The organism is Candidatus Defluviibacterium haderslevense (genome assembly GCA_016712225.1).
Taxonomy (GTDB): Bacteria; Bacteroidota; Bacteroidia; order Chitinophagales; family Saprospiraceae; genus Vicinibacter; species Vicinibacter haderslevensis.
The window spans coordinates 4,837,789-4,895,459 of sequence record JADJRL010000003.1 but is presented as its reverse complement, the minus strand read 5'-3'; the positions used below and the strand labels follow the sequence as shown (position 1 = coordinate 4,895,459).

The following is a 57,671-nucleotide window of genomic DNA, read 5'->3' as shown; positions in this document are numbered from 1 at the left end:
GAAATTACTGTTGTTTAATCTGGTTACCATGTTACCATTTTTCAGATGCCAGCTACCACCCAGATGAACCGGTAAAATGAGATTTAAAGTATCATAACTGACAGTATCACGACATAGAGAAAAATCAGTAAAACATTTATTCAGATTACATTTTGTATCCAATTCATCCAAAAGTGAGTTTAAGAGTATACCAATAAACGGGCCAAAGCGATTGTTGATTAATTTTCCATTTGAATCCAAAGATATAAATGACTGTTGGGTGCTTGTCCACTTGATGAGTGCCGTATCTTTTTTTGAACTCAACTCAGCAATGATGGAGTCTGCTAAACAGCTTGTTGAATCCGCGCCTACGATTCTTTGTTTTGCAGTAAGAACTTCGCAATTACCATTAAGATTTAAGATCCAAGTGGGTGTTGGTGGAAAAATACCAGCCACCGTTCGAATATTACCACAAGAGTCCTCTGGAGTAACATGACAGTTCAGACTTTGATATTTAAGTTCTATTTTAATTTTAGCATCTTCGAGTTTAAATGATCTATTTTCAAATTGTATAACTACGGTGTCTGTTGAAACGCAGGGCAATTCATCTACATGATAAACGAAAGTATAAGCTCCACAATTGCTGACTGTAACTTTTGAGGTGCCGGGAAAAATGGAATCCAAATGAGCGAATTGAATGGGGTTACCGCAAACAACCGTCCATGAACCTCCCGGAGGTGCACCAATGAGGTCATAGGTATATCCACAAACCAATTCGTCACTCCCTGCATTAGCACAAGGCTGGGCATAGGCTGATGATAAGGCGATCATTAAGGCCAGGATAAAGAATGTGGATTTAATTTGTTTCATAAGTCATTTATATTAATATTTTATATAATATATATAATACTGTGCCAATTTTAGTTAATATTGAATTTTGAGATTTAATGATAATTATTTAAAAGGCCTAACGCTTTTTAGTTTTTATATATACCTAATGTCCTCAAAATGGGATGGTTACAGATTTGGTACAAATATATATAAATTATTTTAATTTATTATCAAGCCAAAACTCTTGTTTGGATAAAAATGATTTCTTAATAAGTAAATTCCAAACTGAAATATTTAAATCAAAGGCACTTTAAATAAAATTGTAAAATCACTTCATAAAATAACCTTACAGGAACTTCCATTTAATTAGATTATTGAACATCTACCAGGTATTTATTTTTCTTTCCATTTTCAACCATAATAAATTGATTATGAATTAAATGAGAGGTATTAACTCCAGCTTCAATATCAACTATTTTAACTTTGTTAAGGGTAATTGCATTGGATTGAATGGCGCGCCTAGCTTCACCTTTTGAGCTGAATACTGGACATAATTCTGTCAGCAAATGGATCAGAGAAACAGGCTCGTTGAAATGATTTATGGGAATAGTGAATGAAGGAATTTCGTTTTTGACTTCTAAAAATTCAGGAACTGACAACTGATGCAAGAATTCGCTTGTAGAATCTTTATTGAACAATAATTCAGACACGTTCATAACTCTGGAGACTGCTTCGGCCCCATGTATTCTTTCGGTTATTTCTGTTGCAAGTATTTTTTTCAATGATCGAAGATCTTCATGATATAATTGTTCTAAATCCAACACTTCCTTCTCAGATTTATAACTGAAATAGCGGAATAGTTTAGCAATATCGGCATCATCTGAATTGAGCCAGAATTGGTAAAATTTATATGGGCTGGTAAATTCTGCATCCAGCCAAATATTGCCTTCTTCAGATTTTCCAAATTTTTTACCATCAGATTTTGTTAATAGGGGTGTGGTAACTGCATAAGCTTTAGCTCCCGAAACGACTTTTCCTATGTAGTCAGTTCCGGCTATAATATTACCCCATTGATCTGAACCTCCCATTTGGAGTATACAATTATAATCAGTATACAACCTGTAAAAATCATAAGCCTGTAATAATTGGTAAGTAAATTCTGTATAGGAAATTCCGGTATCCAATCTACGTTTTACAGATTCTTTAGAAAGCATATAATTTACCGTAGCATTTTTACCAACTTTTCTTAAAAAATCAAGTATATTCATGTCCTTATAAAAATCAAAATTATTTACAAGGATAGCAGCATTGGGACCTGTATCAAAATTCAATAATTTGCGTATCGCAATAATTTGACGAGCTATATTAGCATCTAATTCTTCTTCCGTTTTGAGTTCTCGTTCTTTGTCTTTTCCGGATGGGTCGCCTATACGTCCGGTGGCGCCTCCCATAACTACTATGGGTTTGTGACCACACTGCTGAAAAAAATTGAGTAACATAACTTGAACAAAATTACCAATGGTAAGTGCCGGTGCAGTTGGGTCAAAACCTATATAGGCAATAGCCATACCCTGATTTAAGGCTTCTTCGAGACCCGGAGTGCTGTCGTGCAGCATATTTCGCCATCTTAATTCGTCTAAAAAGTTTTTTCGTTGCATACGTAATATTTGCGATATTGTGCCGCGAAGATACAATACATTCTAAATAAAATCTTTGGTGTTGTGGTTTTAATCAATTTGATAAAATAGGCATTTTGTTTTTAAAAAATGTACATTTTCAAAGAATGATTTTTTAATGAAGATTTTATAAATCAATTGGAATGCAATTTGGCTTGATGTAAAATGGATATTAGTAAATATATTGCGCAAAAAACATTTACTGCATTTAATAAATCATTAATCAGAAATATCATCCGTATTTCGATTATTAATATTGCATTAAGTTTAGCTGTTATGATCGTAGCAGCCGCAACTTTTGAAGGATTTCAAAAGCAAATTGCACAAAAAGTTTTTGGATTTTGGGGACACATACACATAACAAATATTCAAGTTAATCGCAGTATAGAACCTATTCCATTGGAATATGCGAGCAAATATCAAAAGATGATTCAGGATGCAGATTTTTCCTCCATTGGCTTAGATAAATCATCGATAAGAGATATTGAGAAGTTTGTGATATTGCCAGGTCTAGTGGACCATAATAATTTATTTCAAGGTATGTTTTTAAAAGGAGTTGATCCTCATTTTGATTGGCAATACATGGAACAATTTATTAAATCCGGAAGCATACCACATTTTGAAGATAGTATGTTTTCAAGATCTATTTTATTGTCAGAACAATCCGCAAAAAAGTTGGATATTACAACAGGCGGATCTTTAATAGCGCATTTTATTATAAATGGAAATCAAATCAAAAGGAAACTTAAGGTATGCGGTATTTATAGAACAGGGTTAGAAGAATATGATCAAAAATTTGCTCTTGTTGATATGCGACTTTTGCAAGGGGTGTTGCAGTGGACACCTGAACAAGTAACTGGATTAGAATTATTTTCTAATCGATTAAGTGATGTCGAAAAAATAAATGAATTTATTTACAATGAAATTTTGCCTACTGAAATTTATTCAGAAACCATTCGCAGTAAATATCCCAATATATTTGAATGGCTTTCATTACAGGATATTAATAAAAGATTTATACTCGGGTTGATTTTATTGGTATGTATTATTAACATGGCAACTACGCTATTGATATTGATTCTGGAACGAACACACATGATTGGCATCCTTTCTACATTAGGCCTTGGCCAATGGAATCAACGAAAAATCTTCATACGATATGGGGTTAAGTTATTGGTAAAGGGAATGCTTTATGGAAACATCATCGGCTTAGGACTTTGTTTTATACAGTGGAAATGGAAGTTCATAAAATTGAGTGAGGCAGATTATTATTTGGATCACGCGCCCATTAGTTTTAATCCAACCCTGCTGATCTTTCTTAATTTAGTTTTTTTTATTACGATCACGATTAGTTTGTTAGTCCCCTCTTATTTTGTTTCAAAAATAAGACCTGTGAATGCTTTGAAATTCAGAGCTTAAGTCTATACGTTTAAGATAATCATTTAATCCCGTTTACCAACTTAAAGTGTCTTCTTGTTTGTTGGTTTGTTCCGAAGATTCATCGGTATCTTTTCTTGAAAAAGTGTTATAATCAAAATCCGGAAGTAAATTATTCTTCACTTCATTAATAGTTTCTTGCAGACATTCAAGAAAACGATTAAAGTCTTCTTTGTAAATAAATAGTTTGTGGCGATCGTAGCCTTCTCCGTCAGAACGCTTGGAACTTTCAGTTATGGATACATAATAATCTTTTCCCTTGGTTTGTCGAACATCAAAAAAATAGGTTCTTCGACTGCCTGCCCGCATCTTATTTGTGTAGATGCTATCTTGATTTTTATCCTTTTCCACGTAATTCAAATTTAGATTAGATAGTAAAAGTAGTCAAAATTTCATTTTCGGGTATATTTTTAGTTGAATTTTCAAGCATGAGTAAATTATAGAAAATACCCTGTTCTCTTATTAGGGCTTCAAAATTACCAATTTCTGCTATTTGACCATCTTTTAAGACGAGAATTCGATCCATGTTTTTGCATTGATTAAGACGATGTGTAATAAGCATGAGGGTCTTGCCTTTGCAGTATAATTCCAGGTTTTTTAGGATTTTTACCTCGGTTTCAGTATCAACGGCCGAAAGGCAATTATCGAGGATTAATATCTTAGCTGATTTAATCAAAGCTCTGGCAATACTGAGCCTTTGTTTTTGACCACCCGATAAACTGACGCCACGCTCACCGATTTGGGTATTGTAGCCATTTGGAAATTTAATAATTTCATCATGGATACATGCCATTTTACAAAAATTTTCAATTTCTGCTAAGGGCAAATCTTTGTTTTTCGCTCCAAGTAAAATATTCTCTAAAATGCTGTCAGAAAACAGAAATACATCTTGTGGAACATAGGCTATACTGTTTCTTAATGCATTGATTTTCAGTTGATCTAACTCGATGTTGCCAATTGATATGGACCCGGATGTTGGATCATACATTCGTAATAATAATTCAGCTATGGTTGATTTTCCGCTACCTGTATGGCCCACAATGGCTACATGTTCACCTTCAGGAATGAACACATTCAAATGGTGTAATGCCTGAACTTGGTTTTCCGGATAAGTAAAATTCAAATCTTTAAATTCAATATCTAATGTAGGATTTAGAGATTGGATTGATTTGGAATCATTGATATCAGGCTGTAATGATAGAAATTCATTAATTCTTTTTTGAGAAGCTTCGGCTTGTTGAATAATTGAAGCACACCATCCAATCGCTGAAACGGGCCAGGTCAACATCGTAATATACATCACAAATTCTGCAATATTGCCAGGAGTGACACTGCCTTCAAATACATTTAAACCTCCAATATAAATCGTGATTAAAGTGCTTAAACCTATTAATAAAAACATGGATGGAAAAAACAGCGCATCTATTTTATTTAGACTTAGCGAATATTCTTTTTGTTTAGAACTTTCGTTTGTAAAATGATGAATCCAATTGTTTTCGCGATTGAATGATTTTATAATTCTAATGCCACTAAATGTTTCCTGGGACAAGGAAGTAAGTCTGGATAATTGTTTTTGAATTTTTTCACTTCGTTTATTAATTGTATTACTGACTTTATATATGATGAAACTCAGAAATGGTAAAGGCAATAAACAATAAACGGATAGCCAAAAATTAACATTGAACATGGTAATAATGACGATGATAAATAGGCTGATTAAATTAATCCCATACAATACCGCAGGTCCAAGATACATTCTTACTTTATTAACATCTTCTGAAATTCTGGACATCAGGTCTCCAATTTTGTTTGATTTATAAAATCGGGTATCTAAGATTAGGTAATGATTAAATAAATCACTGCGAAGATCGTATTCAATTAATCTCGACATTACGATGATGGTCTGACGCATAAAAAACATAAATAAGCCCATTAATAGGGCAAATCCGAGTACCATTAATCCGAATTTCATCAGTGAATAAGACAATAGATGACTGTCTCTCAGCTCTGGATTTTGTTTTATAAAAAGTAATATTTCGTCTAAGGCTTTGCGAATGGCTTGAGGTTGGAGTATACGAAAGATATTGGACAGACTAATGAATAGTATACCCAATATGAGTTTGTTTTTGTATTTAAAAATATACTTATTTAAAGTAAATAAATGCTTCAAAATTATTAGTTATAAGATTGGCAAAGTTAATCACTAGATTTAGAATGGCATCATATTATAAAAACTATATATCTTTAGCCATAAATTTGATTTTATGACGAGAAGAATTACTTTGGATGAATTTATTGTTCAAAGCCAGCATGGATATTCAGATGCTTCGGGTGAATTTTCAGGATTATTGAGACATTTAGGGATTGCAGCGAAAATCGTAAATAGGATCGTCAATAAAATAGGCTTAATGGATATGATGGGTGTAGATGGTCATGTCAATGCCACAGGAGACACAGTCCAGAAGTTGGATATGTATGCTAATGACTTAATGATAGAATATCTTCAAAATTCAGGTATTTGTGCTGGTGTCGCTTCCGAAGAACTGGAAGATTTTGTACCATTTGAAAAGAATTTGTCAGGATCTTCAAATTATATCGTTGTGATAGATCCTTTAGATGGATCTTCAAATATTGATGTCAATATTTCAGTTGGAACAATATTTGGAATTTACAAACGAATAACGGATGAAAATAGTCCATTGACTAAAGAAGATTTTTGTCAAAAGGGAACCGAATTAGTAGCTTCAGGCTATGTATTATATGGCACTTCAACGATGATGGTTTACACATATGGTGATGGGGTTAATGGATTCACGTATGATCGTGGAGTAGGAGAGTTTTGTCTCAGTCATCCTCAAATGAAAATGCCTGAATCAGGAAAGTACTATTCTATCAATCAAGGTTATTATAAGCAGTTTAGTCCAAATATCAGATCATACATTGATTTGTGTTCTGATAAAAATTATATGTTGAGATACATTGGGTCCATGGTTGCCGATGTTCATAGAACGCTTTGTTTAGGTGGTATTTTTCTTTATCCAAAAACAACCAAAAATCCTGAAGGCAAATTGAGATTATTATACGAATGCAACCCATTGAGTCATATTGTTGAACAAGCTGGAGGCATGAGTATTAATGAAAATAAGGAACGCATTTTAGATCTACCGATTACTGAATTGCATCAGCGGTGTTCGATTATCATTGGATCAAAAAAGGCTGTTGAAGAAGTTATGACTTTATTGTAAGGTATTGGTCATTCTTTTGTATAATCCAGATATTTATTTATTTTATCCAGCCATTCATTGGTAAAATAATTTGTGTTTCTGAGATCTTCAATAGAGCTTATGGATTCGTGTTGTAATCGGAAGTTAATGATGAATTGAGCTTGTTTTTTTGTAAAAAAGGGATGTTCAGATAAATCTTCTGATTCAATAACATTTATTTTAATTTTGGCATAAATGCCATCGCAAAATAGATAGGGTGATATTTTTTTGAACGTAGAATCGGGTAATCCATAGACTTCTTTCAATTGGTTGATATCATGGAAGCCACCAATTGAATTTCTATATTTTATAATTCGTTCTGAAAGTTTCAATGCAATGCCGGGAAGTGGTATAAGTTCATCTACAGTTACAGTATTTATGTTCATTTTATCAATGATCGGACGGTTGGTTTCGTATGGTTTTGTATAGCTGATAGTATCTGATGGTTTGCTTTTCTTTGGAAACACCATGTAAGGCGTAAGTGATTCAACGAGTTCATGAGGCATACCAAAAATTTTGTTTAAATCTTTTGCGGATTTTATGGTGCCTCCTTTATTGCGGTATTTTGACAAATTGTTAAAAGCATATTTCGGTATTCCTAATTTTTGGGCATCGGATAATTGAATCGTATTCGGATCAAATTCATAAGGAAGATTGGGTTTAGTTGTTGCATTGACTTTATTTTTTAAAAGTGATTTTAGCGATGGATTTTTGGTTTTAATGTCCTGTTGAGATGATGGAATTAAGGGAGTCGTTACTTGTTCAACTCTTGTTGTTAAACGGGATTTGAAATAAGTATTCCAAAGGTGTGGTATGAATAAGAAGCCAAACAGAATTATGAAAAGCATGATTAATCCAAGCCTTTCTTTTCGATTTAAATAAAGATTTTCCCGATAGGTGTGTCCCATGTGTTTATAGTTTTAGTGTTTGAAAACCAAGGCTTAAATCCAAATACGGTATTTGGTAACATTTCAATTCAGATATCCAAAAGGCTCTTGCTTTCTTTGAAAGATTATAGGATAGAACTACAATATTACAGTCTTGAGCTTGAAGGAAATCTTGAATGTAATGTGCGCCTTTCTTAATATAAATAACTTGAAATGTATGATCTACTTTAGGTTGAAATCGATTAATTAGAATTCGAATAGAGTGGTAAGTTGATATAGTTTGCGGTAGACGAATTTCATGGATCGAATTGGAATCTATAGGGATTTGGATGTATTCATTGACTTGATGATATTGGAGATAGTCATTTAGTTTCTGGACTGTAGAAGTTGGGTTTTCGGTAAATGAATAAATTGTTTGTCCGATTCTAACATCGATCAAGGCATTTGTTTTCTTATGATAGCAAATCAATTCATAGGTATGGCTATTATAAATGACTCGGATCATGTGTCCGACTCCACTTAATAGTATGCAGCATAAAGCTAAATATAAGTATTTGGTTTGATGTAGATGCAGCCACCAATACAATAGAAATAAGGTCAAATAAATGAGCAATAATTGTTCAGGATAAATCACCAATTGATTCAATTGGAAGTATGGAAGTTTTTCTAATACTGAGAATATCCAAAGTCCAAAAGTCAAAAGATAACTCGATATCATACCTAAGCCCACAGAAATGGGAATCCATAGGAAATGGGTTATTAGAATGCCAATTCCTAATACCATCAATAAAAATGAAAGCGGAATCCAAATTAAATTGGAAAACAAAAAATAAATGGGGAAACTATGAAAGTAATATGTGCTGATCGGTGTAATCAGAATTTGAACGGCAAGTGTTACCGTAATAATCTCCAGCATTTTATTTACCCATTTATTGGATGTTATGAATACTCGTTTTATCATATGTTGGAATAGAACTATGCTAAGAACTGCTGCAAAAGACAATTGAAATCCTATGTCATATAGGATGCAAGGATTATAGAACAGCATGAAAAAGGCCGAAGCAAAAAGTATATTAACTGCATTGGATATACGATTGAGTTGTAATCCACATTCTAAAAAAGTGAACATGACCGCTGCCCTGATGACGGATGATCCAAATCCTGTCAAAAAGGCAAAAAACCAAATCAAACATAAGATAATAGGGCTTTGAATTTTTTGAATTTTTTTGGATTTGAATACATGATTTAAGAATAGAAATTTAAGAATCCCGTATAGCATTCCAAGATGCATACCTGAAACCGCTAGAATATGTGCAGTCCCTGTAGCAATGAAAAGATTTTTTATTTCTGTAGATACTTCTGATTTGTTGCCAACCAATATGGCGATCAGTAGGTTAGCCAATTGAGGATCGGAAATGGTTTGAAAGAGTAGATTGCTGATATAAACATTGGCTTTATTTGCGGCATTGACGATGTCGATTTTTTTTTTGGGGACTATTTGTATGTTGTTTGAATTGAATCTGCCCGTAAATTGAATGTGATTTCTGAGTAGATATTTATTGTAGTCAAACCCATCGAACTGAGCTTTGAGTTTTATGAGATGCAGGATGCCATTTAATAATATAGAGTCACCGGCATATATTTTTGATTCATGACATAAGGAGTCTATTTTAATTTTGGCTAGAATGGATTCATGCTTATCAGGTATACTTACAATAAGATCTGCTGATTGGATGGATTGGGTGCATTCTTTTACAATAGCCCATTTATCCTGGAGATTTAAAGATTCAGTGGTAATATCATGATGATGCGCTTGATGATGAAACGCTAGTCTAATCCAAAATAAAGCAAGGATTACCGGGATAAACCACAACCAATTTAAGTTGGTGCTCTGTTTATATTTATAAAATAAAAACAGGCATGTAGACAGCAGGATACTGAATAAGATTAAGTATCCAATGAAGGACTCACTTATATAGACGCATACCAATAGAAGGCATAGTGCTATAAAAGGACGAGCCATAAGATTATGGATCATCATTTTAGGGTGTTATTGCAATTAAGGTGTATGCAAAAATAGTGAAGTTTTGATAATTAGCAAAAATGGTGAAGATATTTTTTGGGAAGAGGGGAATGGGGAATGTGAAATGTGAAATGGGGAATGTGAAATACGGAATGTGAAATGGGGAATGATTAATAGGAATTGAGGAGATTGAAATGATAAATGGAGGTGGGTGTTTTTTTAATAGGCTTGGAAAGTTTACTTTATATTACATATCATGATTATGATTAATATATAAAATATTGAATTAGATGTATATGATATTTAGCAAATCGATAAGCTAGAAAAGTTTTAAAATATTTCTTAATTAAATGTTAAAAAATTTGGATTAAATCTAAAAAGATGTATTAGCTTTAAACAAATTTTTAGAGATAAAAAGATAATTCTCATTCATGGATTCATAAACTGATTGGTATGAAATGGTTGGTACTTTTGCTATGGGCGCTGTTGCTAATGATCTATTTTGGAATATGGTCGTGCAATAAAACAGAATGTTGTAAACCCGTACTGGTTGAAAATCCAATAAGCAATACCGAACCTATACTTTTTGGGTGGCAGTCCGACAGCTGTGTTTTGGGCAATAGTTATCCAGTTTATTTGGATTCATTGATGCGATTAACCCGGGATGGTAAGCAAATCATTATTACCGGGCAATACAAAGCATCAGAACAGAATAATACCAAGTTTGAAAATTTGGGAATCGCAAGGGCAGAAGCCATTAAACTATTGTTTTCAGAGAAAATTCCTGCAGAGAGAATCACAACGCGTGCAGAATTAGTAGGTGAAGACATTAAAGATCACACCCAATTATCAGTATGTCACCGGATACTTTTCGAACCTTTAAAACTTGTAGAAGAATTTGAAAATCGAGCCATCATTTATCATGGATATAATACTACGGAATGGGATAAGAATGAACAGATCATCAGCTATTTAGACAAGGTAGCTAGTAAACTAGTCAAAGAAGGTGGACATGTATTATTAATGGGTCATACAGATAATGTTGGGAATGATGAATTCAATATGAAATTAGGACAATCCAGATCTGATGCCATAAAAGAATATTTAATAGACAAAGGGGTAAAAGGAAGTCAAATTAAGACTGGTTCGAAAGGCAAATCAAGTCCTATTGCATCCAATGAAACGGAGGAGGGTCGTGCAAAAAATAGAAGAACTGAATTAGAATTTTCAAAATAATTGAATATGATACTACTAATTTCTTTATGTGATTTGGCCTGGTGGCAAATATTATTATCATGGTTACTTCCATTCCTTTTAGGCTGGTGGTTGGCCAAAATTTCAACTGATGATTCAGAGGATAATGCTAATCTTAAAGCAGTTCCGGAAGCAGATCATGATCACCACTTAATTCAAGCATTAGAAAGCGAATTAGCGGCCTGCAGAAGTGAAAGCAAAGACCTTAAAGAACAGCTGGATGCAACATTAGAACAACATGTGCCTTTGACAAGTGCAAATGCACTTATAGATCAGGATCACCATTTAATATCTATCTCTTCTAAGGTTCCTGAAAGCGCATTTCTTGGCTTAGTAAAAGATAACTTACAGATTATTGAAGGTATAGGTCCTAAGATGGATGAATTTCTTAAGGGACAGGGTATTGAAGATTGGGATGGACTAGCCGATCAGAATCCAGATCAACTTAAATCATTACTTGAAGCTGCAGATTCTAAGTATAGAATTATAGATCCTGCCACTTGGCCAGAACAAGCGGCATTGGCAAGAGATTCCAAATGGTATGATTTAATTGATTTTCAAAGGAAGCTATCTGCTGGTAAAGAATTGATTAATGATGATACCAATTCTAAATTGGAATCCATATTGATTAAATTGGGATTATTGAAAAAATATGCATTGAATGATTTAAAAGCAGTCGAAGGTATTGGACCAAAAATTGAACATTTATTAAATGAGGCCGGAATCACGACATGGAATCAATTAGCCCATACATCATTGGAGAGACTCAAAGAGATATTGGATAAAGCAGGTGAACGATATCAATTGGCGGATCCAAGTACCTGGTCCAAACAAGCAGCTATGGCTTCCGAAGGCCAATGGAAAGAATTATTTGAATATCAAGATCGTCTTGACGGCGGAAAAGAAGTATAGATATTTAAAAACTTTGTATAAAACAGGTTTCAAATTTACTTTTGAAACCTGTTTTTGTTTTATATCGTAATGAACATTGATGATTATATTAGAGGGACAATACTTTCATGGTAATCACGCTATCTTTAATTTAATGATCAGAATTAAACGATTATCAGATATTGATGTTTGTTTCATTGATAATGAACTGTTGACATAGATAAGCGGTAAAAAAGCCTTTGTGGGGTAAGTTGATTTTGGAATTTATTTGTGATGTCCAAATGTTTTAAATTTATAGAATAATTAAAATCATTTCAACATCATCATTAAAAGGTATAAGGAAATAGTGAATATAAATTATAAGCGTTTCAATTTTATTTGTTTTAATATAGCACATTTTTAATGGCTGAAATACATTGTGATATTGTGATTATAGGGGCAGGTGCTGCAGGATTGCATGTAGCTTTAGCTATGCGTGATGATGCTTACTTTGACGATAAGTCCATTGTCATTATTGATAAAACAAATAAAGATGTAAACGATCGCACTTGGTGCTATTGGGAAAAAGGTTCCGGAAAATGGGATCATATCACCAAACACAGTTGGACTCATGGTAGTTTTTTTTCCAATTGGGGGTATAAACATTTTGATCTTAGTCCATACCGATATAAGATGTTACAAGGATTGGATTTTTATAATTATAGTAAAGCGAATTTACTTGAATCTAAAAAATTTAAATGGTATCAGGATGAGATATCAGAGGTAATTCATAGAAAGGATCTACTTGTAAAGGGTAGGGATCATGTATATTCAGCTACTTATGTTTTTGACAGTAGGATGCCTGATGAATTTATACAAGAAAGTAAATTAAATAAACCAATTCTTCAGCATTTCAAAGGTTGGGTTATTAAAACAGATCAAGATTTTTTTAATCCTGATCAGTTTACCATGATGGATTACAGAATGCCATGGAAAGAGGAAACTAGTTTTTTTTATGTCTTGCCCATCCATAGTCGAGAAGCTTTAATTGAGTTTACATTATTTAACATGGAACTCTTGAGAGATCAGGATTATGACTTTATGTTAAAACGATACATCAAAGAGATTCTCCATTTAGATCATTATGAAATTGTAGATCAAGAATATGGGATCATACCTATGAGTACATTTCAGTTTGAAACACTTTCTCATGGGAATCATATTCTCATTGGTACTGCAGGTGGTTGGGTGAAGCCATCAAGTGGATATTCATTCAAGAATGCTGAGCGAAACGCATTGAAACTCATTAGGAATATCAAGGATAAAAGAAATATAAATTCTGGTATTATTTCCAAGCGTTTTAGATTCTATGACACCTTGTTTTTAGATGTGTTGAAGCATCATAATGATATAGGTCCTAAATTATTCACCCTCATGTATACCAAAAATGATGTTAGGAAAATTTTTAAATTTTTGGATGAAGAGACGAATGTTATCGAAGAACTGAGCATCATATGGCATTTCCCTAAGATTGTTTTTATGAAATCACTTTTGAAATATTTTTTTCAAAGCATAACGAGAAAAGGTCATTAAGTCTAATAAATATAGATGTTAATTATTGTGAAGATTGAATACCAATTCTGATCCCAATAGTCAATTAGATATAACCACTTGTCAATTTGTAGTCTACTTATGTGAGTGTATATATCTTAGAAATGTTTAACTTTGCTAGGAATGGAATTTACCAAGGAGGCAGTATCTAAGTTGACACGATCATTTTTCTTGATTTTGGTATTTGTTAATTTATATCAGCTCGAACTTTTTGCTCAAAATCAAGATGCAGCCTTTCAACATTTTGATATTGAAGGAGGATTATCAGATAATTCGGTAAATTGTATTGTTCAAGATGATGATGGTTTTGTATGGATTGGAACTGACGATGGATTAAATAAATATAACGGTTATTCTTCCAAAATTTATCCCATAGCTCAAATCGACACACTTTTAACTGGAATAAGTCATATTAACTGTGCTTTTAAAGATTCAAAGGGTCGATTATGGTTTGGATCTAAAGGTTTGATTTTATACTACCCAAAGAAAGATAAATTTATTGTTTTCCAACATAGTAATTCAATAAGTAGTATCAATCATAATGATGTATTTAGTATAGTCGAAGACGAGAATAAAACTATTTGGATAGGCACTCGGTTAGGTTTGGCTCGTTTTGAGGAATCTACAATGACATTCACTAGGTTCGAACATGACACTACTGGCACACATGCTGAGTTTCATGCAAGAAATAGAATCATTGATATGATTGCAGATCAGCATGGCTTTTTATGGATGACTACCTTAAAGGGACTTTATAAATTTTCACTTATAAATTTTGGGTTTACATGTTATTTAGTTGATGCCTCTGATATAAATTCGTTTACTGCAAATCATCTAGGTCCAATAACTTTTGATACTGAAGGAAATCTTTGGGTATCTTTTTATGGAAAAGGAGTATTTCAATTTGATACAAATGCTTATCAATTTATTCCAGTTGAGCTCCCAAATATTGATTTAAGTTCTGCTATGAAGCAAGTTAATGCTATGCAGTGTGATAAAAGAGGAAATATTTGGGTAGCGAGTTCAACAAATGGATTGATTGTTTTTAATCAAAGCATACATGAATGGCATCATTATGTCCACGATTCATTTAATCCAAAAAGTGTTAGCGACAATAAAATTCTTTCGCTTTTTGAAGATAAATCAGGAATGATGTGGATTGGTACAATGAACAGAGGAATAGATCGTAAGAGTCCGAATCGAGAAAAATTTAAAAGCTTTATTTTGCAACCCGGCAAATTAAATTCTTTATGTGAAGATGATATTACATGTGTCCTTGAAGATCAAAATGCGAATCTTTGGATAGGAAGTAAAAGTGGATTAATGTACTATGATAGAAAAACTGATTTATTTAAATGTTATCATCAAGATTTAACACATAATAATTCTTTATTGGATAATAGAATTTATGCTATAGCATTAGATTCATTAAATCATCTTTGGGTTGGAACGAATGAAGGTCTTAATTATTATTTACCTGAAAAGGATATTTGGAAGCATTATAAATATGATGAAAAAAATACAAATGGTTTGCCTGGAAAAGTTGTATTTGATCTTATAGTTAGATCAAATGGAGAATTATGGGCTGCTACCAGTGGATTAATGTGTAGGTTGAAATCTTTGAATGGAGTTTTTGAGAATCAATTTAATAATGCAAATATTGCTAAGCTAAAGAGAAGCTTTTATTGTACGGTTTTTGAAGATAGTTATAAAACTATGTGGGTTTCTACTACCCGTGCGGGTATCTTACATCTTGGTGATGGATTTGAAATTATCAGTAATTTTTCTAATTCATCTAAATTTAAAGCAAGTATTGTTCATCAGTTTGCCGAAGATGCTCAAGGAAATATTTGGATGGCATCTAATCGTGGATTATACCTTTGGAATAGATCACAGGATTCAGTAATGTCATTTTGTGTTAGGTCTACTGAATTATGTCAAGATATTAAATCAGTTGTTGTGGCCAATCATAATATGATTTGGGTTAGCACAGCAAAAGGTTTGTTTAGGTTTAATGTAACTTTTAATTATGATATAAATTCTTTTGAACTATTTACGGCAGATGATGGGCTTCAAAGCAATTCGTTTAATAATTGTTCCGGAAGGCATTTGAAATCAGGTGAACTATTTTTTGGTGGGTTAAATGGATTTAATATTTTTAACCCGACATCTATTTCTTATAATGAGTTTAATCCAGAAGTAGGCATTTCCTCATTTAAAATATTCAATAAGGATCTACCTTTGTTGAATGAATATCTCAATTCAGGAACCATTTTATTAAGTTATAAACAAAATTTTTTATCTTTTGAAATGGTGGCATTGAGTTATGACCATCCTGAAAAAAATCAGTTTGCATATCAACTAGAAGGATTTGATCCTGAAATGATCCATAACGGAACCAATCGTTTTGCCTATTACACCAATGTGCCTCCTGGAAATTATTTATTGCATATTAGGGCATCAAATAATGACGGGAAATGGAATAAAAATGAATTTAGAATCAATTTAGTTATTGAACCGCCTTATTGGAAAACTACTTGGTTTAGAATTTTAATTTTAGGAAGTTTGATTCTGTTGTTGTATCTTATTTACACAATTCGAGTAAACCAAATTAGAAAGCAAGAAGGAGAGACAATAGAAGTAAATAAGAAGATCGCTTAAGCTCAATTAACTGCTTTGAGAGCACAGATGAACCCACATTTTATATTTAATACTTTAAATGCCATTCAACAACTGATTTCAGAATCAGAAAAGGAGAAGGCTTTGAACTATCTTTCAAAATTTTCAAAATTGATCAGACTTGTTTTACAAAAATCTGACAAACAATCAAATTCTATTGAAGTTGAGTTAAGTATGTTGTCGTATTATTTGGAACTAGAAGCATTGCGATTTGTGAATAAGTTTACTTATCATTTTGATGTAGCTTTGAATATTAACAAAGAAAGCACTTTTATTCCATCCATGTTATTGCAGCCCTATGTTGAGAATGCTGTAATCCATGGCTTATTAAACAAGACGAGTCCAGGTCATCTTGAAATAAAGCTGGAAGACATTGATAATAGGATTGTTTGTACTATAGTTGATAATGGGATTGGCAGACGTAATTCTTCATTAATAAATCAAGCTAAATTAAAACATCATGAGTCTTTGGGAATGAAAGTTACTGAAGAACGTATACATATGATTGAGAACAGTACTCATCAAAGAGTTGAAATAGACATCATTGATTTAGAAGATTCCCAGGGAAATGCAACTGGCACAAAAGTAATGATCAAAATACCCATAGAATTATAAATATGATGAAAGCTATTATCGTCGAAGATGAAATTAGGAGTGCTAAATTATTAGAGAATCTCTTACGAGATTATTGCCCTGATGTTCAATTAATAGGTTCAGCTTCATCTGTTGATGCGGGATTTCATCTCGTACAGAACAATGCCATTGATATTGTATTTTTAGATATAGAGATGCAAAAAGAAAGTGGATTTGATCTATTAAATAAGTTTGAAAATATCAATTTTGAAATCATTTTCACTACTGCATTTGAGCATTATGCTTTAAAAGCAATTAAATTTAGTGCAATAGATTATTTGCTAAAACCCATTGATATTGAAGAACTAAAAGCCGCCATCTCAAAGGTTTCAAAAAATAATCAGCGACATTTGATGAATAAGAAATTTGAAATTTTGATGCAAAATAAAAATTTTGATCAAACAGGATATTTGCAAATTGCATTGCCTTCAACAGAAGGATTGTCCATTGTTTTTGTCCATGAAATACTATATCTTAAATCCGATCGTCAATACACCATATTTGTTTTAAAGTCAGGGGAAAAGATTGTTACTTCAAAAAATTTGGGTGAATATGAAGATTTGTTTTTAGTTCATAACTTTTTTAGAGTACACCACTCTACAATGGTCAATCTTAATGAAGTAAGAAAATATATCCGGGGTGATGGAGGTAGTATTGTATTAAGTAATGGTGATCAAGTAGAAGTATCCAAACGTAAAAAAGAGGCATTTATTAGTCGGTTTACCAAGAAATAAATAGTATTCAAATTTGAAAATCTATGATCATACTAAAAGGTAAGATTAATAAAGAATTCAGTCCGTATAAGACGACATTCGAGTAATACAATTCTAATTTGCAACTACTTTTGTATTTTTTAAAGCAACATTTTACTTTTTTATAAAAAAAAATGGTGTTCTACCAGTTGTAAAGTTAATTCTATCAATTGTCAATTGTAAAATATTGACATACTTTTAATATAGATATTTGAACCAGAAATTCATTTTCTATCAAGCAATATAAAGTATAATCCCAAGAACGGAAAAGTAAGGCTTTCCTAATATCTATCCATGTTCAAAGCTTTAAACTTTATTATTATCGTACATGATTTATTTATGATTTCATGTAATTTAAAATATTTCATTAATTTATATTAAAAATAATCATCATGAAAAAAATTTTTGCAATTGCTTATTTTATATTGTTCAGTGGATTTGTTTATTTTCTTAATGCACAAGAGCATTGTGGTTTTGATGTATTACATGCCACAAGAATGGCTAATGATGAGCACTACCGCAATCAAATGAATGACATGGAATTTAAGATAAAAGCAATTCTTAAATCGCAAAAACAGAATTATCGATCTCAATCACCTATATATGATGTGCCTGTAGTTGTTCATGTAATACATCTTGGAGAAGCTATCGGAACGGGAACTAATATTTCTGATGCTCAGATAAAAGGTGCAATTCAAACCTTAAATAATGAATTTAGGAATTCGAATGGTACTGGTGTCGATATGCAAATCAATTTTTGTTTAGCAGTAAGAGATCCTAATGGTAACCCGAGCACTGGAATTAATCGTGTTAATGGAACAGTAGTTCCTAAATATTCTATTGGAGGTATTAGTAATCCGTATTATAATACCTGTGGAAATGAAAAAGCTGTTAAAGATTTAAGTAAATGGCCTTTTGAATCGTATTTAAATATTTGGGTTGTCAGTAAAATTTGTGGCGGAAACATTAGTGGATATGCAACGTTCCAATCGGGTTCTGTTTATGATGGGGTAGTCATTCTTTCAACGTAAATAACTTCTACAAAAATTACTTTAACTCATGAAGTAGGGCATATGTTTAATTTATTTCACACTTTTAATGGTGATGGAACCAATGTAACTATTCCAGGGCCGCATTTTTGCCAGCAGATACTGCATGTTCAGATAATGGTGATCGAGTATGTGATACACCACCGCATAAACAAGGAGATTATGGCCTTACGAATCCGTGCACCCCAAATGGAATATGGGATAATTCAAGATATAATTTCATGAGTTATAGTTTTGTCTATTCTGGAAATTTTACAACAGGTAATATGAGATTTACTCAAGGTCAAAAAGACAGAGCTCGGGCCGTATTATTAGCGATTGCATATCATCCATATGTGTTTTCAAATGGATGTACTCCAGTGACACTTAACGATGCTGCTATACAATCAGTTTCATATCCATTGCAAACAACGTATACTTATGAATGTATTGCACCTTATCATTTAATTCCTAAGGTCAATGTTAGAAATTTTGGATCTAATGTTTTGACTTCTGTTGTAATTAATTATAAATTAGATAATGGGGTGCTTAACTTTTATGAATGGAATGGTATTCTAGGTTCAAATGCATCCACGCAAGTCACACTTCCAGCCATTGAAATAGCAAATGGCAACCATAATCTTTTGATGTATATATCTAATCCTAATCACTTACAGGATGGGTATATAAATAATGATAGTCTTTCGTTTGATTTCAATTATAAATCCATCCCAACGTTGGAACTAAAAGGCGATGTAACTAATGTTTCTTGTTTTGGGGGTCAAGATGGAATGGCAAGTGTTTTAGCTAAAACCAAAGTTGAAATAAAGGAAGATTGGGAGACTAGTTCAGATTGGAATCTTGTGAATGGTTCTGAAGTAAATCACTGGGTTATTGGAACAGCTACTTCCAATGGAGGAAATAAATCCATATACATATCAAAAGATAACACGAACAATACTTATAACACATACACTAGCTCTATTGTACATTTTTATAAAGACTTTTATTTTCCACCTGGTGCAACAAACATTAAAATAAAATTTGATTGGAAGGGTGAAGGTGAGTTTAGCAATGTTCCGGGAGGTGTCGATTATATGAGAGTTTTTCTAATTCCTGCGGATCAAGTTGTACAGCCATTGTTTCAAATTTTGTCGCCTCCTTATTTGGGAAGCTATCATTCTCAAGCCACTTACACAACGGATTCAATAACTGGTATAGATAATATTGCAGGTTCCTCAAAGCGACTTGTTTTTAGTTGGAGAAACAATTATGATTATGGAAGTCAAGCACCTGCTTCCGTAGATAATATTATAGTCAGTTATGAGCTGCCAAACACTTATAGTTATATATGGAATTCAAATCCTGTCCAAGCTGAAGTAAATCTTATTAATTTGTCAGCAAATGAATACCAAGTTTCTGTATCGGATGATAATGGATGTTCAGCAAGTTTATCATTGAATGTATTGCAACCAGATCCAATTCAGGCAACAATTACAGCCAATGGACCTACTACTTTTTGTCATGGTGGACAAGTTGTATTGAGTGCAAATGATGCAGAGCATTTTATGTGGAATAATGGATCAACGACTCAAGATATTGTTGTAGAATCTACTGGAGATTATGTTGTAACGATTACTGATGCAAATGGTTGTACAGCTGTTTCTTCAGTTACTTCAGTTCAAGTCAATGATCAAATATTATCAACTATTTTAGCTAGCGTTCCTACAACGTTTTGTCAAGGTGAAAATGTCATGTTAAAGTCTGAATTGGCATCTACTTATTTATGGAATACAGGTGCCACCACGCAAGAAATCAATGTTCCAACATCAGGAAATTACCAAGTAACCATTACAGATATTAATGGGTGTATAGGAATATCACCAGTTACAGCTGTAATTGTACATGAACTTCCCATTGCAGAAATAGGTGCAAGTTCGGAAACCGCATTTTGTCAAGGTAATTCAGTTATATTGAGTTCGAATCCTGCTACATCGTATTTATGGAATAATGGGTCTATTGATCAACAAATTAACGTCACTACTTCAGGACAATTCATCGTTACTATAACTGATGAAAATGGTTGTAATGGAATTTCTGATCCTATGCTCGTGACCGTTAATCAGGTGCCACCTATGCCGGAACCCATAGTTGGTGAAAGCAGTGCAGTTTGTGCTAATTCAATTAAGCAATATTCTGTTCCATTGGTAAATAATACTTACTATCACTGGTCGGCACCTTCAGGAGCAAGTATTATACAAGGACAAGCAACAAATCAAATAACTTTACAGTTTGGTCCAATTTTCAAAAATGGGACTTTGAGTGTAGTCATGTATAATGAATGTGGTTTAAGTCCGATTAGAAAATTAGTTATTAACTCTGTTCCTCCTATTCCAACATCAATTTCCGGATCAGCATATTCAAATTGCAATACCACATCAGTTTACAAGACAAACAAAATAATTGGTGCAAGCGCTTACACATGGACAACTAATATTTTAGGCGCTGTAATAAACTCCAATCCAAGTCCAGGAGATACAATAATGACTATTTCATTTCCATTATTCACTACAGGTACTATTAGTGTCGTAGCCGTTAATTCCTGTGGTTCTAGTTTAGTAAGAACAATCAATGTAACTGGTACGCCTCCTGCCGCAAGTAAAATTTTTGGTGTGACTAATCCTTGTGCAGGGACCTTGCAAAATTATTATATTGCAAAAATTCCAGGCGCTACATCTTATGAATGGACCGTACCACAAGGATGTGTAATTACAAGTGGTGCTAACACGAATATCATACAAGTATTAATCGGAAATAGTGCAGGCGACATTACAGTTAGTGGAGTAAATGCTTGTGGTATCGGTGCACCAAATAAACTTACTTTACCTCTGCCTTGTAGTAGCTTGACAAGTAGAAAGCTTGAGTCGCCTGCACTGAATATTTTTCCCAATCCTACAAGTGGTACCATCCAAATATCATTTATTGGTTTGGAAGCAGCAGTTGGTAAAATGCAATTCATTAATATCGAAGGAATTGTCATTGACTCTAAAACAGTGGAGTATAGTAAGGGTTTAAATGAATTGAGTTATGATTTAAGTCCATTTGGTAAGGGCGTTTATTTAATTCAGTTTATTACGAAACATGAAACCCAAACAGTTAAAGTGGTTAATGATTGAAATAGAATTGCATAATGATCGGTGTCGGATTAAGTGTAATAGATTTAAGAATTCAAGAGTAAATACTAATATTTTCCAATAAACGAAGTACCTTTAACAAGAATAAAATAGGGTTATGAAAAAAGTGATGTTATTAATTTGGTGTTTATTGTTTTTCCTATTTATAAGTATTTCCTTTGGTCAAGTGAATTCAGGTTTTCAAATAAGTAATGAAGACTATGGAAATTTTTCATCCAATAATGCTGAGCATCCTTGCATTTCGGAAGAGCAATATTTAATGATTGAACAAAGTTGTAAAGAAAATATTCAATTACTTCAATCCAAGGGAGTACTCCATGAAAATTCTGCAGCTGTTACCTTATTTAATTGGCCATTGAAAGCTGCTAATGGATTAAGCGATTGTAGTTTTTATCGTATATCGGCCTATGTAGATCAGAATACCGTTTCAGGAACCATACAGGATTTTAGCTGTGGGACGAATACTTATGACGGTCATCGTGGAACTGATATTTCTATTTGGCCATTTAATTTTTATAAAATGGATCATGATTTTGTTGAAGTCATTGCAGCTGCACCCGGAATTATAATAAACAAACATGATGGTGAATTTGATAAGAACTGTGCGGCGAATAATCAAACAGCAAATTATTTGATCATCAGACATGCTGATGGTTCACAAGCCAATTATTGGCATATGAAAAAGAATTCATTGACTAAAAAAGTCATTGGTGAATCTGTTTTGGCTGGTGAATATCTAGGAATAGTCGGGAGTTCAGGAAGTTCAACTGGTCCGCATCTGCATTTTGAGGTTTGGGCAGGAAGTACTGTCGCGACAAGAGTAGATCCCTATGCAGGAAATTGTAATACCTTGAATGCTATATCCTGGTGGGCTAATCAAAAATCTTATATGGAAACAGGAATTGTTAAGGTGTCAGTAAATACTACTGATATTGTTTTTCCAGCTTGTCCTGCTACAGAAACGCCGAATGAAAGTGATGTCTTTCAAATTCCTTTTCAGGGAGCTGGACTCGCTCCTGGATTTGCAAAATTCTATATATTTATTAGAGAAGAAATGTCAGGATTAACGGCGAACATGAGTATACTAAATCCAGATGGAACAACTTTTACCAGTTGGACTTATATGTCAACTGCAGCTAATAAAACAAGAATTAATGGTTTTTCAAAAAAATTGCCAACCACTCCGGGGATCTATACTTTTATGGCAAATTATAATGGTACGATTTGCTCAAAAACATTTAAAATTACAGCAGCAACTAACACCGATAATCTGAATCATGAAAACAAAAGTATAATATACCCAAATCCATCAAGTGGAACTTTTATTTTAGAAATGAAAGAAAGTGTAGCCACAGAAATTGAAATATTTAATCTATTAGGAGTAATCGTTTATAGGGCATCAATAATAAAACCAATAACGGAATTTAATTTGAACCTACCTGCAAATATTTACCTATATAAAATAAGGAATGAAAATAAAGTGTCGGATACAGGAAAATTGTTGATAAAGTAATACCAAAATTTACTTCGCTAATAAGATAAAGTAAAGTAGAGTGTAATATAATTATTTGTTTAGCAGTTGGTAAACCAGATCTCGATGCGATTTACTTATTGGAACTTTTGTGCCATTGTTCATGGTTAATTCAAAAGAATTCCAATTTTTAATATATCGAAGATTGACTACATAGCTCCTGTGACATTTAACAAATTCTGTATTGGGTAATTTATTCTGAAAATGATGTAGCGGGTTTCTACACAAATATTCAATATGATCATTCATAATAAATCGAGTATAAACATGATCTGCCTGTAACATAAGAATTTTATCCAAGGAAAGGATGTGATTCTTTTTGCCATCGTTGATAATAATAGAATCATCTTCACCTATATGAGATTTATACATATGATATGCAGTCTCAATACTCGCCCACAATGTTTCTTTCAAAAAGGGTTTTGTAATATAGCCATAGGGTAGGGTTTGAATAGCTGCATCTAATATTCGTTTATCAATCTGTGAGGTAAGAAAAACATATGGAGGTTTGTTGTCCAGACTGTTTAAATAATGAGCTACATCAATTCCGGATTTTGCGCCAAATAATCGAATATCCAATAATACTAGATCAGGCGTGTTTAAATGGAAAGCTTCAATGGCTTCATCATAAGAAATACAAATTGCAGTTACTATGTAATTAAGTTCTTCTAAATACATGCGGATCGTTTCAGCGATCAATACTTCATCTTCGACAATTAATACTTTTAGATTGTTCATACTTTAGATATGATCTTTTCCTGGAACACTAAGTTGAACGAAGCCGTTCCGTTGATTGTGGGTGAAGATTGCGCCTGAAGTTGTCGCACCATACTATCGATTAATAACGTGCCCATTCCTGATTTAATTTGATCCGTGAATTTTCTATTGGTTTCGATGCCATTATCATGAAATTTTAGAATGTACTTGGACTCCAAGGATTGAAGTTTAAATTCCAATTTCAACATCTGATCCGGTCTTCTTCCATATTTTAGAGAATTACTGATGAGTTCCGTACAAATGATACCTATTGGCATAACCGTCTCAAGATTTAAATGAATAGCTTGGTCCTCTATAATCTCATATGCAAATTCAGTATCCGATGTATGGAGGGCTAAATAATGCTCTAATAAATCCTTCAAATACGATTTTAATTCAATTTTTTCAAATTGTTCTGTATGGTATAAGTGTTCATGTATAAGTGCAATACTTCTAACCTTATTTGAAATATCTTCCAAATATTGATATTCTTTATTATCTTTTACTTTATTAAAATGTAGTGTTAATAGACTAATAACAAGTTGAAGATTATTTTTTACCCGATGATGAATTTCGGACAACAACATGCTTTGTCTTTGGAAAGAATGAGCTAGTTCTTCGTTTTGATTTTGGATAAGTGTTCTTTGTTTTTCGATTTTTATTTTTTTTGAATTTAGATTATAGGCTACTATTAGCGCGGATATTAGACCTAAGACTAAGATTGATAAGAGTATTTTCTGGAATTTAGTTTGTCTGGTTAATGCTTCGGCCTTAAACCTTTCGGTTGAAGTGATATTGTCTATTTCTGCTTGTGAAATTTCTGTTTGATTGACATTAATATCCGATTGTTTCATGTGCTCTTTAGAAAGCTTTAAATAATAATAAGCAGAGTCCAGATTATTTTTAAAAAAATACCGATCAGAAATTTCTTCATAATACTTATTCAGTAAGTAATGATAAGTATAGTTGTGCTCTTTAATGAGGACAATGTATTTTGATATGGTATCAAGCCAAGCAGGTGATTGATTTGAAAATTTAGTATTTTTAATTTTGTTTTGAATATTTTTAGCCATAGAGGTGGCTCCATTATAGTTTTTATTGAGTAAAAACTGCTTATAGGATTGTTGTAGTAAATAGTAGGAAGTGTCTATATTGGATGTTAATATACCTAATAAATAATATCCATCAGCGATTTGCCTTGGGGCATTATATTTTATACCATAGTCTACTGCCTGTTGTGCATAAAAGTAAGCACTGTCTTTACTGTTAAATATCCTTTGATAACTAGACATACGCACACCATAGAATGCATATAAATTCAATAATTGTTTATGGTCTATATATTCTTTTGCCATTTTTAAATGTCGAAGGCAATCATCTCCACGGTTTATGGTTTCCATAACGCGTGCAATTGAAATTTGAATTGAAACAAATAAGTCCCATTTCTGTAATTCTTTGGCTGTCGAAGATAAAGTATAATATATATCCAATGCTTCCTGGTGTCTATTATTCAATTCAAGCAACTCGGCTCTGTAATAATTAATCCAATAGGTCGCTTCACAATCTTCCAATCTGTAAGACTTAATCTTAGAATTTATGGAGTCGGAATAATTTAAACCTGTTTGTGGTCTGTAGGAAATTATAAAAGTATCTAATTGAAATTTGGCTTCCTGTAGCCAGGCTTCACTGCAATCCTGTGCATCGAGCGAAGACACATCCAGCCTAAGCATAACATAAAGGACTATGAAGGATACTATGAAATCTTTAATTTTCAAAAGAGCAAATATTATGTAAATTTAAAACGATTTGTTGAAATTATATCTTGAAATAGCGTAACTCTTTATATCCGATTTTTGGAACATATGAATATTGATCAAAGATTTATTTTTTAAATATATAAATTCAAGAGTACTATTCTTTATTTGATTACAAAAGTTTTTAATTTTTCAATTCCATTTCTATGAATAAACTCCAGCCAATAAACACCAGGATGATCTATTGTGATATGCTCTGTAAGCAACTGTGTTTCGTCATATGAATAGGATTTTATCAAACGACCATTTGAATCAAAAATCTTAAGAAGGATTGGACTTTTTTCAATTAATTTTACAAAAATCTTAGGTTCACCTGTATTGGGAGTTGGAAATATCATTGCCAATTTTTGATTGTTTTTAGAATTATTTAAACAACTTAAGATGGAAATATCCTTTTGGATGATCAGACTTTGACATGATAAATTACTAACAATTAGGCTGATAGTATATTTACCAGGAGCATTATAAATGACCTCCGGATCACGTTCAATTGAAGTAGCTCCATTTCCAAAATCCCATGTAAAAGTGATATCGTTTTCTAGTTCCAGATTAGAATAATCAATGAGGTGCATGGTGTCCCCTATGCAAGCATTAGCACTTATCAGGAAATTTGAATTTAATTTTTCTCTCCATTCATCGCATGCATCGCATTCTTCATTAAACTCATGCTGTGCATCGAATTGAAATGGAGCTTTTCGCCAGTTGTTATTGCTATAATCTGCATTGTCTACTTTGATACAAGTCAAGTCTGGATTAAATAATGCCACAATAGAGGTCATGTCTTGATTAATTCCATTGGCAAGATTCAATGAACCTAAAGTATTCATGCTGCAATTCAATTCAATCAAGGAAGTATTTTTGCTAATATCCAAACTCAGCAATTCATTGTCCTGACATTCTAATCGCTCCAGCATTATATTTTTTGAAACATTTAATTTTGTAATAAAGCTATTGTGACATTGGAGTTTGGTCAGGTCGGTATTATTGCTTACATCCAAGGCTGAAAGATTAGTTGCTCCGCAATATAATTCTTTTAACGCTGAACAACTTGTTACATTTAACGAGGTTAATTTATTTACACCACAAAGTATTTCATTCAGCTTGGTGTTCTTGCTCAGATCCAATTTCGTCAGATTATTGTTACTGCAATCCAATTTAGTGATATTGATGAATTTTTCAATTCCTGTAAGATCTGAAATATTTTTGAGTGGACAATTCATAAATCCGGTAAATGCATCAGCTTCGGCACACTGTATCTCGCTGTCACCATTAGTGTTTATACTCGAGTTGCTGAGTAAGTAGGATTTAAAATTTGCATCGGGAATGGTTATGTTACAACTTGGATTTTTTCCGCGGCCTAATCCGGTGATGGCTAGGATGGCCAGTCCTCCGCTAGTGGATGTCTTAGTAAATGTTATGCTCACCAGTTTTTTATTGTCAAATGGAGTGGATAATGCAAACTCATGATTATACATTCTAGGGTTCTCGTCTGTTTCCCCTGGGTCAAATTGATCATTGCTTTTTGAAATTCTTCCTATTCCTTTTATGGCAAAATTGGGTTGACCAAACCAATCTAAAACATCAAATTTCATGGTGGTATTGGTGCCATCACTAAAGTATGCTATTGCAGTTACTGCAGAAACACCATTTTCACTGAATGCCAAAATTGAAATATGGGTAAAGGTATCTTGTGCATTCAATCGCAAAGTACCTGTGTCATTCAAATTCTTCAATACCAATGCATTGTTCCCATTATAGTTGGCTAATTGATAATCATATCCCGACAAACTGGCATTTGTAATTTTTCCGTTGTCGGGCAAGCCGTAAATAGGCGCTGTGGATTGATTATTGTTTCCACGAAAATCTTTGGAATACAATACAAAAGTTCCCAAATCATTCGTAGTCGTTGCGAGAGCGCGATTCGTTCCTCCGGAACCGTTGGCTATAATATCATAAGTAAATCCGGAAACCGAGACAGGTTTAGGAACTATTGAATTATCTAGCGTTGTAAGTAGTATGACATTACTATTAGAACTTATGCTTGAGGTATTATTTGCTCTGACTCTATAGTGGTACAAAGTATTTGCAGTTAATCCTGTAATATTTTGAGTTAACACATTTCCTACATCGAGATTATTATATCCCGTAACAAAAGTGTTGAACGTGGAACTTGTAGAGACATCCAGTAAATATTTTGTAGCACCAGATGATGCTTGCCAGTTAGCAGTGAAACCAAAAGATGAAATATTGGTAGCAGCCAATGCTACTGGTGCTGTTAGTCCGGCAGCTAAAGTCGTAAGTTGTATTACATTACTATTAGTACTTGTGCTTGAAGTATTGTTGGCTCTCACTCTAAAATAATACATCGTATTCGCATTTAATCCTGTAATGTTTCGGGTTAAAACATTTCCTACATCGAGATTATTATATCCTGTTACAAAAGTGTTGAATGTAGAACTTGTGGACACGTCAAGTAAATATTTTGTAGCGCCGGACGATGCTTGCCAGTTGGCTGTGAATGCAGTGCTTGTGATACTGGTAGCCGCCAATGCTACTGGAGCGGTTAGTCCGGCAGCTAAGGTCGTAAGTTGTATTACATTGCTATTGGGACTAGTGCTTGATGCATTGTTAGCTCTAACTCTATAATAATAAATGGTACTTGTGCTTAATCCAGTTATTCCAAAAGTCAACACATTTCCTACATCGAGATTATTATATCCAGTTACAAAAGTGGTGAACGTGGAACTCGTGGAGACATCCAGTAAATATTTTGTAGAACCGGATGTTGCTTGCCAGTTGGCTGTGAAACCAGAGGAAGTAATACTAGTAGCCGCTAATGCTACCGGAGCTGCAAGTGCATTGCATGCATTAATGACAGCTTGTTCCGTCACGCAATTACCTAGATTTCCTGAGATGCTTCTAGCACCTGCCCCCTGAAGATAAGTGCAGAAGTTAGGGAGATTGCAAACGGATAATGAAGTATTGTTTGTAATAATCAGGCCTGTTCCTTTGATTGTGGCAGGATTTATATTTTTTAATCCAGAGATGTTATTTATGGACGAGTTACTTTGAATTTGAATTTTCCCATCCACATTTGTAACAGCACTTAAATCATTTAATGTAAAAAGTGAAGGATTAGATACAATATTAAGGTCTTTAATAAAAGTTGTTAAACGAAAAGCGGTTAATGTGGAAAGCTTAGTATTATTTTCAATATTCAAAAAACCATTCACGGTTTTCACTCCCCCTAATGATTGAATATCTAATAATTTTGGATTGGCTTTAAATGTCAGTTGGCTATTGATAACATTCAATGAAGAAAAACAATCAAGCTTCACCAATTCCAAGTTATTTTCTATAGTCATCAGAGGAAAAATTTTAACTTTATAAAATCCGGAAATTTCAGTGAGTTTTGGATTTGCTCCTATGTATAAATGACCCACATTAACCAGGCTATCAAATGATTTGACAGAACTTAATATACCATTTCCAGCAATCCAAAAATTGGAACCGACAAATTTTAAATTTTTAAAACCATCCAAATTATTCAATATTGAATTATTTATTATATTTAATTGGTCTGTTATTGTATCTATTTTGTTAAATCCATTTACATTAAAGATATCGTTGCCATTAGTAATATTGAGTAGACCTGTAATTTTTGTACAATATGGGTATTGAATTTTGAAACTATCTATTTGGGATTGTGTACTGACAAGGACATTTCCAATTGGACATTGTTGTACAATAACATCAATAGTATTACTACTGGCACTAATTCCGCCGGCATTAGCAGCCCTGACTCGATAATAATAAATTGGATAAAAAGGAAGTCCAGTGATATTCAAAGTTTGTACATTTCCAACGCTTCGATTATTATAATTTGCAACCAATGAACTAAAAGTAGGACTGGTTGAAACATCAATATAATAAGTAGTCGCACCAGAAACGGAGCGCCAATTAGCTGTAAAATTAGGTGCGTTTATATTTGTTGCTGAGATCGCTACCGGAGCAGCGGGAGCATTAACTGGTGTGATTCCATTGATGGCTAATATAGCGGTGCTTCCTCCAGCAGAAGTCTTAGTAAAAGTGATGCTGGTTAGTATTTTGGTATTGAAAGGAGCATTTAGGCTTATCTGGTTATCATAAAGTCGTGGATTTTCAGAAGTTCCGGTAAATTGATCTGGCCCCTGAGTTTGAACCTGAGTTCTTGTTACTCTTCCAATTCCCTTAATTGCAAAACCAGTTCCATCAAACCAATCTGGAACTGAAAAAGGAGCACTGGTATTTGTCCCATCACTAAAATTTAAAATTACATTAAAAGTGGACGCACCTTCAGCGCTGGAACCGAGAAAAGCAATTTTTGAAAAAACTCCAGGTGTTTCCAATTTCAAAGAACCTGAACTGCCATTCGTTTTTAAAACTAAAGCATTACTGGAATCATAGTGTGCAAGCTGATAATTGGCGCCGACGAGGTTTACGCTATTAATAATTCTGTTAGTTGGCAAACCATAAATTGGAGCTGTAGTTGGATTATTATTGCCTCTAAAATCTTTGGAATACATCACATTATCTCCTCCGATATTAACACCATCAAAAGTTATTGTTGTTGTCGCTGCTGCGCGATTGGTTCCGCCAGAGCCATTGGCAATCAAGTCATGGTTAAAGCCAGAGACATTTACAGGGACGAAAGTTTGGGCATCAATTAAACTAAATTTAAGTAATAACAATGCAACAAAAGAAAGTCTGAAGAGCATTCGAAAATATAAAAAAGCAGTTACTTGCCCTCTTTTTAAGTTTAATTTAGATAAAATAAACTTATATATGATTGAAATTTTTATTGATTTATAAATTATCATATTCCCTGTTTTTGAATAATTAAAATTATTTATTGGATAAGTAATGATTTAATATCTCTGTTTAAGCTAGAAAGTCCATCTTCATATTTTACACTTACTGCATAATTATATAAGACACCACCATTAAGTTTACTGTCTTTATATGAGTTCATCTCAGCATTTAATTCCTGATAATATTTTACACCATCTTGTCCTGTAGATCGTGAGATTATAAATTTATATTTCTTATCTTTTAGTTCTTTAGGAGGATTAAAATTCCAGCTTAGTTCTACTTCATTAGAATTTTTAGTTTGACGAATTTTAAAGTCCTTTATTTCTAGATTCTGAGATGTAGCTTTTAATATTCCTCCTTTAATAACTGAAAAAGTACTGATGTTTCCTGTAGAATCAATGGCTCTCATTTTATACTCATAATGAGTATTAAGTACAGCCTTGTGATCACTATAAATGGACATTGAAGGAAAGCTGTCTAATAAAGTCCAAGTTGTGTCCTTGCTATCTATGTCTCTTCTGAATAATTGATTAATTCTAACATCGTCACTTCCGCTGGGAATTATATTCAATTTTAGTTTTAATGAATCCGTATATGCTGCTTTAATCATAGGAGTGATAGGTGGAACCACATCGCGGCGTTTTAATTTTAAGACTATTGCAGCATCACTTCTGTTATATGCATAATCTTCGGCTCTTAATGTATAATAAATATTTTTTGTCAATGACTTTTCTTCAATATAATACTTATACGTAGTATCTGTCAGTATGGTTTGGCTAACAAGTGAAAATTCAGCATCTGGACTATTTGCCCAATACAACCAATAACCTCGTACATCTTTAGAGCTACTCTTTGGCCATTGAATATTTACAAAACTCAAACTATCAATAGATCCAATCAGAGTATCTGGAACAGCAGGATTGGTAAAATCAGGTACAAAGGCAGATTCAAATTCAGAAAAACTTTTGTTTCCACTTTGATCATAACATTCTATTCTAAAAAAATAAGGACCTTCCATTTCTTCAGTCACATCAGTTCCTAAATTATAGATGTAGTTAAAATCAGTGGGCCCTAATTTTTCACTTAATGCAGCATATGGGCCTTTTTCATTTCGGGCAACCATGAGTTGAGCATATGAAAAGTCCGCAGACAGATTGTCAAAGTCATTCTCCCATTCGATATTAAAGAGTTGTGATTTGTAGTCATAAGATGCATTGGTAATTTTTGGAGGACTTGGTGGTGTCAAATCTTTTGGAGTTCCATCAGCCAATGCGGCGGGACTAAATTCTCCAAAACTATTTCCACCCAATAATCTATAATAATATTTAGTATCATTAATTAGATTTAAACTATCTATATAAGAAAAATCAGGAATCCCTTTACTTAATTCGGACTGATAGAATACTAAGGGCCGTTCAGTAATTGGATAAAAATTCTTATTGTCATCTGATCTTTCAATCATATAGTAAGTAAAAGCACGACCATTGTAATCCTTGCTCCATCTAAGCGTTAATTGCTCATCTCCAGTGCTGATATTGAATTGGTATGGAGCACGAATTGATTTATATTCATTTTTGATTTTAGTCTTTGCCTTGTATTTTTTGTTTTCGTACACAGGATTACTTACTTCATAGTAATATGTTTCTCCTGGTCTTACATCCTTGTCCACATATCTAAATCCTAAGATATGAGCAGCATTGGCAGAAAACTCGGAAACCAACAATGACATATCCAGAATTTGTTGATTAGCGCGATAATCTTTCATGTATCCTTGTATTTGTGATCTATCTACATTGCCATAGAGAAGACCGGTAGCCATTAATGAAAATGAGTCTTTTGAGAAATTGGAAGTGTCAATTTGTTTTAAAGGAATTGGAAATACAATTGCAATTTGCTTCAGACTAGTGCTGTCTTTACCACGTTTAACTACAAATCCACTCTTCTGTGCTCTTACCCAAAAAGCATAATCAGGTGGTGCAAATCTTAAGACTATGGAATCATTGTATGCTTTAGCAAGAACAACTATACCTTCATTTGCTTTAGTTCTGCTAGGTATTAATGTGTCTTTGTAGAATCTTTGCTGTACTAATTTATTTATACCTAAATTATTTACATATGTTTCAGACTCAGAAGGATTACTTAAAAAATCTTTTGCATTTAAAAATCCAGAACAAACAATTGCTATTGATATGATTAGCTTCGACATATTGAATCCTTATTTATTTATTTTCAAAATTTAATTTGATGAATTATTTAACTTTATTTCGATTGATAGGCAACAGAAATTTATTTTCCTCTGGTAAAAAGCTTTCTTTCCAACCATTAAATTTCTTGCGTCCTCTCCCTGTCTCTACATTGAGGTAGAGCGCTCTGGTATTATAATCTGCCCAATTAAAGTCATAGGACTTTCCTTGCCAATTAATCTTAAAATCAGTTTTATCCATCCAATCGTAAGATAACCAGAGAGGAACATCATCCTCTGGGAATTCAGTGAATGACCCATTTCCATTTTCCTCCATTTTTTGTTTAATCAATAAATACTTGAGCATAAGAATGCTTTGAAATCCGTCTTCTAAATAGATATCAAAGTCAGATGATTCATCATAAATAAATCCATTCTCATAATTGGTACCCAATGTAACATTTTGGAGTTTGCCACTTTCGATTTCCTCTGTAGTAATTTCATATTTATTAATACCCTGATGATTACTAAAATAGGTATAGTCTATTGGTAATCCGTTGTTTTTATAACCATTATCCATAAAACTATAATAAAATTCGTGTTCTCTGGATTTGCCGATGGAGGAATTGACATCATACACACTTTTACGTTGATTCGTTTTTTTATCTTCAATCCAATCGATGAAGCTTAGATTATCTACTCTGCTTAATACTGAAAAATAGTTCAGATACTCCATGTCATATAAATCAATTCCTTCCTTGCTACCATTTATTCCCAAGTAGGCATTACGAGGTACTATGTCCAATGAGTCAGCAATTGACCTATCTATCACCGCTTCCATTTCGTCTCTGTTGAATCCTGAGCTGACATCAAATCTTTGATCATCTATATTTCCTAAGAATCTTTTGCTGCTCGTAATGGAGGCTTTGGTTGCTCCAAAACTTATAACAATGTCTTTCATTTTTTCCATTAAGTTTGGATACAAACTCACTCCAAATGAATTCTCATATATCGGAATTTGATTACGGGTAGTTTCATCTGAATACTGTTCAATTAACCCATTAATATCTTCTGGATTCTTGTCTTTTGGAACTGCTCTATATATGACCATGTTGCATAATGAGCCTTTGCTGAATGGAAGTTTATTTAGCTTTGAAAAAGTAAGGTACCCATTTTTGGTTAAAGCATCTTCTTGATCGAACGTGCGATTGTATGTTTTAAAAAATGCTTTATTTCCAGAATAAAACTGAAAGGTATCCTTAAAGAATGCTTGCAAGTAATTATATCTAGTCGAGCTATAGGAATTATATTGATCTGCAGATCCGTCCATATTTTCACCTGCCTGATCATCAACTGTAGGAAAGTTTTCAATGGGTATTTTATGGATAGTGACTGATCCATCCATTTTATGTTCTTTAATTATTGCAAAATATAAATATAGCTTATCATTGGGGAAAATCTTTTGTAATTTTTCCTGAGAAATATCTTTCTTAAATTTAAGACATGGAATACCGTAGTCATTGTTCCAGTAACGTTGTCTATGACCTGGCATTGCGTATTCCAAAAGATCCTTTGAAATGACAGCATCTGCCTCAGCAGTGGTAAATTCTGTTATGCCCTTTTCATCTTGACCTGAGATTACAGAATAAGTTTGTTTGCCATCTTTCGAAATTTCCCAGGTATAATTATAATCAATCTCGTAAGTAGTCTCAGGTGATAGCTTTTCATTCAATACGACCTGGTAATTATTTTCGTTTTCGTGTGCAACTAAAGATGTCTTTATAATTTTTTTACTGTTTTTCGCACGCAGAACAAAAGACTGGATTCGATATCTTAAATATTCGCTGGGCAGTTTACCGGTCTGTTCGCTTGTTTTTTCTATACAAAATTCTTTTAAGTACGGAAGTCTGGTTTCGACCTGTATGGTATCAAGATTTTTGATATTTGTTGCGCCATCTCTTGGGAGAAGATTTTTATGAATCATTATTCCTGTAGTTGGATTGTTTTCTCGTATTACGCAAGGTTTATTTCCAGCATCAAATTCTATAGTTTCATTGCCCTCTTTAAGACCTCCGAGTATACTGTAACTAAAACTAAATTCACCCTGTAGATATCCTGGATTCGGAAAACCAAAATCCATCACAAAATCCATCTTACTATCGAAAATGCTGTATTTGCCACTATATACGAGCATGTTTACATCCAAAAATGCATTTGCTTTAATACTAGCAAATACATTGCCCCTGGCGTAATACCCTCCTGCAAAACCAATAGCACTTCCATCCGTATTGCATGAATTACTCTTATTAATTTTAGAAACACTCAGATTAGCTCCAAGTAATCCATTGGCATCATAAGACACCAATAAAAATCCACCTTTCATTTTAGCATTTAGCAAAAATCCAGCTATTGCTCCTGAACTAGTACCTGAAGAACTTACATCTGTAGGATTTGGTACAATCTTTCCTTTGTATTCAGGTAAAAATGTGTTTATAGTAGGGAAACCGTCAATTTTGGTTCCTCCCTGAAAATATAATCCTGCAAATACTTCTCCAAATAAATCAGCTTTAATACCTGCGGATAATAAGTTAAGATTTGATGCAGGTCTAACATTACTTCTGTAAAAATCTAAATTATTAGGAGCTCCCCAACTACCAGCATGAACATAGTTGTCTTTTCCAGAAAATAAGAATTTAATTTGATTCCAGGAATTTGGATTTGAATTCTTATCTGAAGGGGCTGCTATACTTAAAGGTCCCGCTTCCTTTCCCAATCTGAAATCAATGCCTCCATATACTTTTACATTTTGTTCAAAATTCAAGTTTACATTACCTTTAATAATAACCGGGCTTGATGTTTCTTTTGTAAAATAATCAGTATAAAGAGCATATCCATTGACATTGATTCCAAGATTCACAAACTTAAGCTCACCTTTAATGTATGACATCTCAATTCCGATAATATTCTCCAACGAAACACGGGCTGTATGTGAAATTTCTGCAGCAACATATCCGCCAAAGTATCCTTTTGCAACTTTATACTGCAATCCTGATAATGACTCTCCCGCCTTAAGTCCTGCCACTTGACAATGGTCGTTATTGGCTTTAGGTGTTTCTTGTTTAACATCATCAAAGTTTGGTTTCTCAGTTGCCATATTATAGTATGCACCACCACCAATTCCTGTAAGAGAAAATTGTTTGGCATTATCCAATGGAATTCCTTGGCTACTTTTTAAACTGAGATCAGCAAACCAATATCTAAATTCTTCAGCAGTATTATTGGGATCTGGTTTGTCAAATTTTGATCCGGTTTGGAATTTTGTTTTAAATTTTAAATCGAGTACTTTCAATTCTATCATTCCTAAGAATCCATTTCCCCATGCACTCTGCACAGCATTCGGATCAAAAGTACTGGCGGTTGTTTCATCTCTGAATAAATTAATGCCCCCTTTAAATGATATTGGACCAAAATCACCACCTAAAGCAAGACATCCCAATGCCACATCTTTAAAGCCTTGATTCGTAAAACTAACCTCTATATCACCTCCTGCAGAGAATGCTCCTGTTTTTGTAGCTTTTGCTTCTGAAAGTTTTGATTTGAAGTCTGCTTTAAAATTTTCGGCTCTGCCGCTTAATGTATTGTTCTTCGCATTTTTAGCAATTGAAGCTTTAGTTTGTGCGTCAAGTTCGTTTTCAGCAGATTTTATTTTCGTTTTTTGCTCCTTAAATGGCTTGTATTTTTCTTTGACTTGCTTTAATGATTCTTGGTATTTTTTATTGAGCTCTTCTATTTTTTTATTAATATTATTAAATCTGTCTAATACGGCCGTCGTTGCATCACTATTTATGATTTTGCTTGCTTCTTTTTTTCTGCCTGCCTGAGTATTTTTATCAAATTTCTTTAACAATTTTTTTCCTTCTTTTTGAATTTGATTTCGCTCCTCTAATAATGCTTTTTTCTCATTAGCGATGGTCTGAATATTTTTCTGAGCATTTCTATATTCCTCTTCAATGGGTTTTAATGCTTTGTCTTCATTTGCTTTGTTTCGCTCTGCTGCTTCTAGTGGATTAAATTGATCATAAGCTTTTTGTTGAGCTTCTGTAAGATTGTCTTTATCTCTCATGATGCTTACATCTAAGCCGACGATTAACTTGTATTCTTTTCCTGTGCAAGTAAATTTAGGTTGGTGAATGTTAATCTCGAATGCAGCAAGCTTACTCAATCCATCAAATTTACTTCCAAGGCTTTTAGCGTATTTATTTTCTTTTCCTTTGGAAATAAGATTCTGACCAGTTTTTGTTTCTGCTGCTGCCTTTACAGTTGCTATTTCTTGTGGTGAAAATGGCGATATACCCCAAGTTCCAAAATCTATTGATTCAATTCCTTCCATTCCATCGCCTTTGCACAATCCTGAATTACTATAATTGAGATTGATATCTTGAAATTTAAAAACTGGAATCTTTGCATCTAATTTCTTAATTGTATATATTCCTCGTCCGTTGAGTTTGGCTCGACCTTTCAGTTTTTTAGCAATTTTATCATAATAGAATTCTACATTAGACTCCTTTTCTAGCTTAAATCCTAAATTGTCTATATGTGCTGATTCAAAAATACGAGTTTCTATACTATCTACAAAACCAAGAATATTCGGAGCCTTATCATATCTGTTATATTCAACACCTAACTTGAATGGCACCCATGGATCATTGTAGTTTTCTAACCATTTTTCACTATCCTTTTCTGGAGCATCTTTTACTAAAGGAAGTTTTACATTGCCTTTTAGAATTAATTTATTCTCATCTAATAAACTGTTCTCTATATTAAAAGAAAGTGTATCTACTTTGTATCTCCAACCTCCTAGTCTTGCATTGTTTGAAACTGGTATTTCATTAATGGCTTGATAACTTGCAAAAAAATTGCTTCCACTTAAATCATAATAAGCATTGTAGATGGTGTCCATAAAAAATTCTATAGTCGAATTATCAATGGTTCTTTTTCTTTCTAAAATAGGAATATCCATCTGCATGGATTTAAATAGTATTCCTGTAAAGCCTTCACTATTCATCCACTCCATATGAAATTGATTCATATAGTTTTTGGAATTAGTTGAAGCCGCTTCTGATCTCGTTGGACTAAAGTCAAGATAGGCTTCAAATGTATTTCCGGGAGTAAAAACAATGTGCTGATCTTCTGATGATGCAAATTTCCATGGCTTCCATTCTCCATCCACTTTTCGTGTTGATTTGATTGGGGCTATGAAATCAGTTAATAAGCTATTGTTATTTTCAATACGATCTTCAGTAAGTTTAAATCCTAAATTAATGGGCGAAGTTGGCTCTTTAATATTAGAAATATCAGAAATCGTCCAGATAGAGCTCACAAAATTGCCTTGCAAATTAAAGTTACTTAATCCTTCTTCGCAGCTTAACCTTGCGAAACTTCCTGTTTCAGTGCTTAGATCAGCAATTCCATCTTTTATCGTTGTAAGAAAAATAATGTTGTCATTTAACTTTGTGTCTTGTATTAAATGTAGCATTATATCCTTTAAAGATACTTTAGTCGGGCCAATTGGAATATCTATCAAGGAGCTGAATTCTATAAATTTGCTCCTGCCATCTATTTCCAGCAAGCCTACCAAATTAATTTTAATACTTGCATTTTCTAATTTATTGCTTGATGATTTGAACTCAGAAATGTATAATTTAAAATTATTAGGTAAAGCATAAGCACTTTTGAATCCAAACTGAGACCAAAGGTCTTCAGAAATTACTAGAGGTAAATTTATAGTATCATTGGAAGCATTTTCCAATTGATCAAATAACTTATAATCCCATGGAATGTTTGGCTTCCCAAACTTGGGATTCGAGTATTTGCCTTTATACTCATTTCCGTCTTTTTCAATTTGTAAATACTTATTAAGAAAAGGAATGTAAATTACAGATTCATCAACAGAGGCGGGAAACCAGGAAATGGCATTCTGTTTTATTCCAATCATTTCTAGTTCTTCAATATAAGCAAGATCAATTTGTTTGTTATAATTTAAAAGGCCACTTGTATTAAGTGGTATAGATTTGTTTGCACTCATTTTATGGTTATAATAATTTCTTATTATTTCATTCCATTCATTTTCTGTTGGAATAACATTCATTGCAGAGCAATTGCATTTCTGATCGATGGTTTTAACTTCAATGCCTTCAAATTCAAATTCATTGTTCTTTGATTTCGACCAAATGATAAGTTCGACTTTGCTTTGGCCTTTAACTAAAATTATTTTTAATCCAAGTCTTTCCGTGTTTTCATTCACTTCATATTGAAAAGAAGCATCTGTTAATTTATTTTCTTCTTTGCCAATAATTAGTTTAGCAGCTTTTTTATCCAATTTATTAATTGAATATCTTTTGCCCATTTCTTTAAAAGGATCAGAGCTCAATCCTTCAATTCTAAGATTGAATAAATCAAAAGATAATGATTCAATTTTGAGAGCCTTTTTAAGTTCATCAATGGTAATACCTTTGTTTTGATTGATAATTGCATCTCTGAATTGTTGATCTGTAAGTTTTATATTTAAGTCTCCATCAAAAGAACATTTAGGACTCAGTAAGACTCCATTGTCCTGCTGTATGAGCTTGGCTTCTAGCATTGAGTTCTCTTTTGAGTTGAATTCTGCTTTCCACATGGCCATATTCAACTTAGATTGATTCACTATGGCATGTATTTTTTTAAAGTTATACTTTCTATCTTCAAATTGGGCTCTATAAGCAAACTTATCTTCAAAAAATGGTGCTTTCATATCACCATTAAATTGTAATTCTGGTTTTTTCTCACTATTGATTTTCAAAATTAAAGAATCTATACTGTAAGCCCAGGTACCAATCTTGCCCTCTTTTAAACTCAAAACATCAGTCTTGTACATGATGCCTGATTCTAATTTTTCTTCATTAATTACAATATTGCCTTTATCTAATTCTAAATCAGTTGCAGGTGATATAAAATTAAAGTCCTTTGGAATTTTTACTGCAATGTCTTCAATGATAATACCTCGACCGGTTGGATTATTTAATTTTGAACCAGGTGGAATTTTAATTTTGAGTTGTTGCGTTTGATCAAGATCCAACCAAGCATTTTTTGAACTAAACGTAAAGCCTGGAAGTCCATTGATTTCAAAGTCAGCATTCAGTTTTACTTTTCCAATATGCGTATTAAGATTTGTTATTGTTTTTTCAGATATTAAAGTTATCGGTAATATTTTGTTGACTTCATGGATAATTTCAGGAGAAATACTTAATGCTGATTTTGCTTTGACAGAAGAATAACCTTTGCAATCACAAAAAATCTTAGATCCTTCTGAGGCTAGTCCACCAAAATATATGGATTCTGTGATTTTATCACTTCTTTCTGTTTTTGTTGAGATAATAATCGGAACTAAGTGCGCATCAGATTTTACACCGTATGGCGTTGTTTGAATTCCTGTAGCTGCATAAATGTCCCCATTCTTGTTTTTAGAAATAAGGTTCAGATATGCATTGGTAGGTGTAAAATAAATGCCAGTTACACAGCTTAATTCATCTGGAAATTTTTCATTACTTAGGGCTAAGGGTAAGGCGTTTATTTTTGAATTTGATTCTGGGAGTTTGGCAACTATACTTTGATCAGTTATTTTAGAATAAACATGATCTGTAAATTCATTGGTAATATAATTTTTGATTTTATTACCATCTATCTGATCTATTGGGATATTAAGTTCAGGACTGGTTTGAGCATTTATTTTTTCTGCTTCATACACTCTACTTTCTTTATTTACTTTAATATTTTTAAATTCAAGTTCAAGTGAAGATCTTAACATGGGATAATACACGATTCCTTTGCCCGAATATCCATTTTGAATATCTCCAATTGCTTCTGTGATTTTCATTTTGAAAAATCCTAATTTTACTTCCTGATTTGCTCCTAGCATCATGGATTCATTATCTGCTTTGGCGATGGGCCCATAACTGGTTTCGTACACAGAACATCCTCTCGGCGCAGGATTGTCAAATGGATTTAACACTGTCGACGGCGCGTCTACATCATACATCATAAACATCGAGATCTCACTCTTACCTTCATTCTGAAATAACAGGCTTGTAGGATACATGATACTCTTTGCTGTCACGCGCCAGGCATAATAAGTATTTGGATTTAATACGGGTTCTGACTGTGAGTAAATAAATGATGTGGACATAACAGTTGTACTGTATATTTTCAGAGCGCTTTCGAATACGTCATTAGCATTCATAACACCTCTTGGTAGTTCCACAAGTTCGTATACATATTCTACAGCTCCCGGATGATTCCCACTGCTTAAATGCATCGGCATCCAAGAGAATATCATGTTTTGTACAGTAGGCATTTTAATAATATCATTGAAGGAAGGTTTGATAAGCTGTGGGGCTTGGTTCAATCTGAAATTCCCTGAAACACAAAATTTGTTCGACACGGGAACTGTTCTGTCCACACCGTACATCTGAAGACAGACCTGGGTAAATCCTTCCGGTATTAATGTGGCACCTTTTCCAATGCCATTGTTTCCGCTTAATGCTTCTGCAGAGAGGTATTGATTTAATGCGGCACCATCTAATAAATAGGATGAAAATTGATTCAGCGTAATTGGATTAGTACTATAATTCATATCCGTCTGATAGATCACATTTCCATTTTGTTCGATGGTTAAAATGGGAATAACTTGTAATGCCAATTCTTCCGGATCATTCAGTAATACTTGAAAATTTAAATCAGTAGAACGATCATTGCCATATACTTTTAAATCTAATGAATGTGGTGGAATGATAGATCCTGTCACCTGAACCGGCCAAACTTGTTGTGAATAAATGCCTGCCGTTTGAATTAAGAATATAAAAAATAAAAAGATTACCTTGTTCATATCTATTGGTACTGATAAAATTTGTAATTGAATTTAGGATTTTGATTTTTTCTTAGCTGGCTTATAATTAAATTGATATTGTAAGCCAAGATTACCTATGCTTTCAGTAAATGTTGATGTCACATCGGAAGAAGTGCGTAATATGCCATATGCAAATTGTAGCGATGCGCCTTTAAATAGTTTTGCACCTAGTGTGAGTTGCAGTATGGTATTCGAAGATTTTTGTTTTAGGGAATTATTATTTTTATAATAATTGCTGTTGAAGCCTAAAGATAATTTTTCTTTTAGCAGTGATTTTTGAACAGATGCGCCCAGACCAAAACGGGTCACTTCCGTAAGTGGAACTTCATTTTTCGTGTGATTGATTCTGATGCCGAACAGCCACTTAGATTTGGTTTTTAGTGTATATCCTGCGTTGATCAGAAATAGTTTTGATACGGAAATTCGATTGGGTTTTTCAATATCATCACTGACATCCTGAATATTTGCAGTGAGGCTTATGGAGTGAACATGATCACTTTTAAACGGGATTACATAATTCAAATTCGCACCTATATCTTTTGTGACCACAACTGCATTCAAGGAATCCAATTGTTGATTGAGAATATAACTTACAGTGGATGAATTATTCGTGTAATTAAATTGCGCACTAAAAGCCTTATCAGCCCATCCGGTTTGGATGTCATAGATCAATCTTTTTGTTGTAGCGGGTTTTTCACCGTCTAGATTATTGGTTTGGATTCCCAGTTTGAGGGAAGTATTTAATTTACTTTGAAAAAGACCAAAATGAGTAAAACCTTGAATATCGAATACATCTGTATTAAAAAAATAAGCTCCAAATGTTTTGAATTTGGAATCCACTGTGTTAAAGGACAATCCTGAATTTTGGTTTTTGCCTTCAAAGGATACGGATCCCTCCAAAGCATTTCCATAATAAGTTGTATTTCTACGTTTTAATAAAAAATTCGTAAGACTCTTTTTGTCAGATTCTGCATCTAAGGTATTCGGTGAGACACCACTTCTGGTGTAATCTACTTTTAGTCTAATTTTTTCTAAAAGCAATTTTTGCAATTGAATGCCTACAGCAAAATTGGCTTCAGGACTTTTTTGCTTAGGGTATACAGCAGGAATACTTATAGAGTTTTCATCATCTTTTGCTGCGAATACAATGATATCCGCTGATGCCTTATCGTCTCCATATCCAAGTTTGGTGCTCCACCCAATTCTTTTATAAATGGGAAGATTAGGGGAAGTCAGTGAAAGATTGATGGGCTCTGCTTTTGCCAATCGACCATACATACCACTTAATCTTACTTTGCCAGGATTTAATTCCAAGCCAGTGCCAAAAAAATTCAAATTACTCATGGTGTATTTCGAGAAATTCATCGAGCGATGGCCTATATGCAATTTGGCCCATTTATATTGTGGACTAATACCAAAACGCGCGTAGCCATTTACTTTAGATTTTGCCTGATCCTTTAAGGAATTGATCATATCTGACAGACTTGGATAGGATTTATTGGTATTTTTTGCAGTCATCACCATGGAAAAAGGAATATCAATCTGATAGATTTTAAAATTCAGATTCGCACCCAAAGTATAGAAGAATGGATCCTGACGCAATGGTGCACCATTATTATTGTATGATCTTAGATTTAATGAGACGCCGCCACCCATTTGAAAGGGATCACCAAAATCGTAGAAATCTTTTATGAAATTTTTTAAAGTCTTTTTTAAACCGCCTTTATCCAATTGATCTATATTTTCAAGTGTATTTAATTGACCAACTGCATGCCATTTGAATACAATTAAAATAAAGATTATGAGTAATGGTTTTTTCATCATGATTTTGAAAGTTTATTGTATTTACCTCTGGTTGATATATTAAATATTAATACACCTCTGCAAAAATAGAATGCAATAATTGTGTGACCTTGATTCGCAGGTCTAATGTTCTGAGTGGTACGAAATATGATCTAAAAGGATGATATATTCTTTCTGTTGGATTAGGGACATGCCAAAAAGGGTTAATTGAGTTGTTATTGGTGTTATTTAGCTTGTCCAGTTATTTATAAAATATTATTAATGTTTTTAATGATTACCAATACCCAATCGAACATAAGGCTTACATGTGATTAAAAATAAGGTAAAAAGTCCTGAAATTCAAGTAATTTAGCCCTCTTTTAGAAATTAATACAATATTAATTTGTAATATATAATTAAGGCGAGATTATGAATAAAACCGTGAAGTTGTACAGAATAAATATTATTTTTATTTTAATATTTTCCATATTTGAGTTAGTCAGTTTTACTTCTTGCAAACAAGAAAAGGGTCAGGAAGTAAAAAAAACCAGCGAAGGACCACTTTTTGAACGATTAAAAAGTAGTGCTACCGGAATCACATTCAATAACCAGTTGACCGAGACTGAAGAATTGAATGCCTTGATTTATGATGGGATTTATACAGGTGGTGGATGTGCTGCATTGGATGTGAATAATGACGGACTTCAAGATCTTATTTTTATTTCTAACCAGGGTCCTGAAAAATTATATTTGAATAAAGGCGGATTCAAGTTTGACGACATTTCTAAGTCTGCCGGTATTGAAGGTGGTAATGAATGGTCGGGCGGCGTTACGATAGCGGATGTGAATGCAGATGGATGGGATGATATCTACATCTGCAATAGTTTCTATTTGGATCCGGAATTGAGAAGAAATAAACTGTACATCAACAACAAGGATAATACCTTCACGAATAAGGCTAAGGAATATGGCGTAGATGATCCCGGATTCTCGACTCAGGGCACCTTTTTTGATTATGATCTGGATGGGGATTTGGATCTATACGTGGTTAACCAACCACCCAACCACACAGCAACCAGAAATGCACTCATGGCAACGAATAAACCGGATTTCCAATATTCCGATCACCTGTATAAAAATAATGGAAATGAAACATTTACGGATGTATCCGTACAAGCTGGAATACAAAATTTTGCTTACGGTCTGAGTGCGACGATCGGTGATTTTTTTAATGATGGAATTCCGGATATTTATGTTGCGAATGATTATGAATACGGAGATTATTTATACATCAACAAAGGCGATGGAACATTTATCAATGTAGCCAATTATGCATTACGACACATCAGTAATTTTAGTATGGGTGCTGATGCTGCGGATATCAATAATGATGGATTCCTGGATATATTCGTTGCAGACATGACCCCTGAAGATCATTATAGGAATAAGACCAATATGGCAGGCATGAGTTCTGAAAATTTTTGGAAAATCGTGAATGCCGGAAATAATTATCAATACATGTTTAACACCCTGCAACTGAATCAGGGCAATGGTTTGTTTAGTGAAATTGGACAAATGGCAGGTGTAGCGAAAACAGACTGGTCGTGGGCTGCATTCTTTTCCGATTTTGATAATGATGGAAATAAAGATCTTTTTGTTGCGAATGGAATATTGAAAGATATCCGCAACAGAGATTTCAATAGTTATGCTGTTAAAGCATTTCAGGATAAGAGTATCTCGAGATTAAAAATTATGGAGAAAGCACCTTCTGTTCCATTGAGAAATTATATGTACAGAAATGACGGCGGTTTGCATTTTACGAACATGTCCAAGGATTGGGGATTCGACGAACCAACATTTTCTCAGGGTGCCTGTTATGCCGATCTCGATAATGATGGAGATGTGGATATGGTGGTTAATAATATGAATGAAGAAGCTTTTGTCTATCAAAATAAAACCATAGAACAACATATTGGAAATGGTATCCGAATCAAATTGGTCGGTGAAGGCAAAAATCTAAAATCATTCGGTGCGCGGGTTCTTGCAGCTTATGGTGAGGGCAAAATCCAAATGGCTGAAATCATTAATGCCCGAGGATATATGTCTTGTTCAGAACCGATTTTACATTTTGGTATTGGGGATTACGATCATGTGGATTCTATTTTTGTTCGCTGGCCAAGTGGTAAATACATGCGCGTCGACAACATCAAAAAAAATACGGTGACGACACTGTATGAGAAAGATGCAACTACAACAATGGAAGAACAATTACTTCAAATCGTACCTTTTATACTCACGGATGAAATCACTGAAGAATGTTTTAAAAATGCAGCTCATGCAGAGAATAGCTATAATGATTTCAAAAGAGAAGTATTGATCCCTTATAAACAATCCACGCTTTGACCTGCACTTGAAACCGGTGATGTCAGTGGTGATGGAATGGATGATGTATTCCTGGGAGGCGCAGCAGGTTCCAACTGCCAGTTACTCATTCAAAATGCGGCAGGATCATTTGTGCCTTCTACTTCAAATCCATGGATGAAATACAAAGCCAGTGAAGTTTTGGATGTGCATTTTTTTGATGCTGATGGCGATAAAGATCTGGATATCTATACTGCGTCCGGAAGTAATGAATTTCCTACGGGTTCCAATTTATATGGCGATCATTTATATTTGAATCAAGGGAAAGGTGTATTCACAGATGCTACTGATCGCATACCTAAATTATATTTCAGTAAATCAGTTGTACGATCTTCAGACATAGATCTGGATGGAGATCTGGATTTGTTTGTTGGCGGTCGTTTGATTCCCGGAAAATATGGCGTGTCAGAACGCAGTGCAATACTGATCAATAACAAAGGAAATTTTGAAGATAAGACCGAAGCGTTTATTCCTGAATTAGCGAAACCATTTGAATGTGTTACAGATGTTTGTTGGATTGATTTGGATAAGGACAAAGATGAAGATTTGGTTATCGTAGGAGAGTGGTCGCCGGTAAGAATATTTATCAATGAGAAATCTTCATTCAAAGAAAAATCTGCATCTTATAAAACCGACAGTTTATTTGGTTGGTGGAATACGATCCAGAAATGCGATCTGAATGGTGATGGTAATGAAGATTTGGTCCTTGGAAATTTAGGTACGAATATCAAGTTTAAAGCAAGCATGGTGAAGCCCTTTTATGTTTATTTAAATGACTTTGATCAAAATGGAACATGGGATACTTACTTAGCTTCAAGAGATCCTGATGGTACTTTATTTCCAGTACGCGGAAGACAATGTTCTTCTGAACAGATGCCTTTTATTTCTGAGAAATTTTCCAATTATGATCAGTTTGCCAAAGCTTCACTGGAAGAAATTCTCGATGGAAAAATGGATGGCACCGTACAAAAAATGGCTACTGAGTTTCACAGCATCATACTCATGAATAACGGAGATGGTAGTTTTACAAAAATAGAATTACCTGCAGAAGCACAAATATCTACGGTCCAAAGTATCGCGTTTTATGATTTCAATCAGGATGGTGTGAAAGATATATTGTTGGGTGGAAATTATTACAATCGCGAAGTAGAGACGGTGCGGAATGACGCCAGCGTAGGCCAAATACTACTCAATGTCGGAGGTGGGCAATATGCACCATTGGTGAATCCGGTATCAGGACTAAAATTGTTTAATGATCTTCGTGAAATGCGGATCATCAAGATTAAAGATAAGTCTGTAATTATTGGGGCGAATAATAATGAGAAGTTGCAGGCGTTTAGGATAAAGGTGTAGGGGGGGGTGAGTTTTATTTTTATTATGATTTGTTTTACAGGATTTAATATGGAACCCAAGTCGAGCTTTTAGAGCCCTTGATGAGGTTTTAGAACCCATCCCAACCCAATATTCGCTAACGCGTTCCATCACTTAAAGTGTTGGCACACTTTATCCATCTCGTCTGAAGAACTCGATGGAATCGTTCAGTTATCTAATTAGGGAAGGGCTCAAGCAGTACACTAGGAGTAATACTTTAATTCGAAATGGAAAAGTAGATTCAATATACTTGTTTAAAACTTATTTCGAGATTAAGTTAACAAAACCATTGTTTCATTGATAATATTATTGTGCTTTAATCTACTCTACTTGTTCATTAATTGGTTAACCAAAAACAGTGTTTGTTTAGATAGACAAGGAAAGATTTAATTTGTGATAAATGTTTATGTTGATGGGAAACGAATAATAAATTTACTCTCAATTCATAGACCTTCGTTTTATGCAATTAGAAATCTAGTTGAAAAATTAATTTGTTTGATGGTAATCCTTCAAAAATAATTTTCGATTTAATTAAAACTTTATTGTTCTTTTTTCATGAAAAAAAAGAACCAAAAATTCTAGGCTGTAAAGTCTAAGCCTAAAATGATTCCATGAAACCTAAATTCAAAAAACTCGCCATTGACCTTTTGTTCTTTTTGTTTGGCTTTACACTTGCTCAGCTCGCATTCCTGTTCTTTTTTTAGCATTTGGTTGTGCTCAAACAGTTTTGAATTTTTAACGGTTTCATTGCATCATTTTTTAACGGCTTATCCTTTAAGGCCGGATCAAATTTCTCTGTCTACAAATTAACATGTATTTTACATAGGATTTAATTTGCGAGTTTGCTTAATGGAAGATTATGTTTACTTGAGGAGAGTAAGAAGTTCTGAAAATAGTCTAGCAGTGGTTTGATTTTATCTTGCAGAGTTTCTCGGTTGCGTTAGGGATAGAAGCGGATAGCCCGTCTCGTCTCATACTTCGACGAGACAGGTATAGACGAGATGAGACGAGGACTATGAGCGGATAGCCCGCCCGAAGGGAACGCCCAAAACATTAAAAGATCATTTTATTGGTGTAATCGTATTATCCCAAATTATTACCTTAATTTTGTGGGGTGAAAATTGCAGTCATACCCGGGTCTTATGATCCAATTACGTTCGGACATATCGATATTATTCGAAGGGCGTTGCCATTGTTTGATGAAGTCATTGTGGCGATCGGGATCAATTCTCAAAAGAAGAATTTGTTTTCCTTGGATGAACGGATACGTTGGATTCAGGAGATCTTCAAGGATGAGCCCAAGGTGAAAGTGGATCATTTCGAAGGATTGACCCTGCATTTTTGTCAAAAAGTGGGAGCCAAATATCTGGTCCGGGGAATCCGAAATGCTACGGATTTCGATTATGAAAGAACCATATCGCAGATCCACAATACGATAGCTACCGATCTGGAAACGCTATTCTTCATTGCGAAACCCGAACTCAGTCACATCAGTTCTACCATCGTGCGGGAGTTGATCCTGGGCGGAGGGGATATTTCTGCTTTTGTACCCGATCTTGTCAGTGTCAAAAAATGATCGTTTCTTTGCAGCCTAAATGTAAAGAATATGAGTAATATCATCCACCACATTCCTAATCCGGTTAATGAACCTATACTGCCTTACGGTCCGGGATCTAAGGAAAAATTAGCGGTCAAAAAGGAACTTGCAGCTCTTAAATCCAAGGAACTAGAGGTCTTGATGACCATTAACGGAAAGCGCATCAAGACAGATGTACGCAAGAGAATATTTCCACCTCATGAATTGAATCATACCTTGGGATATTATTACAAGGGAGGTGCGAAGGAGGTCAATGATGCCATACAGGCGGCTTTGGCTGCAAAGGAAGCCTGGGAAATGATGCCTTGGTCGGATCGGGCTGCCATATTCCTCAAAGCTGCTGATCTTATCGCTGGTCCTTATCGTGCGCGTACTAATGCCATGACCATGTTGGGCCAATCGAAGAATATATTTCAGGCAGAAATTGATGCGGTGTGTGAGTTCTGTGATTTTCTGAGATTCAATGTGGCTTTTCTAAAACAGATCTATGAGATCCAGCCTATATCCGCGCCTTTGATCTGGAATCAGATGGAATATCGCCCATTGGAAGGATTTATATTTGCCTTGACACCATTTAATTTTACGTCTATAGCCGGTAATCTGCCTTGTGCTCCTGCGCTGATGGGCAATACCATCGTATGGAAACCCGCAGAAACACAAATCTACTCCGCATCGCTGATTATGGAAATCCTCGAAGAGGCGGGCTTGCCACCGGGGGTCATTAATCTGGTCTTTGTGGATGGATCTACGGCAGGTGGTGAAATATTTAAACACCGGGAATTTGCCGGATTACACTTCACGGGATCTACGGGAGTATTCCGCTCTATAAATGCCACGGTAGCCTCAAATTTAAGCCTCTACAGGTCTTTTCCAAGGCTGGTTGGTGAAACAGGGGGGAAGGATTTCGTCTTAGCTCACCCTTCCGCAAATGCCAAAGCAGTGGCTGTGGCTTTGTCGCGTGGAGCTTTTGAATTTCAAGGCCAAAAATGCAGTGCCGCTTCCAGGGCTTACATCCCGAAGACCTTGTGGCCGGATGTAGAGCGCGAATTACTGGCAGACATCGCGGATATGAAAATGGGAAGTCCGGAAGATTTTAGAAATTTCATCAATGCGGTGATCGACGAAAAAGCGTTTGACAAATTGAAGTCTTACATCGATCAGGCCAAAGCAGATACGAATGCCAAAATCCTGTGTGGTGGACATTGTGATAAGACCGTAGGGTATTTTATAGAACCGACCATTATATTGACTTCGGATCCTAAATATGTAACCATGTGCGAAGAACTATTTGGTCCGGTACTGACGATATATGTCTATGAAGATCAAGATTATGATCAAGTCCTTGAGCTAGTAGATAACACGGCAGACTATGCATTGACGGGAGCGATTTTTGCGCAGGATCGAGAGGTCATCCGAATGAGCAGTCAGAAACTCAGAAACGCTGCAGGGAATTTCTACATTAATGACAAGCCTACCGGGGCCGTGGTAGGGCAACAACCATTTGGTGGTGCCCGAGCTTCAGGTACGAATGATAAAGCGGGATCGGTCTTCAATCTGATCCGATGGGTGTCACCAAGAACCATCAAAGAAAACTTTAATCCTCCGATGGATTATACTTACCCGTTTATGGGGGAGGAGTAGGGGAGTCATTGCGTACCTCAATAATTTTTACCTTTCAAGGTAGCGGCTACATTACGCCAAAATATATTGAATTAAATAGGCTCTATAAATCACTTGAGTAATCTATCGTATGCCCAGACTTAAGTGTTGTGCTAATGAATGTATCCATAGTCTCACATGAACTTTGGCACAACCCTCCAGCAAGTATCCACGACGCTGGGGTAGGTTTGGTATCCTCCAAGCCACACTTTAAGTGCAGGATTCTAATATTTTTGGATATATGAGGTAAAATGGGAATGAATTGCCTTTTTTGACTATGATCAAAAACAGTTTGCGTGAATTAATTAAACGAATTTCTTTATGCAAAAATGATTTGGCCTGTCTTGTTTTTTTTTTAAAAATTTTAATATTGATAGCTAAAGTTATAAGTGGACGAGCTACATTATTTGAGCTTGACCCGTCCTAAAAAAACTATACACAAAAAAACTGTTTATGGTACAAAAGGATCAGGAATTTAATGCACAAACCAGGAAAAAGCAAGGTCGATATGACAAGCGTTTAATCTTAAAGATCGTTAGCGATATTGAATCCGGACACCCACGGAAGGAATTGCAAGACCAATATGGATTAGGAAAGAGATCTATTGATAGATGGATGAAAGATTACGGATCAATTCACTACAAGGACAATATCAAGCGGAAAAGCTATTCGAAGCTCCAAAAACGTACTATTGTAAGTGCCATTGAGCAAGGAAGAATGAGCATCCAAGAAGTTCAAGATGCATATGGGATTAAAAACAGTAAATTAATTAGAGATTGGATTATTCAATTTAAAAATGAAAATGACCAACTTTGTGAGTTAAATGGACAAGTGATGTCTAAAAATCTAACTAAAAATATAGGCTCAAACGAACTAGCTTTGGAAAAGGCTTTAGAAGAAGCTGAGCTTAAAATCAAGGCTCTTAATACACTTATTGATCTTGCAGAAGAACAACTCAACATTGATATTAGAAAAAAGTCTGGTGCCAAGCAGTCCTTAAAACAAAACAAGACAATCCTAAAATAGGGATCGGAAGGCTTTGCAAACTGTTTGGCAAAACTAGACATGCTTTTTATGACCATTTATGGACTAAGCAAAAAATTAGTATCCGTGATGACATAATTCTTCAAGAAGTTATTTCCATTAGAAAACAACTTGCCAGACTTGGTACAAGAAAATTATTTCATTTACTAAAACCAACTCTTCAATCTCACAATATAAAAATTGGTAGAGATTATCTTTTTGATTTACTTTCAGAATATAAATTGATGATTAGACAACGAAAAAGAAAAGCCATTACTACGGATTCAAAACACTGGATGAAAAAATACTGCAATCTCATTAAAGACATTACTATAACTAAACCCGAACAAGTTTGGGTAAGTGATATTACCTATATTAGATTAACTAACTATTGGGGCTATCTTAGTTTGATTACAGATGCTTTTTCCAGAAAAATTATTGGTTACTGTTTTCGTAATGATTTACAGGCAGAAGGGTGTGTTGAGGCCTTACGAATGGCATTAAATAATAGAATTTATGACCATCCCATTATTCATCATTCGGATAGAGGTTCTCAATATTGTTCACATCAATATGTTCATTTACTTAATCAACATAATATTAAAATTAGTATGACTGACAATGGAGATCCTTATGAAAATGCATTAGCAGAAAGAGTAAATGGTATTATCAAAACTGAATTTAATCTTCATCAAACTCATTTGGGATTTGATCAAACTTATAATCTTGTTAAACATTCCATTAAAGCCTACAATGAATTAAGGCCTCATGGAAGTTGTGATTATTTGACTCCTGATCAAGCTCATCTACAATTTGAAACATTACCCAAAAGGTGGAAAAACTATAATAAATACTATTTTTAAACACTGTATACCTTACTTAGGATTAAAAATTATATTTGCATAGTCATTTTAGGATTTATTTATTAACCTGTATAGCTATTTTAGGACAAGACAGCTTGGTACCCCAGCCGTACCTCGAGGGTAGAGCGACCGTAGATACTTGCTTGTGAGTTGTACTTAATTATTTGGGGTAATTGGGCGTTTTTAAGGATTTGATGTTGGTGAGATGGAACTTATTAGGAATGCTTATCATCATTCCATATGAAGCTTAAAGCTTTTGGCTCCATTCAAACATCCTATTAGGAATCCTCCATTAAACCTTAAAGTAGTTGAATGGGTTGAAATGCAGAAGAAATTTTGCAGTCTAGTGCTGATTAAATAAATAAATTCTGCAGGAATTATAAAACAATCAAATAAGTTTGGATATATTTGTCAAGTGGGAGTAGGGAAGGTGTATGGATTTATAATAACGGGTGTTTAGGCTTTTTGGTTTATAGTATTCAGTTGATTATATGATATTAAATTTAAAAGTAAATTGCTGTAATATCATATATGTGCATTTCAATGCTTGTAAACTAAGTTAGAGGGATTTACTTATTTAATTACCCCAGAATTTATTGTTATATTAGTCTGGATCAATTTTGTTTCTAATATAATTTAATAAATGAAAATCAAATGATTAATTATCTTTAAGTATTAAAAATAAACGCATGTTTTAAGTATCATATTGTTAAAGCGAAATGTTAAAATCAATTTTAGAACGACTATCAAAGAATAGAAAATGAACAACAAACAACTATACATAATAGGTAATGGCTTTGACATTTTTCACGGTGTAAATTCACGTTATAGTGATTTTAAAAACTATGTTGAAGACAATGATAACAAATTGTTTGAAGCACTTGACGAATATTTTAATTCAGACGAATTATGGTCAGAGTTTGAAGATACGCTTGCGTATATTGACACGGACAAAATCGTTGACGATGCATCAAACTATCTTGTTTCATATAATGTAGAAGATTGGAGCGAAGCGTATCACCACGACTATCAATACGAAGTTCAAAGAGCAATAGATGTTATTACTATCACACTAAGGAAACTTTTTACAACATGGATTTTAAGTCTTGAAATTCCAAGTTCTGGGCAACTTAAACTCCCAACTTCTTCTACATATCTTACTTTCAATTATACTAACACACTTGAAAAAGCGTACAAAATATTTTCTTCCAACATTATCTACATTCACAATAAAGCCTTTGACGAAAAATCAACTTTAATTTTAGGTCATAGTCGCCAGCCGACACCAGAGAACTCTTTTGACAATAAAGCTGATTGGGAAGATGTAGATGTTCGTGTTGCAGAAGGAAATAGAATTTTAGACAACTATTTTGAAAATACATATAAAAACACAGATGCAATTATTAATGAAAATCGGGCATTCTTTAATCATTTGAATTCCATAGACGAAGTATTTGTTTTAGGACACTCTATTTCACCAGTAGACATAAAATATTTTAGAGAAGTTAAAGAAAACGTGCAAGCCAATTCAACTTGGACTGTTTCATATTATACTGATGAACAAAATGATAAACTCAAAAATTCACTTATAGAAATTGGTATCGACTCAAGCAAGATAAAGATGATAAAATTGATCGAATTATTAATAAAAAACTAGCGCTTAAATTGGTTTTGCACAAGTTGAGCAATTGTATCATACTATGAATAAACACTATGAATGATAAAAGAGGGTCTAAATGGCGAAAATGGGACTTGCATGTACATACTCCCGCTTCACTTATTCAATCGTTTAAAGCAGACGGAGATGATGATGTTTGGGAAACCTATATTAAAGATCTTGAAAGTATTCCAAAGGAAATCCAAGTCATAGGAATCAACGACTATATTTTTATTGATGGCTACAAAAAAGTTCTTGATTATAAATCCAGAGGACGATTAACAAATATTCAACTTATACTTCCAGTAATTGAATTTAGAATTAAGAAATTTGCTGGAAATCGTCAATTCAAGCGAATTAATCTCCATATAATATTCTCTGACGAGGTTTCACCAGAAATTATCCAAGCTCAATTTTTGAATGGCTTGAGCGCTAAATATAGTTTGACACCAGGCTTAAATAGTGGAATCACATGGGGTGGATTAATTACCCCGGAAAGTTTGACTGATCTTGGTCGCAAAATTAAAGATGGAGTTCCAGCAGAAGAACTGCAACATTTTGGATCAGATTTAGAAGAGGGGTTTAATAATCTTAATTGTGATGAAAAAGAAATCATTTCTTTCTTAGAAAATTCGACATATTTTACTGATAAATTTCTAATTGCTATTGGGAAAACTGAATGGGACGCTTTTTCTTGGAACGATAATAGTATTGCGGAGAAGAAAGATGCAATTAATAAATGTCACATAGTTTTTACATCATCTGAGAGTATTCCAGCCTTTTATAAAGCACAAGAAAAACTAACAGAACAAAATGTAAATAATCTCTTATTGGATTGCAGTGATGCGCATCATAATTCGAGAGCGCCAATGAAAGATCGGATAGGAAAATGCTATACTTGGATAAAATCTGACCCCTCTTTCGAAGGATTAAAACAAATTCTATATGAACGTGACAGGCTCTTCATTGGCGAAAAACCAGAACTAATAAGTAGAATTGAGGGCAATCCAACTAAATTTATTGAAAAAATTAGCATAACAAAAAATCCGGATTCCACCTTAACTGAAACATGGTTTGACGGTCTTGATATTTCACTTAACGCTGGGTTAGTCGCTATTATTGGTAATAAAGGAAATGGTAAAAGTGCATTGGCTGATATTATCGGTCTATGTGGAAACACCCATAACGCTGACAACTTTTCTTTCTTAAATAGTGATAAGTTTAGAAAAAGGAAACCTTCGAATAAAGCAGAAGAGTTTGAAGCTACTTTAACTTGGAGAAATGGCACTACTAATATTAAGTGTCTAAGTGATGATGTCGATCGAAGTTTGACAGAAAAGGTTAAATATATTCCACAGAATTTTCTCGAAACATTATGTTCTGTAGAAGATAGTATAGATTTCGAAAGGGAACTTCGGAAAATTATTTTTTCTCATACCCCACAAAGTGATAGAATTGGAGCTAACTCACTTGATGAATTAATATCTAATAAAAGTGAGATCATTCAGCAGAGTATAAACAAAATCAAAAACGAAATCACAACACTTAATGATAGAATTGCGGATATTGAATCTAAAAGAAATCCAAATTATAGAAAAACAATAAAGGACTCTCATGATAAGAAAAAGATAGAACTTGAATCTCATGACAAGATTAGACCAATTACTGTGCCAATGCCACAAAATAGTGAAAAGCAAGATGCCATAAACAAACAGATTGAAAGTCATAGAGAAAAGTTGCTTCAGCTTGAAAAAACTATTGCTGAAAAAAACCAAGAAAAAACAGAATTAAATGTTGCAATAAACGAACTCACTAAAGCTAACCAAGCATTATCAAATTTATCCAACGAGATTTCCTCGTTTATAGTTGCTCAGAAGCCAATTTACGAAAAGTACAATATTGCAATTGATAACATTATTCTTTTTAATGTTAACAACAAACCAATATCTTTACTAATTTTCGAAAAGCAGAAAGAGTTAATTGCGGTAAACAACTTACTTGGTAATGAAGAAAATAGCTTACCATCTCAAGTAAAAACTGAACATGCTGAAATCACCTCGTTGAAAGAGAAATTAGACGAACCTTCTAAATTGCACCAGCAATATTTGAGCAACCTTAAAGTTTGGGAAGCAGGTCGAGCCACAATCGTAGGCGAAAAACACATTGAAGGATCTCTCACATATTTCGAAGAAGTATTACGATTTATCGACTGTGATCTCAAGGCCGAATTTGAAACAGCTAGAAATGCGCGTAGAATACTTGTTGAAAATCTCTATGATAAAAAGAATGAAATATTAAACTTATATAGGCAACTTTTTAAGCCTGTAACAGATTTTATTGACGCTGATAGCAATATAACTGAAAATTATAAAATTAAACTTGATGTTTCCTTACATCTCCAAGGATTCATAGAAAAATTCTTTGACCATATAAGCGTAGGTTCGAAAGGAAGTTTTATTGGAAAAGAAGATGGCTATAAGAAATTGGAACAAATAATCGAAGTTTCTGAGCTTAATACTAAAGACGGATTTATCCTTTTTATTCAGGACCTTATTACCCACCTATTTCATGACAAAAGAACAGACCAAGACAATGCACCACGCAATCTTCTGGATCAACTGAAGAAAGGCTATGGTCCAGTAGATTTCTACAATTTCCTTTTTTCATTAGATTATCTAAGTCCCATTTACAAATTAAAATTAGGCGACAAAGAATTATCAGAACTGTCTCCAGGTGAAAGAGGTGCTTTGCTTCTGATTTTTTACCTATTGCTTGATAATGATGATATTCCATTAGTCATAGACCAACCTGAGGAAAATTTAGACAATCAAAGTGTCTATACAATTATTGGGAGATTTATAAAGCAAGTAAAAGATAAACGTCAAATAATCATTGTCACTCACAACCCTAATTTGGCAATTGTTTGTGATGCAGAGCAAATTATTCATATTAAGATAACCAAAGAAGATGCTAATAAGGTAAGTTATACCACTGGGGCAATTGAGAACCCAGCGATTAATAAAAGTGTTGTTGAAATTCTTGAGGGAACATTCCCTGCTTTTGATAACAGAACCGAAAAATATAAAGTGACTAAGAGGTAAGCAGC

Annotated in this window: 32 protein-coding genes (1 of these 32 running past the window's edge); 20 read left to right on the top strand and 12 right to left on the bottom strand. The window is 33.8% G+C overall.

All coding sequences use genetic code 11. The annotated features are described in order from the left end of the window. On the bottom strand, nt 1-849 hold the start of the coding sequence (locus IPK88_19085) for a gliding motility-associated C-terminal domain-containing protein (protein ID MBK8245540.1). It extends 3,519 nt beyond the left edge of the window; the window shows 849 of its 4,368 coding nt (coding positions 1-849); the start codon lies at nt 847-849; its stop codon lies beyond the left edge, outside the window. Between the two features lie 332 nt (nt 850-1,181). After that, nucleotides 1,182-2,468 carry a tyrosine--tRNA ligase gene (locus IPK88_19080; protein ID MBK8245539.1) on the bottom strand — a complete coding sequence of 429 codons (1,287 nt, stop codon included), beginning with the start codon at nt 2,466-2,468 and terminating at the stop codon, nt 1,182-1,184. 183 nt (nt 2,469-2,651) lie between these two features. On the opposite strand from IPK88_19080, the gene IPK88_19075 reads away from it, so the two are divergent. After that, nucleotides 2,652-3,905 (top strand): ABC transporter permease, encoded by a 1,254-nt coding sequence (locus IPK88_19075; GenBank protein MBK8245538.1) that lies wholly within the window; start codon nt 2,652-2,654, stop codon nt 3,903-3,905. Between the two features lie 33 nt (nt 3,906-3,938). Here IPK88_19075 and IPK88_19070 read toward each other — a convergent pair whose 3' ends face one another. Both IPK88_19070 and IPK88_19065 read right to left on the bottom strand, forming a co-directional pair. Beyond that, complete coding sequence (locus IPK88_19070) at nt 3,939-4,283, bottom strand: DUF3276 family protein (protein MBK8245537.1); 345 nt, start codon at nt 4,281-4,283, stop codon at nt 3,939-3,941. 7 nt (nt 4,284-4,290) lie between these two features. After that, the gene (locus IPK88_19065; protein MBK8245536.1) at nt 4,291-6,093 is read right to left on the bottom strand and encodes an ABC transporter ATP-binding protein; all 1,803 of its coding nucleotides are present in this window, start codon (nt 6,091-6,093) and stop codon (nt 4,291-4,293) included. 94 nt (nt 6,094-6,187) lie between these two features. On the opposite strand from IPK88_19065, the gene fbp reads away from it, so the two are divergent. Then, nucleotides 6,188-7,168, top strand: a complete 981-nt coding sequence (gene fbp, locus IPK88_19060) for a class 1 fructose-bisphosphatase (protein ID MBK8245535.1) — start codon at nt 6,188-6,190, stop codon at nt 7,166-7,168. Between the two features lie 8 nt (nt 7,169-7,176). Here the strand turns inward: fbp and IPK88_19055 are convergent, their stop codons facing one another. Together IPK88_19055 and IPK88_19050 are read right to left on the bottom strand one after the other, a co-directional pair. Beyond that, nucleotides 7,177-8,094 (bottom strand): helix-hairpin-helix domain-containing protein, encoded by a 918-nt coding sequence (locus tag IPK88_19055; protein MBK8245534.1) that lies wholly within the window; start codon nt 8,092-8,094, stop codon nt 7,177-7,179. A 4-nt stretch (nt 8,095-8,098) separates the two neighbouring features. Beyond that, entirely contained in the window at nt 8,099-10,114 is a 2,016-nt protein-coding gene (locus tag IPK88_19050) for a ComEC/Rec2 family competence protein (protein MBK8245533.1), read from the bottom strand. A 435-nt stretch (nt 10,115-10,549) separates the two neighbouring features. Here IPK88_19050 and IPK88_19045 point away from each other — a divergent pair, with 435 nt between their 5' ends. The 10 genes from IPK88_19045 to IPK88_19000 all read left to right on the top strand — a co-directional run bounded on the left by IPK88_19045 (nt 10,550) and on the right by IPK88_19000 (nt 23,630). Further along, nucleotides 10,550-11,332, top strand: a complete 783-nt coding sequence (locus tag IPK88_19045; protein MBK8245532.1) for an OmpA family protein — start codon at nt 10,550-10,552, stop codon at nt 11,330-11,332. Between the two features lie 393 nt (nt 11,333-11,725). Further along, nucleotides 11,726-12,262, top strand: a complete 537-nt coding sequence (locus tag IPK88_19040; protein MBK8245531.1) for a DUF4332 domain-containing protein — start codon at nt 11,726-11,728, stop codon at nt 12,260-12,262. Between the two features lie 381 nt (nt 12,263-12,643). After that, nucleotides 12,644-13,813, top strand: coding sequence for a lycopene cyclase (locus tag IPK88_19035; GenBank protein ID MBK8245530.1), 1,170 nt, complete (start codon nt 12,644-12,646; stop codon nt 13,811-13,813). Nucleotides 13,814-13,954: 141 nt separating this feature from the next. Then, nucleotides 13,955-16,492 (top strand): hypothetical protein, encoded by a 2,538-nt coding sequence (locus tag IPK88_19030; GenBank protein ID MBK8245529.1) that lies wholly within the window; start codon nt 13,955-13,957, stop codon nt 16,490-16,492. Nucleotides 16,493-16,507: 15 nt separating this feature from the next. Further along, nucleotides 16,508-17,125 carry a histidine kinase gene (locus tag IPK88_19025; protein MBK8245528.1) on the top strand — a complete coding sequence of 206 codons (618 nt, stop codon included), beginning with the start codon at nt 16,508-16,510 and terminating at the stop codon, nt 17,123-17,125. 2 nt (nt 17,126-17,127) lie between these two features. After that, nucleotides 17,128-17,877 (top strand): response regulator transcription factor, encoded by a 750-nt coding sequence (locus IPK88_19020; protein MBK8245527.1) that lies wholly within the window; start codon nt 17,128-17,130, stop codon nt 17,875-17,877. A gap of 410 nt (nt 17,878-18,287) precedes the next feature. After that, on the top strand, nt 18,288-18,926 hold the full coding sequence (locus IPK88_19015; protein ID MBK8245526.1) for a hypothetical protein: 639 nt from the start codon (nt 18,288-18,290) through the stop codon (nt 18,924-18,926). Nucleotides 18,927-18,968: 42 nt separating this feature from the next. Continuing rightward, nucleotides 18,969-19,169, top strand: coding sequence for a hypothetical protein (locus tag IPK88_19010; GenBank protein ID MBK8245525.1), 201 nt, complete (start codon nt 18,969-18,971; stop codon nt 19,167-19,169). Continuing rightward, nucleotides 19,166-22,099, top strand: a complete 2,934-nt coding sequence (locus IPK88_19005) for a T9SS type A sorting domain-containing protein (protein ID MBK8245524.1) — start codon at nt 19,166-19,168, stop codon at nt 22,097-22,099. The genes IPK88_19010 and IPK88_19005 overlap by 4 nt, the downstream gene beginning before the upstream one ends. Before the next feature lie 115 nt (nt 22,100-22,214). Then, entirely contained in the window at nt 22,215-23,630 is a 1,416-nt protein-coding gene (locus tag IPK88_19000; GenBank protein ID MBK8245523.1) for a peptidoglycan DD-metalloendopeptidase family protein, read from the top strand. Nucleotides 23,631-23,681: 51 nt separating this feature from the next. Here the strand turns inward: IPK88_19000 and IPK88_18995 are convergent, their stop codons facing one another. The 6 genes from IPK88_18995 to IPK88_18970 all read right to left on the bottom strand — a co-directional run bounded on the left by IPK88_18995 (nt 23,682) and on the right by IPK88_18970 (nt 44,016). Beyond that, nucleotides 23,682-24,386, bottom strand: coding sequence for a LytTR family transcriptional regulator DNA-binding domain-containing protein (locus IPK88_18995; protein ID MBK8245522.1), 705 nt, complete (start codon nt 24,384-24,386; stop codon nt 23,682-23,684). Then, nucleotides 24,383-26,179 (bottom strand): sensor histidine kinase, encoded by a 1,797-nt coding sequence (locus IPK88_18990; GenBank protein ID MBK8245521.1) that lies wholly within the window; start codon nt 26,177-26,179, stop codon nt 24,383-24,385. The genes IPK88_18995 and IPK88_18990 overlap by 4 nt, the downstream gene beginning before the upstream one ends. 143 nt (nt 26,180-26,322) lie before the next feature. Next, the gene (locus tag IPK88_18985) at nt 26,323-31,077 is read right to left on the bottom strand and encodes a PKD domain-containing protein (GenBank protein MBK8245520.1); all 4,755 of its coding nucleotides are present in this window, start codon (nt 31,075-31,077) and stop codon (nt 26,323-26,325) included. A gap of 29 nt (nt 31,078-31,106) precedes the next feature. Then, entirely contained in the window at nt 31,107-33,275 is a 2,169-nt protein-coding gene (locus tag IPK88_18980) for a hypothetical protein (protein ID MBK8245519.1), read from the bottom strand. Between the two features lie 43 nt (nt 33,276-33,318). Continuing rightward, entirely contained in the window at nt 33,319-42,171 is an 8,853-nt protein-coding gene (locus tag IPK88_18975; protein ID MBK8245518.1) for a hypothetical protein, read from the bottom strand. A 33-nt stretch (nt 42,172-42,204) separates the two neighbouring features. Next, nucleotides 42,205-44,016 (bottom strand): hypothetical protein, encoded by a 1,812-nt coding sequence (locus IPK88_18970; protein ID MBK8245517.1) that lies wholly within the window; start codon nt 44,014-44,016, stop codon nt 42,205-42,207. A gap of 387 nt (nt 44,017-44,403) precedes the next feature. On the opposite strand from IPK88_18970, the gene IPK88_18965 reads away from it, so the two are divergent. From IPK88_18965 to IPK88_18930, 8 genes are all read left to right on the top strand, one after another. Continuing rightward, nucleotides 44,404-46,377, top strand: coding sequence for a CRTAC1 family protein (locus tag IPK88_18965; GenBank protein MBK8245516.1), 1,974 nt, complete (start codon nt 44,404-44,406; stop codon nt 46,375-46,377). Between the two features lie 36 nt (nt 46,378-46,413). Continuing rightward, complete coding sequence (locus IPK88_18960; GenBank protein MBK8245515.1) at nt 46,414-47,748, top strand: VCBS repeat-containing protein; 1,335 nt, start codon at nt 46,414-46,416, stop codon at nt 47,746-47,748. 1,132 nt (nt 47,749-48,880) lie between these two features. Then, on the top strand, nt 48,881-49,342 hold the full coding sequence (gene coaD, locus IPK88_18955) for a pantetheine-phosphate adenylyltransferase (GenBank protein ID MBK8245514.1): 462 nt from the start codon (nt 48,881-48,883) through the stop codon (nt 49,340-49,342). A gap of 30 nt (nt 49,343-49,372) precedes the next feature. Beyond that, on the top strand, nt 49,373-51,004 hold the full coding sequence (pruA, locus tag IPK88_18950; protein MBK8245513.1) for an L-glutamate gamma-semialdehyde dehydrogenase: 1,632 nt from the start codon (nt 49,373-49,375) through the stop codon (nt 51,002-51,004). 471 nt (nt 51,005-51,475) lie between these two features. Next, nucleotides 51,476-52,048, top strand: a complete 573-nt coding sequence (locus tag IPK88_18945) for a transposase (GenBank protein ID MBK8245512.1) — start codon at nt 51,476-51,478, stop codon at nt 52,046-52,048. Further along, a complete protein-coding gene (locus tag IPK88_18940; GenBank protein MBK8245511.1) occupies nt 52,045-52,908 on the top strand; it encodes an IS3 family transposase in 864 nt (287 codons plus the stop codon). Before IPK88_18945 ends, IPK88_18940 begins: the two co-directional genes overlap by 4 nt. Before the next feature lie 760 nt (nt 52,909-53,668). Next, nucleotides 53,669-54,565, top strand: coding sequence for a bacteriophage abortive infection AbiH family protein (locus IPK88_18935; protein MBK8245510.1), 897 nt, complete (start codon nt 53,669-53,671; stop codon nt 54,563-54,565). 56 nt (nt 54,566-54,621) lie between these two features. Beyond that, nucleotides 54,622-57,666 carry an AAA family ATPase gene (locus IPK88_18930; GenBank protein MBK8245509.1) on the top strand — a complete coding sequence of 1,015 codons (3,045 nt, stop codon included), beginning with the start codon at nt 54,622-54,624 and terminating at the stop codon, nt 57,664-57,666. The last annotated feature ends 5 nt before the right edge of the window (nt 57,667-57,671 follow it).

Excerpts from the sequence above, each read along its gene's own strand:
- IPK88_19020 (MBK8245527.1), top strand. The coding sequence starts at position 17,128 with ATGATGAAAGCTATTATCGTCGAAGATGAAATTAGGAGTGCTAAATTA.
- IPK88_18930 (MBK8245509.1), top strand. The coding sequence starts at position 54,622 with ATGAATGATAAAAGAGGGTCTAAATGGCGAAAATGGGACTTGCATGTA.
- IPK88_19010 (MBK8245525.1), top strand. The coding sequence starts at position 18,969 with ATGTTTAATTTATTTCACACTTTTAATGGTGATGGAACCAATGTAACT.
- IPK88_19015 (MBK8245526.1), top strand. The coding sequence starts at position 18,288 with ATGAAAAAAATTTTTGCAATTGCTTATTTTATATTGTTCAGTGGATTT.
- IPK88_19080 (MBK8245539.1), bottom strand. The coding sequence starts at position 2,468 with ATGCAACGAAAAAACTTTTTAGACGAATTAAGATGGCGAAATATGCTG.
- IPK88_18985 (MBK8245520.1), bottom strand. The coding sequence starts at position 31,077 with ATGATAATTTATAAATCAATAAAAATTTCAATCATATATAAGTTTATT.
- IPK88_18945 (MBK8245512.1), top strand. The coding sequence starts at position 51,476 with ATGGTACAAAAGGATCAGGAATTTAATGCACAAACCAGGAAAAAGCAA.
- IPK88_18960 (MBK8245515.1), top strand. The coding sequence starts at position 46,414 with ATGGATGATGTATTCCTGGGAGGCGCAGCAGGTTCCAACTGCCAGTTA.
- pruA (MBK8245513.1), top strand. The coding sequence starts at position 49,373 with ATGAGTAATATCATCCACCACATTCCTAATCCGGTTAATGAACCTATA.
- IPK88_19045 (MBK8245532.1), top strand. The coding sequence starts at position 10,550 with ATGAAATGGTTGGTACTTTTGCTATGGGCGCTGTTGCTAATGATCTAT.
- fbp (MBK8245535.1), top strand. The coding sequence starts at position 6,188 with ATGACGAGAAGAATTACTTTGGATGAATTTATTGTTCAAAGCCAGCAT.
- IPK88_19030 (MBK8245529.1), top strand. The coding sequence starts at position 13,955 with ATGGAATTTACCAAGGAGGCAGTATCTAAGTTGACACGATCATTTTTC.
- IPK88_19000 (MBK8245523.1), top strand. The coding sequence starts at position 22,215 with ATGAAAAAAGTGATGTTATTAATTTGGTGTTTATTGTTTTTCCTATTT.
- IPK88_19040 (MBK8245531.1), top strand. The coding sequence starts at position 11,726 with ATGGATGAATTTCTTAAGGGACAGGGTATTGAAGATTGGGATGGACTA.
- IPK88_18980 (MBK8245519.1), bottom strand. The coding sequence starts at position 33,275 with ATGTCGAAGCTAATCATATCAATAGCAATTGTTTGTTCTGGATTTTTA.
- IPK88_19075 (MBK8245538.1), top strand. The coding sequence starts at position 2,652 with ATGGATATTAGTAAATATATTGCGCAAAAAACATTTACTGCATTTAAT.
- IPK88_18965 (MBK8245516.1), top strand. The coding sequence starts at position 44,404 with ATGAATAAAACCGTGAAGTTGTACAGAATAAATATTATTTTTATTTTA.
- IPK88_19050 (MBK8245533.1), bottom strand. The coding sequence starts at position 10,114 with ATGATGATCCATAATCTTATGGCTCGTCCTTTTATAGCACTATGCCTT.
- IPK88_19055 (MBK8245534.1), bottom strand. The coding sequence starts at position 8,094 with ATGGGACACACCTATCGGGAAAATCTTTATTTAAATCGAAAAGAAAGG.
- IPK88_18935 (MBK8245510.1), top strand. The coding sequence starts at position 53,669 with ATGAACAACAAACAACTATACATAATAGGTAATGGCTTTGACATTTTT.
- IPK88_19035 (MBK8245530.1), top strand. The coding sequence starts at position 12,644 with ATGGCTGAAATACATTGTGATATTGTGATTATAGGGGCAGGTGCTGCA.
- IPK88_18970 (MBK8245517.1), bottom strand. The coding sequence starts at position 44,016 with ATGATGAAAAAACCATTACTCATAATCTTTATTTTAATTGTATTCAAA.
- IPK88_19005 (MBK8245524.1), top strand. The coding sequence starts at position 19,166 with ATGAGTTATAGTTTTGTCTATTCTGGAAATTTTACAACAGGTAATATG.
- IPK88_18975 (MBK8245518.1), bottom strand. The coding sequence starts at position 42,171 with ATGAACAAGGTAATCTTTTTATTTTTTATATTCTTAATTCAAACGGCA.
- IPK88_18995 (MBK8245522.1), bottom strand. The coding sequence starts at position 24,386 with ATGAACAATCTAAAAGTATTAATTGTCGAAGATGAAGTATTGATCGCT.